General features: G+C 71.8%; 57 protein-coding genes. 42 read left to right on the forward strand and 15 right to left on the reverse strand.

Annotation, left to right across the window (positions count from 1 at the left end; genetic code table 11):
- Window positions 1-242: 242 nt before the first annotated feature.
- The 9 genes from tilS (at window position 243) to ACPA54_RS07410 (ending at window position 8,008) form a co-directional block, all read left to right on the forward strand.
- Entirely contained in the window at window positions 243-1,220 is a 978-nt protein-coding gene (gene tilS / locus ACPA54_RS07370) for a tRNA lysidine(34) synthetase TilS (protein ID WP_423527876.1), read from the forward strand.
- Between the two features lie 78 nt (window positions 1,221-1,298).
- Window positions 1,299-1,865, forward strand: a complete 567-nt coding sequence (hpt, locus tag ACPA54_RS07375) for a hypoxanthine phosphoribosyltransferase (RefSeq protein ID WP_345678079.1) — start codon at window positions 1,299-1,301, stop codon at window positions 1,863-1,865.
- 331 nt (window positions 1,866-2,196) lie between these two features.
- Window positions 2,197-4,263 (forward strand): ATP-dependent zinc metalloprotease FtsH, encoded by a 2,067-nt coding sequence (gene ftsH, locus ACPA54_RS07380; protein ID WP_423527877.1) that lies wholly within the window; start codon window positions 2,197-2,199, stop codon window positions 4,261-4,263.
- 2 nt (window positions 4,264-4,265) lie between these two features.
- The gene (gene folE, locus ACPA54_RS07385; RefSeq protein WP_423527878.1) at window positions 4,266-4,874 is read left to right on the forward strand and encodes a GTP cyclohydrolase I FolE; all 609 of its coding nucleotides are present in this window, start codon (window positions 4,266-4,268) and stop codon (window positions 4,872-4,874) included.
- Between the two features lie 251 nt (window positions 4,875-5,125).
- Window positions 5,126-5,926 (forward strand): dihydropteroate synthase, encoded by an 801-nt coding sequence (gene folP / locus ACPA54_RS07390; RefSeq protein ID WP_423527879.1) that lies wholly within the window; start codon window positions 5,126-5,128, stop codon window positions 5,924-5,926.
- Window positions 5,923-6,390, forward strand: coding sequence for a nuclear transport factor 2 family protein (locus tag ACPA54_RS07395; protein ID WP_423527880.1), 468 nt, complete (start codon window positions 5,923-5,925; stop codon window positions 6,388-6,390). The genes folP and ACPA54_RS07395 overlap by 4 nt, the downstream gene beginning before the upstream one ends.
- 216 nt (window positions 6,391-6,606) lie before the next feature.
- On the forward strand, window positions 6,607-6,966 hold the full coding sequence (gene folB / locus ACPA54_RS07400) for a dihydroneopterin aldolase (RefSeq protein WP_345678170.1): 360 nt from the start codon (window positions 6,607-6,609) through the stop codon (window positions 6,964-6,966).
- 23 nt (window positions 6,967-6,989) lie between these two features.
- On the forward strand, window positions 6,990-7,520 hold the full coding sequence (gene folK / locus ACPA54_RS07405; protein WP_345678169.1) for a 2-amino-4-hydroxy-6-hydroxymethyldihydropteridine diphosphokinase: 531 nt from the start codon (window positions 6,990-6,992) through the stop codon (window positions 7,518-7,520).
- Complete coding sequence (locus tag ACPA54_RS07410) at window positions 7,517-8,008, forward strand: DUF3180 domain-containing protein (RefSeq protein ID WP_345678075.1); 492 nt, start codon at window positions 7,517-7,519, stop codon at window positions 8,006-8,008. Before folK ends, ACPA54_RS07410 begins: the two co-directional genes overlap by 4 nt.
- Before the next feature lie 76 nt (window positions 8,009-8,084).
- On the opposite strand, the gene ACPA54_RS07415 is transcribed toward ACPA54_RS07410, so the two are convergent.
- Window positions 8,085-9,269, reverse strand: coding sequence for an ABC transporter ATP-binding protein (locus ACPA54_RS07415; protein WP_423528296.1), 1,185 nt, complete (start codon window positions 9,267-9,269; stop codon window positions 8,085-8,087).
- A 109-nt stretch (window positions 9,270-9,378) separates the two neighbouring features.
- Between ACPA54_RS07415 and ACPA54_RS07420 the strand changes: the two genes are divergently transcribed.
- The 4 genes from ACPA54_RS07420 to ACPA54_RS07435 all read left to right on the forward strand — a co-directional run bounded on the left by ACPA54_RS07420 (window position 9,379) and on the right by ACPA54_RS07435 (window position 14,341).
- Entirely contained in the window at window positions 9,379-10,155 is a 777-nt protein-coding gene (locus tag ACPA54_RS07420; protein WP_423527881.1) for an ABC transporter permease, read from the forward strand.
- A 31-nt stretch (window positions 10,156-10,186) separates the two neighbouring features.
- Complete coding sequence (locus ACPA54_RS07425) at window positions 10,187-10,852, forward strand: ABC transporter permease (RefSeq protein ID WP_423527882.1); 666 nt, start codon at window positions 10,187-10,189, stop codon at window positions 10,850-10,852.
- Between the two features lie 9 nt (window positions 10,853-10,861).
- Window positions 10,862-11,758 carry an ABC transporter substrate-binding protein gene (locus ACPA54_RS07430; RefSeq protein ID WP_423527883.1) on the forward strand — a complete coding sequence of 299 codons (897 nt, stop codon included), beginning with the start codon at window positions 10,862-10,864 and terminating at the stop codon, window positions 11,756-11,758.
- Window positions 11,759-11,905: 147 nt separating this feature from the next.
- Window positions 11,906-14,341, forward strand: coding sequence for a hypothetical protein (locus tag ACPA54_RS07435; RefSeq protein WP_423527884.1), 2,436 nt, complete (start codon window positions 11,906-11,908; stop codon window positions 14,339-14,341).
- A gap of 117 nt (window positions 14,342-14,458) precedes the next feature.
- Here ACPA54_RS07435 and ACPA54_RS07440 read toward each other — a convergent pair whose 3' ends face one another.
- A complete protein-coding gene (locus tag ACPA54_RS07440; protein ID WP_423527885.1) occupies window positions 14,459-15,610 on the reverse strand; it encodes an NADH-quinone oxidoreductase subunit D in 1,152 nt (383 codons plus the stop codon).
- A gap of 79 nt (window positions 15,611-15,689) precedes the next feature.
- On the opposite strand from ACPA54_RS07440, the gene ACPA54_RS07445 reads away from it, so the two are divergent.
- The 3 genes from ACPA54_RS07445 to ACPA54_RS07455 are packed head-to-tail and all read left to right on the forward strand — an operon-like array spanning window position 15,690 to window position 18,807.
- On the forward strand, window positions 15,690-16,178 hold the full coding sequence (locus ACPA54_RS07445; protein ID WP_423527886.1) for a PH domain-containing protein: 489 nt from the start codon (window positions 15,690-15,692) through the stop codon (window positions 16,176-16,178).
- A gap of 4 nt (window positions 16,179-16,182) precedes the next feature.
- Window positions 16,183-17,532, forward strand: a complete 1,350-nt coding sequence (locus ACPA54_RS07450; protein WP_423527887.1) for a PH domain-containing protein — start codon at window positions 16,183-16,185, stop codon at window positions 17,530-17,532.
- Window positions 17,533-17,568: 36 nt separating this feature from the next.
- Window positions 17,569-18,807: a CaiB/BaiF CoA transferase family protein gene (locus ACPA54_RS07455; protein ID WP_345678065.1), complete on the forward strand. Its 1,239-nt coding sequence runs from the start codon at window positions 17,569-17,571 to the stop codon at window positions 18,805-18,807.
- Between the two features lie 298 nt (window positions 18,808-19,105).
- Here ACPA54_RS07455 and ACPA54_RS07460 read toward each other — a convergent pair whose 3' ends face one another.
- The 3 genes from ACPA54_RS07460 to ACPA54_RS07470 form a co-directional block, all read right to left on the reverse strand.
- Complete coding sequence (locus ACPA54_RS07460) at window positions 19,106-19,597, reverse strand: 2-thiouracil desulfurase family protein (RefSeq protein WP_423527888.1); 492 nt, start codon at window positions 19,595-19,597, stop codon at window positions 19,106-19,108.
- 58 nt (window positions 19,598-19,655) lie between these two features.
- Complete coding sequence (locus tag ACPA54_RS07465; RefSeq protein WP_423527889.1) at window positions 19,656-20,036, reverse strand: hypothetical protein; 381 nt, start codon at window positions 20,034-20,036, stop codon at window positions 19,656-19,658.
- 119 nt (window positions 20,037-20,155) lie between these two features.
- On the reverse strand, window positions 20,156-20,530 hold the full coding sequence (locus ACPA54_RS07470; protein WP_423527890.1) for a nitroreductase family deazaflavin-dependent oxidoreductase: 375 nt from the start codon (window positions 20,528-20,530) through the stop codon (window positions 20,156-20,158).
- 84 nt (window positions 20,531-20,614) lie between these two features.
- On the opposite strand from ACPA54_RS07470, the gene ACPA54_RS07475 reads away from it, so the two are divergent.
- Window positions 20,615-21,280, forward strand: coding sequence for a TetR/AcrR family transcriptional regulator (locus tag ACPA54_RS07475; protein ID WP_423527891.1), 666 nt, complete (start codon window positions 20,615-20,617; stop codon window positions 21,278-21,280).
- 57 nt (window positions 21,281-21,337) lie between these two features.
- Here ACPA54_RS07475 and ACPA54_RS07480 read toward each other — a convergent pair whose 3' ends face one another.
- Window positions 21,338-21,763, reverse strand: a complete 426-nt coding sequence (locus tag ACPA54_RS07480; protein ID WP_423527892.1) for a hypothetical protein — start codon at window positions 21,761-21,763, stop codon at window positions 21,338-21,340.
- 151 nt (window positions 21,764-21,914) lie between these two features.
- Between ACPA54_RS07480 and ACPA54_RS07485 the strand changes: the two genes are divergently transcribed.
- Window positions 21,915-22,187 (forward strand): hypothetical protein, encoded by a 273-nt coding sequence (locus ACPA54_RS07485; protein WP_423527893.1) that lies wholly within the window; start codon window positions 21,915-21,917, stop codon window positions 22,185-22,187.
- A gap of 28 nt (window positions 22,188-22,215) precedes the next feature.
- Here the strand turns inward: ACPA54_RS07485 and ACPA54_RS07490 are convergent, their stop codons facing one another.
- The 5 genes from ACPA54_RS07490 to ACPA54_RS07510 form a co-directional block, all read right to left on the reverse strand.
- Window positions 22,216-22,776, reverse strand: coding sequence for an EF-hand domain-containing protein (locus tag ACPA54_RS07490; RefSeq protein ID WP_423527894.1), 561 nt, complete (start codon window positions 22,774-22,776; stop codon window positions 22,216-22,218).
- Window positions 22,777-22,842: 66 nt separating this feature from the next.
- On the reverse strand, window positions 22,843-23,490 hold the full coding sequence (locus tag ACPA54_RS07495) for an NADPH-dependent F420 reductase (RefSeq protein WP_423527895.1): 648 nt from the start codon (window positions 23,488-23,490) through the stop codon (window positions 22,843-22,845).
- Window positions 23,491-23,520: 30 nt separating this feature from the next.
- The gene (locus ACPA54_RS07500; RefSeq protein ID WP_423527896.1) at window positions 23,521-24,456 is read right to left on the reverse strand and encodes a DUF2797 domain-containing protein; all 936 of its coding nucleotides are present in this window, start codon (window positions 24,454-24,456) and stop codon (window positions 23,521-23,523) included.
- Between the two features lie 20 nt (window positions 24,457-24,476).
- Window positions 24,477-25,241 (reverse strand): TetR/AcrR family transcriptional regulator, encoded by a 765-nt coding sequence (locus ACPA54_RS07505; protein ID WP_423527897.1) that lies wholly within the window; start codon window positions 25,239-25,241, stop codon window positions 24,477-24,479.
- Window positions 25,242-25,319: 78 nt separating this feature from the next.
- Window positions 25,320-26,513 (reverse strand): amidohydrolase family protein, encoded by a 1,194-nt coding sequence (locus ACPA54_RS07510; protein ID WP_423527898.1) that lies wholly within the window; start codon window positions 26,511-26,513, stop codon window positions 25,320-25,322.
- A gap of 227 nt (window positions 26,514-26,740) precedes the next feature.
- Between ACPA54_RS07510 and ACPA54_RS07515 the strand changes: the two genes are divergently transcribed.
- From ACPA54_RS07515 to ACPA54_RS07525, 3 genes are all read left to right on the forward strand, one after another.
- The gene (locus ACPA54_RS07515; RefSeq protein WP_423527899.1) at window positions 26,741-28,333 is read left to right on the forward strand and encodes a class I adenylate-forming enzyme family protein; all 1,593 of its coding nucleotides are present in this window, start codon (window positions 26,741-26,743) and stop codon (window positions 28,331-28,333) included.
- Window positions 28,334-28,360: 27 nt separating this feature from the next.
- The gene (locus ACPA54_RS07520) at window positions 28,361-29,224 is read left to right on the forward strand and encodes an amidohydrolase family protein (RefSeq protein ID WP_423527900.1); all 864 of its coding nucleotides are present in this window, start codon (window positions 28,361-28,363) and stop codon (window positions 29,222-29,224) included.
- A gap of 64 nt (window positions 29,225-29,288) precedes the next feature.
- Window positions 29,289-30,890, forward strand: coding sequence for an ABC transporter substrate-binding protein (locus tag ACPA54_RS07525; protein ID WP_423527901.1), 1,602 nt, complete (start codon window positions 29,289-29,291; stop codon window positions 30,888-30,890).
- Here ACPA54_RS07525 and ACPA54_RS07530 read toward each other — a convergent pair whose 3' ends face one another.
- Complete coding sequence (locus ACPA54_RS07530; RefSeq protein ID WP_423527902.1) at window positions 30,891-31,871, reverse strand: SAM-dependent methyltransferase; 981 nt, start codon at window positions 31,869-31,871, stop codon at window positions 30,891-30,893.
- A gap of 120 nt (window positions 31,872-31,991) precedes the next feature.
- Between ACPA54_RS07530 and ACPA54_RS07535 the strand changes: the two genes are divergently transcribed.
- The 3 genes from ACPA54_RS07535 to ACPA54_RS07545 all read left to right on the forward strand — a co-directional run bounded on the left by ACPA54_RS07535 (window position 31,992) and on the right by ACPA54_RS07545 (window position 35,299).
- On the forward strand, window positions 31,992-33,179 hold the full coding sequence (locus ACPA54_RS07535; RefSeq protein WP_423527903.1) for a sensor histidine kinase: 1,188 nt from the start codon (window positions 31,992-31,994) through the stop codon (window positions 33,177-33,179).
- 98 nt (window positions 33,180-33,277) lie between these two features.
- Complete coding sequence (locus ACPA54_RS07540; RefSeq protein WP_423527904.1) at window positions 33,278-34,600, forward strand: sensor histidine kinase; 1,323 nt, start codon at window positions 33,278-33,280, stop codon at window positions 34,598-34,600.
- Between the two features lie 3 nt (window positions 34,601-34,603).
- On the forward strand, window positions 34,604-35,299 hold the full coding sequence (locus tag ACPA54_RS07545; RefSeq protein ID WP_423527905.1) for a response regulator: 696 nt from the start codon (window positions 34,604-34,606) through the stop codon (window positions 35,297-35,299).
- Window positions 35,300-35,325: 26 nt separating this feature from the next.
- Here ACPA54_RS07545 and ACPA54_RS07550 read toward each other — a convergent pair whose 3' ends face one another.
- Window positions 35,326-36,156, reverse strand: coding sequence for an SDR family NAD(P)-dependent oxidoreductase (locus tag ACPA54_RS07550; protein WP_423527906.1), 831 nt, complete (start codon window positions 36,154-36,156; stop codon window positions 35,326-35,328).
- A 156-nt stretch (window positions 36,157-36,312) separates the two neighbouring features.
- Between ACPA54_RS07550 and ACPA54_RS07555 the strand changes: the two genes are divergently transcribed.
- From ACPA54_RS07555 to ACPA54_RS07610, 12 genes are all read left to right on the forward strand, one after another.
- Window positions 36,313-36,801 (forward strand): 2,4'-dihydroxyacetophenone dioxygenase family protein, encoded by a 489-nt coding sequence (locus ACPA54_RS07555; protein WP_423527907.1) that lies wholly within the window; start codon window positions 36,313-36,315, stop codon window positions 36,799-36,801.
- Window positions 36,802-36,811: 10 nt separating this feature from the next.
- The gene (locus tag ACPA54_RS07560; RefSeq protein ID WP_423527908.1) at window positions 36,812-38,029 is read left to right on the forward strand and encodes a cytochrome P450; all 1,218 of its coding nucleotides are present in this window, start codon (window positions 36,812-36,814) and stop codon (window positions 38,027-38,029) included.
- Window positions 38,030-38,172: 143 nt separating this feature from the next.
- On the forward strand, window positions 38,173-38,652 hold the full coding sequence (locus ACPA54_RS07565; RefSeq protein WP_423527909.1) for a hypothetical protein: 480 nt from the start codon (window positions 38,173-38,175) through the stop codon (window positions 38,650-38,652).
- A 60-nt stretch (window positions 38,653-38,712) separates the two neighbouring features.
- Window positions 38,713-39,651 carry a Rossmann-like and DUF2520 domain-containing protein gene (locus tag ACPA54_RS07570; protein ID WP_423527910.1) on the forward strand — a complete coding sequence of 313 codons (939 nt, stop codon included), beginning with the start codon at window positions 38,713-38,715 and terminating at the stop codon, window positions 39,649-39,651.
- Window positions 39,651-40,565 (forward strand): pantoate--beta-alanine ligase, encoded by a 915-nt coding sequence (panC, locus tag ACPA54_RS07575; protein WP_423527911.1) that lies wholly within the window; start codon window positions 39,651-39,653, stop codon window positions 40,563-40,565. The genes ACPA54_RS07570 and panC overlap by 1 nt, the downstream gene beginning before the upstream one ends.
- Complete coding sequence (gene panD / locus ACPA54_RS07580; RefSeq protein ID WP_423527912.1) at window positions 40,562-40,987, forward strand: aspartate 1-decarboxylase; 426 nt, start codon at window positions 40,562-40,564, stop codon at window positions 40,985-40,987. The genes panC and panD overlap by 4 nt, the downstream gene beginning before the upstream one ends.
- Complete coding sequence (locus tag ACPA54_RS07585; protein WP_423527913.1) at window positions 40,984-42,708, forward strand: L-aspartate oxidase; 1,725 nt, start codon at window positions 40,984-40,986, stop codon at window positions 42,706-42,708. The genes panD and ACPA54_RS07585 overlap by 4 nt, the downstream gene beginning before the upstream one ends.
- Window positions 42,705-43,586, forward strand: coding sequence for a carboxylating nicotinate-nucleotide diphosphorylase (nadC, locus tag ACPA54_RS07590; protein WP_423527914.1), 882 nt, complete (start codon window positions 42,705-42,707; stop codon window positions 43,584-43,586). The genes ACPA54_RS07585 and nadC overlap by 4 nt, the downstream gene beginning before the upstream one ends.
- Before the next feature lie 116 nt (window positions 43,587-43,702).
- Window positions 43,703-44,488, forward strand: a complete 786-nt coding sequence (locus ACPA54_RS07595) for a type III pantothenate kinase (RefSeq protein WP_345678035.1) — start codon at window positions 43,703-43,705, stop codon at window positions 44,486-44,488.
- A gap of 113 nt (window positions 44,489-44,601) precedes the next feature.
- A complete protein-coding gene (locus ACPA54_RS07600; RefSeq protein ID WP_423527915.1) occupies window positions 44,602-45,081 on the forward strand; it encodes a hypothetical protein in 480 nt (159 codons plus the stop codon).
- A gap of 46 nt (window positions 45,082-45,127) precedes the next feature.
- The gene (locus ACPA54_RS07605; protein ID WP_423527916.1) at window positions 45,128-46,738 is read left to right on the forward strand and encodes a COG1361 family protein; all 1,611 of its coding nucleotides are present in this window, start codon (window positions 45,128-45,130) and stop codon (window positions 46,736-46,738) included.
- A complete protein-coding gene (locus ACPA54_RS07610) occupies window positions 46,690-46,917 on the forward strand; it encodes an LAETG motif-containing sortase-dependent surface protein (RefSeq protein ID WP_423527917.1) in 228 nt (75 codons plus the stop codon). Before ACPA54_RS07605 ends, ACPA54_RS07610 begins: the two co-directional genes overlap by 49 nt.
- A gap of 100 nt (window positions 46,918-47,017) precedes the next feature.
- Here ACPA54_RS07610 and ACPA54_RS07615 read toward each other — a convergent pair whose 3' ends face one another.
- Entirely contained in the window at window positions 47,018-48,166 is a 1,149-nt protein-coding gene (locus ACPA54_RS07615) for an acyltransferase family protein (RefSeq protein WP_423527918.1), read from the reverse strand.
- Window positions 48,167-48,398: 232 nt separating this feature from the next.
- Here ACPA54_RS07615 and lysX point away from each other — a divergent pair, with 232 nt between their 5' ends.
- Entirely contained in the window at window positions 48,399-49,919 is a 1,521-nt protein-coding gene (gene lysX, locus ACPA54_RS07620; protein ID WP_423527919.1) for a bifunctional lysylphosphatidylglycerol synthetase/lysine--tRNA ligase LysX, read from the forward strand.
- Between the two features lie 4 nt (window positions 49,920-49,923).
- Complete coding sequence (locus ACPA54_RS07625) at window positions 49,924-50,061, forward strand: hypothetical protein (protein WP_345678031.1); 138 nt, start codon at window positions 49,924-49,926, stop codon at window positions 50,059-50,061.
- 167 nt (window positions 50,062-50,228) lie between these two features.
- On the opposite strand, the gene ACPA54_RS07630 is transcribed toward ACPA54_RS07625, so the two are convergent.
- The gene (locus tag ACPA54_RS07630) at window positions 50,229-51,104 is read right to left on the reverse strand and encodes a M23 family metallopeptidase (protein WP_423527920.1); all 876 of its coding nucleotides are present in this window, start codon (window positions 51,102-51,104) and stop codon (window positions 50,229-50,231) included.
- Between the two features lie 547 nt (window positions 51,105-51,651).
- Here ACPA54_RS07630 and ACPA54_RS07635 point away from each other — a divergent pair.
- The 4 genes from ACPA54_RS07635 to ACPA54_RS07650 all read left to right on the forward strand — a co-directional run bounded on the left by ACPA54_RS07635 (window position 51,652) and on the right by ACPA54_RS07650 (window position 55,121).
- A complete protein-coding gene (locus tag ACPA54_RS07635) occupies window positions 51,652-52,080 on the forward strand; it encodes a BlaI/MecI/CopY family transcriptional regulator (protein ID WP_423527921.1) in 429 nt (142 codons plus the stop codon).
- 146 nt (window positions 52,081-52,226) lie between these two features.
- Window positions 52,227-53,771, forward strand: coding sequence for a DUF11 domain-containing protein (locus ACPA54_RS07640; protein WP_423527922.1), 1,545 nt, complete (start codon window positions 52,227-52,229; stop codon window positions 53,769-53,771).
- A 290-nt stretch (window positions 53,772-54,061) separates the two neighbouring features.
- Entirely contained in the window at window positions 54,062-54,565 is a 504-nt protein-coding gene (locus ACPA54_RS07645) for an amino-acid N-acetyltransferase (protein ID WP_423527923.1), read from the forward strand.
- Window positions 54,566-54,779: 214 nt separating this feature from the next.
- Window positions 54,780-55,121 carry a histone-like nucleoid-structuring protein Lsr2 gene (locus tag ACPA54_RS07650; protein ID WP_345678026.1) on the forward strand — a complete coding sequence of 114 codons (342 nt, stop codon included), beginning with the start codon at window positions 54,780-54,782 and terminating at the stop codon, window positions 55,119-55,121.
- Window positions 55,122-55,479: the final 358 nt, after the last annotated feature.

Below are 55,479 nucleotides of genomic sequence, written 5' to 3' on the forward strand. Positions count from 1 at the left end.
GATCGCGAACCACTGAGGGTATCCGTCCGACTACTTTCCGGCGCGACACTCCGTGAACCTTCACGCGGGTGGGCCAGTGTGTGCCGTAACTTGGAGAGCAGGCCAGGGTCGGGCCCCGTCTGCCTGCCCCGGGGACGACCTGTGCCGGGCGGGACCCGCGCCGCGCTGCCGCGGGCGGTGCCCGGATGTGCCCGCGGCCCCCTGTGCCGCCCCCACTTCCCGCATGCACCAGGAGGTACAGCGTGGGCCCGCATCCCGCCGTCGCCGCAACCAGGGTCGCCGTCCGCGAGGTGCTCCGCACCCTGCACCCCGGCGACCTCGTCCTGGTCGCCTGCAGCGGAGGCGCCGACTCGATGGCGCTCGCCGCCGCCACCGCCTTCGAAGCGTCGCGCGCCGGTATGCGCGCCGGGGCGATCACCGTCGACCACGGCCTGCAGCCCGGGTCCACCGGGCGCGCCGTCGAGCTGGTCGGGCGGCTGCGCGAGTTCGGACTGGACCCGGTGGAGGCGCTCGGCGTGCGGGTCGGCCGCCGCGGCGGCCCCGAGGCGGCCGCGCGCAACGCCCGCTACGAAGCGCTCGACCTGGCCTTCGCGCGGCACCGCGCCGCCGCGGTGTTCCTCGGCCACACGCTCGACGACCAGGCGGAAACGGTGCTGCTCGGGCTGGCCCGCGGCTCCGGAGCCAGATCGTTGGCCGGCATGCCGGCCGTAATAGGCCACTACCGCCGCCCGTTGCTCAACGTGGCGCGCGACACGACCCGCGCGGCCTGCGTCGCGCAGAACATCGCCACGTGGGACGACCCGCACAACGCGGACCCCGCGTTCACCCGGGCCCGGGTGCGCCACGACGCCCTCCCCGCGCTGGAGAAAGCGCTCGGCCCCGGCATCAGCGAATCCCTCGCCCGCACCGCCCGCCTGTTCCGCGACGACGCCGACGCGCTCGACGCCTGGGCCGACCGGGCCGCCGCCGAGGTCACCAAAGACGGCGGCCTCGAAGTCGCCGCCCTCGCCGAACTCCCCGCCGCCGTCCGCCGCCGCATCCTGCGCCGCACCGCGGTCACCGCCGGTTCGCCTCCCGGCGACCTCTACGCCCGGCACATCGACACCGTCGAACGCCTCGTCACCGCGTGGCACGGCCAGGGCCCCATCAACCTCCCGGGCGGCGTCGAGATACGAAGGCGATGTGGAAAGCTTCTCTTCCACCGGCCCTCGCAGCTTTGAGCCGTTCCCGCGAGACCCCCCGGGAACGGCCTCCGGGGACTGCACAGGACATCTCTGAGATCTGAGAGAAGAGCACTGGTGGACGAGAAAGACATGGGCACCGACCTCGCGCGCGTGCTGGTCACCGAGGACGAGATCAACGCCAAGCTGCGCGAGCTGGCCGAGCAGATCGACCGCGACTACGAAGGCCGCGACGTACTGCTCGTCGGGGTGCTCAAGGGTGCCGTCATGGTCATGGCGGACCTCGCCCGCGCACTGCACTCCCCGATCACGATGGACTGGATGGCCGTCTCCTCCTACGGCTCGGGCACCAAGTCGTCGGGCGTCGTGCGCATTCTCAAGGACCTCGACACCGACATCGCCGACCGCCACATCCTGGTGGTCGAGGACATCATCGATTCCGGGCTCACTCTTTCGTGGATGCTCGCGAACCTCGCGTCGCGCGGTCCCGCGTCGCTCGAGGTGTGCGCGTTCTTCCGCAAGCCCGAAGCGGCGAAGGTCGACATCCCGGTGAAGTACCTGGGCTTCGACATCCCGAACGAATTCGTCGTCGGTTACGGACTGGACTACGCGGAGCGCTACCGCAACCTGCCGTTCGTCGGCACCCTGGCGGAGCACGTGTACTCCGGCGGCAAGCCGGCCTGACGCCCGTCCGCGCGGTTTCACACCCCCGTCCGCGCGATTTTCCCCGCTTCCGGGTGCGCCTGCCGGGAACAAGGGAATGGTTTCCCCTCGTTGCAAGGAGCGACAAAGGGTTCGTCCGCGCACCGCGGCGCCGTCGGGCGGCTCGCGGCGCGGTGCCGCGGCTACCTCCGGTGTACCTTCGTACGCAGTGAAGCGTCGTTGTGGCGGCAGAGCGAGCGGGCGACATGGAGCAGTGCCGCACAGGGCAGTGGACAGGCAGTGAGCCTGGAGGCCAGCAGGTCTCCGGGTAAGGAGCTGGCAGGAGGGACGGGGCGGCTTTAGCCCCGCATGAATGGACGTCAAGCGCATTTTCCGCGGGCCGATCATGTGGGTCGTGCTGGCCGTACTTGCTGTCTTCGTCCTGATGCAGCTCGTCGGCGGATCGAGCGGCTACAAGGGTGTCGACACGAGCCAGGTCATCTCGGCCATCGACAAGCAGCAGGTCCAGAGCGCCAAGATCATCGGCGGGAACGACCAGGCCGTCGAGCTGTCCCTGAAGAAGGGGCCCGACGGCAAGCAGATCAAGATCGACGGCAGCAGCAAGATCAAGTCGTCGTATCTGAACGACCAGCAGGGCGCGGCGATCGCCGAGAAGCTGACGAATGCCGCCGCGCAGAACCAGATCCCGGACGGTTACACCGTCAAGATCGGCAAGCAGAGCGCGCTCGTCAGCATCCTCTTCTCGCTTCTCCCGTTCGCCCTGATCGTCATCGTCTTCCTGTTCCTGATGAACCAGATGCAGGGCGGCGGCTCCCGGGTCATGAACTTCGGGAAGTCCAAGGCCAAGCTCATCTCCAAGGACACCCCGAAGACGACCTTCGCCGACGTGGCCGGTGCGGACGAGGCGGTCGAGGAACTCCACGAGATCAAGGAGTTCCTGCAGGAGCCCGCCAAGTTCCAGGCCGTCGGCGCCAAGATCCCCAAGGGCGTGCTGCTGTACGGCCCGCCCGGCACCGGCAAGACGCTGCTCGCCCGCGCCGTCGCGGGTGAGGCCGGCGTGCCGTTCTACTCGATCTCCGGTTCCGACTTCGTCGAGATGTTCGTCGGTGTCGGTGCCTCCCGGGTCCGCGACCTGTTCGAGCAGGCCAAGGCCAACGCCCCCGCCATCGTGTTCGTCGACGAGATCGACGCCGTCGGCCGGCACCGCGGTGCGGGCCTCGGCGGCGGCCACGACGAGCGCGAGCAGACCCTCAACCAGCTCCTCGTCGAGATGGACGGCTTCGACGTCAAGGGCGGCGTGATCCTCATCGCCGCGACGAACCGCCCGGACATCCTCGACCCCGCGCTGCTGCGCCCGGGCCGCTTCGACCGGCAGATCGCCGTCGAGCGCCCCGACCTGGAGGGCCGTCACTCGATCCTCAAGGTGCACGCCAAGGGCAAGCCGGTCACCGAAGACGTCGACCTCAAGGCCGTCGCCAAGCGCACCCCCGGCTTCACCGGCGCGGACCTGTCCAACGTGCTCAACGAGGCCGCGCTGCTCACCGCGCGGTCCAACCAGAAGCTCATCGACAACAAGGCGCTCGACGAGGCCATCGACCGCGTCGTGGCCGGCCCGCAGAAGCGGACCCGCCTGATGAGCGACAAGGAAAAGAAGATCACCGCGTACCACGAGGGCGGCCACGCCCTGGTGGCGCACGCACTGCCGAACACCGACCCGGTGCACAAGATCACCATCCTGTCCCGGGGCCGGGCCCTCGGCTACACGATGGTGCTGCCGGAAGAGGACAAGTACTCCACCACCCGCAACGAGATGCTCGACCAGCTGGCGTACATGCTGGGCGGGCGCGCGGCCGAGGAGCTGGTCTTCCACGACCCGACGACCGGCGCGTCGAACGACATCGAGAAGGCCACCGGTCTGGCCCGCGCGATGGTCACCCAGTACGGCATGACCGAGCGCCTCGGCGCCATCAAGTTCGGCCAGGACGGCTCCGAGCCGTTCCTCGGCCGTGAGATGGGCCACCAGCGGGACTACTCGGAAGAAGTCGCCGCTATCGTCGACGAAGAGGTCAAGAGGTTCATCGAGTCGGCGCACAACGAGGCGTGGGAAATCCTCGTCGAGAACCGCGACGTCCTCGACAACCTGGTCCTCGCCCTGCTGGAGAAGGAGACCCTCGACCGCCACGAGGTCGCGGAGATCTTCGCCCCGGTCAGCAAGCGGCCGGCCCGTCCTGCGTGGACGGGGTCCAGCCGCCGCCAGCCGTCCAGCCGTCCCCCGGTCATGACCCCGAAGGAACTGACGGTCAACGGCAGCAACGGCGCCGGCGCGCTGAACGGCGGCGGGGCCGCGCCGACCGGAACCACCGGCGGCAGCGCGGGCACCACCGTGCCCGACAGCCCGACGGACGCTGCGGAGAACTGAACGTGACGATCGACCCGGTCACCCTGGACGGCACGGGCGCCGTGGGTGAGTTCGACCAGGACCGCGCCGAGCGGGCGATTCGCGAGCTGCTGATCGCGGTCGGGGAGAACCCCGACCGCGACGGCCTCAAGGACACCCCGGCCCGCGTCGCCCGGTCGTACCGCGAGATATTCGCGGGGCTGCACCAGAACCCCGCGGACGTCCTCACCACGACGTTCGACCTGGGCCACGACGAGATGGTCCTGGTCAAGGACATCGAGGTGTACAGCTCGTGCGAGCACCACCTGGTGCCGTTCCACGGTGTCGCGCACATCGGCTACATCCCGTCCGAGGACGGCCGGATCACCGGGCTGTCCAAGCTGGCCCGCCTGGTGGACGTGTACGCCAAGCGCCCCCAGGTGCAGGAGCGGCTCACCACCCAGGTGGCCGACGCGCTGGTGAAGATCCTGCAGCCGCGCGGCGTGATCGTGGTGTTCGAGTGCGAGCACATGTGCATGACGATGCGCGGCATCCGCAAGCCGGGCGCGAAGACGGTCACCTCGGCCGTGCGCGGCCAGCTGCTTCAGGCCGCGACCCGGGCCGAGGCGATGAGTCTGATTCTGGGCCGCTGATCCCGGCGCGGCCGGATTCGGTTGCCCCATACATGCGTTCGGCCGGTCGTCCCCGGAAGGGGGCGGCCGGCCGTGGCGTTTGTGGGCGTGGCGCGCGGGGCGGCTGGCCGGTGCGGTGCGGCTTTGCCCCTACGCTTGGGGCCATGACAGCGACGACCAGGTCCGAAGGGGGCACCGCCGGCGGGGGGCTCGATCTCGGAGTGAAGCCGCCCAGCGTGCGGGGCCTGCCGGATTTCGGACGGTGCGCGGTCATGGGGGTGGTCAACGTCACCCCTGATTCCTTCTCCGACGGCGGCCTGTGGTTCGACCCGGGCGATGCCATCGCGCGCGGGCTGGCGCTGCTCGACGAGGGCGCCGACCTGGTCGACGTCGGCGGCGAGTCGACGCGGCCCGGCGCGGAGCGCGTGCCGCTCGACGAAGAACTGCGGCGTGTGGTGCCCGTGGTGCGCGAACTGACGCGTGCGGGTGCGCTGGTGAGCGTCGACACGATGCGCGTCGAGGTGGCGCGCGCCGCGGTCGACGCGGGTGCCGCGGTGGTGAACGACGTGAGCGGCGGCTTGGCCGATCCGGCGATGGCGGCGTTTGCCGCGGCCGCCGGGGTGCCGGTGGTGGTGATGCACTGGCGCGGGCACAGTCGGCGGATGCAGGACAAGGAGCTGACCGCGTACGACGACGTGGTCGCCGAGGTCCGTGCCGAACTGGTCGAGCGGATGGACCGGGTGGTCGCGGCGGGTGTCGACCCGGATGCGGTGATCCTGGATCCGGGGCTGGGCTTCTCGAAGACGGCCGAGCACAATTGGTCGCTGCTCGCGCACTTGGACGCGTTGGTGTCGCTGCACAGGCCGCTTCTGGTCGCCGCGTCCCGCAAGGCTTTTCTCGGTCGGCTGCTCGCCGACGACCAGGGGCTGCGTGCACCGCGCGGCCGTGACGACGCGACTGCCGCGGTGACCGCACTTGCCGCGGCCGCGGGGGCATGGGGGGTCAGAGTGCACGAGGTTCCGGCCTCGCGGGACGCGGTCCGGGTGGCGGCGGCTTGGCAGGCCGCCCGATGACGGGCCCGGAGGACGAATTGCTGTCTCCCGACGCGGTCGAGGTCCGGGACCTCAACCTCGCGCTGTGGACGGCCGTCGAGGAAGGCGACCTCGACCGGCTCGGCGCCATATGGGCGGACGGGCCGGAGGGCGCGGAGATCACCTGCGTGCACCCGGGCTGGCCGGTGCTGCGCGGGCGCGCCGAGGTGCTGCGGTCCTACGCGCTGATCATGGCGAACACCAGCTACGTCCAGTTCTTCCTGACGGATGTGCAGGTCACGTTGGACGGCGACGTGGCGATCCTGTCGTGCACGGCGAGCCTCCTCACCGGCATGGGCGAGGAGGACGGCGGCGACGAGGCGGGCTTCGCGGGCGGCCAGGCGGTGGTCACCAACATCTTCCGGCGCATCCGCGGCGACTGGAAGCTGTGGCTGCACCACGCCTCGCCGGTGCTCGCCGAGGCGGATTCCGACGACGATCTTTAGTCGTCCGGCGCTTCCCGGAGTTCGGCGTCCGGTCACCGGGAAGACATCGGGCCGTAGGAAGGTTGGTGAGGGCAGAACGGCGTTCCTGCCGCGTCGCGGGGAGTGCCTTTAGCACTTGTGCCGGGCGCGCCGACGGGCACCCCACCCGGGGAGTCGTGTCTGCGCGCCTGGGTACATTCGTAGGGCACTTAGGCGATCGAGGAGGGCTTTCTGATGCTGGACCGCGTCGCGTTGCGGGGTCTGAAGGCCCGGGGGCACCACGGGGTGTTCGACCACGAGCGCGAGGAAGGCCAGACGTTCATCGTGGACGTGGTCCTCGGCATCGACACGCGCCCGGCCGCGGCCGGCGACGACCTGGAGCAGACGGCGCATTACGGCGTCATCGCCGAGGAGGTCGTCGCGGTCGTGCAGGGGGACCCGGTGAACCTGATCGAGACGCTGGCCCAGCGGATTGCCGACGCGTGCCTGGCACACAAGCAGGTCGAGGAGGTCGAGGTCGTCGTCCACAAGCCCGACGCCCCGATCACCGTGCCGTTCGACGATGTGACCGTGACGATTGTTCGGAGTCGTGTGTGACGGATCTGGGGACCGATACTTTGATGCGGATGCAGGCCCTGAGCGGCCCGCACCGCGCGGTACTTGCGCTGGGCAGCAACCTGGGGAACCGCAGAGACAACCTGCAGGGCGCGATCGACGCGCTTGCCGACACCCCCGGGATTCGGGTGAACGTCGTGTCGCCGCTGTACGTGACCGCGGCGGTGGGCGGCCCCGAGGACCAGCCGGACTACTTCAACGCGGTCATCCTGGTCGACACCTTCCTGCCTCCCGAGATGCTCCTCGACCGTGCGAACGCGGTCGAGGAGGCGTTCCAGCGGGTGCGCACCGAGCACTGGGGGCCGCGCACGCTGGACGTGGACATCATCACGTACGGCGACACGCAGTCGGACGACCCGCAGCTGACGCTGCCTCACCCGCGCGCGTTCGAGCGGGCGTTCGTGCTGGCACCGTGGCACGACGCGGATCCCGCGGCGGAGCTGCCGGGCCGCGGTCGGGTGGCCGACCTGCTGGCGAAACTGGACCTGTCCGGCGTCGAGCGCCGGGACGACCTGGAGCTGAGGCTGCCGGAGTGAAGCCGACGCGTCCCGCTGTGCTCCTCGGCATCGCCGTGGCGACCGGGGCATTGTCGTACGGCGGCATCGATCTGTGGCTGACCCGGGGCACACCGCCCGGGGTGCCGGTGCTGGCGCCGTTCGTGCTGCTGACGCTGGCCGTGGCGGCGTTGGCCACCGGGCTGGCGCTGCGGGCCCGGTTCAAGGCGCAGCGCGAGCACCGGGTGGATGCGAAGCCGGTGGATCCGCTGACGGCGGCGCGCGCGGTGGTGTTCGCGAAGGCGTCGTCGCTGGTGGCCGCGCTGATCGCGGGCCTGTACGGCGGGTACGGGCTGTATCTGTGGCTGCACTTGGACAACGAGGTGCGGCGGACGCAGGCGGCGCGCTGCGGGTTCTCGGTGGGTGCGGCGGTGCTGCTGGTGCTGGCCGCGCTGTTCCTGGAGCGGGTGTGCCGGGTGCCGGAGGATCCGGACAAGCCGGACCGACGCGAGGGGTCGGCAGCGCGCTGAGCCCGCTCGGTCTGCTGCGTCTCTGTACCTGCTGTCCGGGGTGCCGGTTTGCGGTGCCGGGTCGTGGTGCGGCGGGTCAGGAGCCCGGGGCGTTGTCGACGGTTTCCAGCACGACGTCTTCCGGGGCGAGGCCGGTTTCTTCGGCGCCGACCGACCGGCGCAGGGCTTCGTGGAGCCGGGCCGGGGTGAGGACACCGAGGAAGCGGTCGCCGTCGAGGACGGCGACCCAGCCGGCGTCGTACTGGAGCATTTGGCCGAAGGCGGCTTTGAGAGAGCTGCCGACCGGCACCCAGGCGTCCATCCGGCGGGCCCGGTCGCGGACCCGGCCGTCCAAGCCGACACCGCCGCCGCCGGTGCCGTCGCGGTCGTCGTACCAGCCGTGCAGGGTGCCTGCTTCGTCGAGGACGACGGCCCAGCGGGCGTCCGCGGCGCGGAGCCGGGCGCGGGCGTCGGCGAGGCGGTCGTCGAGCCGGACGACGGGCGGTTGCTCGATGTCGTCGGGAGTGACCGGGGTGACGGCGAGGCGTTTGAGGCCGCGGTCGGCGCCGACGAAGTCGGCGACGTAGTCGTTGGCGGGGGTACCGAGGACGGCGAGCGGGGTGTCGTACTGCTCGATGTGGCCGCCCTGGGCGAAGACCGCGATGCGGTCGCCCATCCGGACCGCTTCGTCGATGTCGTGGGTGACCAGCAGCACCGTCTTGTGCAGCTCGGCCTGCAGGCGCAGGAATTCGGTCTGGAGCCGGTCGCGGACCACCGGGTCGACGGCGCCGAACGGTTCGTCCATGAGCAGCACGGGCGGGTCGGCGGCGAGTGCGCGGGCGACGCCGACGCGCTGGCGCTGGCCGCCGGAGAGCTGGTGCGGGTAGCGCTTGCCGTAGATGTCCGGGTCGAGGCCGACCAGGTCGAGCAGGTCGCGGGCCCGGGCGCGGGCTTTGCCGCGGTCCCAGCGCAGCAGCGTCGGCACGGTGGTGGTGTTGTCGAGGACGGTGCGGTGCGGGAGCAGGCCGCCCGACTGGATGACGTAGCCGATGGTGCGGCGGAGCTTGACCGGGTCGGTGCGGGTGATGTCGCGGCCGTTGATGTGGATGCGGCCCGAGGTGGGTTCGATGAGTCGGTTGACCATCTTCATCGTGGTGGTTTTGCCGCAGCCGGACGGGCCGACGAGGGTGACCAGTTCGCCCGCGGCGACGTCGAGCGACAGGTCGTCGACGGCGCGCGTGCCGTCCGGGTAGCGCTTGCCGACGTGTTCGAGGCGGATCATGGCCGGGGTCTCCCGGTCAGGACGCGCGCCGGGAGTCGCGTCGGGGTTCGTCATGCGGGCCCGGATACCCCGGGGATTGCCCGCGCACACTGCCGGGTACCCGCGCCGCGTGCTGACGGCATCGGGTGACTGCCTGGAAGAGAATGCGTGGATTTGCGGCGAATACGTCCGGGAGTACTGGCCGGACATCGCCACCGCGCTGCGCCAGCACGTCTTCCTGACGCTGGTGTCCGTCGGGTTCGGGATGCTGGTCGCCTTCCCGCTGGCGCTGCTGGTGCGCCGTTTTCCGAAGACCGGGCTGCCGGTGACCGGTACGACGACGGTGCTCTACACGATCCCGTCGCTGGCGATGTTCGCGATCCTGCAGCCGTTCACCGGCTTGGACCGGTCGACGGTGGTCATCGGTCTGACGCTGTATTCGCTGACGATCCTGGTCGGCAACACGCTGGCCGGGCTGCGCGCGGTGCCCGCGGACGCGGTCGAGGCGGCGCGCGGCATGGGCTATGGGCCGGTGCGGCTGCTGGTCGCGGTGGAACTGCCGCTCGCGCTGCCGGCGATCATGGCCGGGCTCCGGGTGGCGACGGTGTCGACGGTGGCGCTGGCGACGGTCGGCGCGGTGGTCGGGTCGGGCGGGCTGGGCAACCTGATCCAGTCCGGTATCGACACGCTGTTCAAGGCGCAGGTGCTGACCGCGTCGGTGCTGTGCGTGCTGCTGGCGGTCGTGTTCGACCTGGTGTTGCTGCTGGTGCAGCGGCTGCTGACGCCGTGGACGCGGACGCCGGGACGGCGCCGCCGGCGCCGGGCGTCCATGCCGGGGCCCGCGGCGGACACGGCGGCGGACACCGCGGCGGACGACCTCGGGGCGCGGCCGAAGGCGGCGGCGTGAGGACCGGCGCGCCGCGAGCGGGGGCGGCCGGATGAGCGTGTTCGACCAGGCGTGGGACTGGCTCACCGACGGCGCGAACTGGTCGGGGGAAGGCGGGGTCTGGCAGCGCCTCGGCGAGCACGTGGCGCTGACCGCGGGGTCGGTGGCGATTGCCGCCGTGATCGCGCTGCCGGTCGCGCTGTGGCTCGGACACATCGGCAAGGGCGGCGCGCTGGCGGTGAACATTTCCAACATCGGGCGTGCGGTGCCGACGTTCGCGGTGCTGGCGCTGCTCGGGCTCAGCCGGCTGGGGATGGGGACGGTGTCGACGGTGGTCGCACTCGTGCTGTTCGCCATTCCGCCGATGCTGACCAACGCGTATGTGGGGATGCGCGGGGTGGACCGCGATCTGGTGGAGGCGTCCGCGGGCATGGGCATGACCGGGTTCCAGACGCTGCGGCGTGTCGAACTGCCGCTGGCGCTGCCACTGGTGGTGACCGGCATGCGGACCTCGGCAGTGCAGGTGGTGGCGACGGCGACGCTGGCCGCGCTGGTCGCGGGCGGCGGGCTCGGCCGGATCGTCACCGCCGGATTCCAACTGCAGGACCAAGGACAGGTGGTGGCCGGGGCGTTCCTGGTCGCGGTGCTGGCGCTGCTGGTCGAGGGCGCGTTCACGCTGGTGCAATGGGCCGTGGCGCGTACGCCGCGGCAGAACTGAGGGGCGGGCATGCGGCGGTGGGCGATGGTGCTGGCTGCCGTTCTCGTGCTCGGCTCGGGACTTTCGGGCTGCGGCGGCGAGGGCAGCGGGCTGACCATCGGGTCGCAGGGGTTCACCGAGAGCCGGATCCTCGCCGAGATGTACCGCCAGATGCTGGTCGCCAACGGCGTCGACGCACACGTCAAGACGGTGATGAACCGGGAACTGCTGGAACCGGCGCTGTCCGACGGCGACGTCGCGCTGGCCCCGGACTACGCGGCGACGCTCGCCGAGTTCCTCAACCTCCAGGAGAACGGCCCGAACGCGCCGCCCGTCGCCTCACCCGACCTGGACACCACGATGGCGGCGCTCACACGCCTGGCCGCGGAGCAGAACCTGCGGCCGGGGACGCCGACGCTGGCCGTCGACCAGAACGCGTTCGCGGTGACGCGGGAGTTCGCGGCGGAGCACAACCTGCGCACGCTGTCCGACCTCGGCGCGTCCGGCGTCGAGGTGCGGATCGCGGCGGGGGAGGAGTGCAAGGTGCGGCCGTTCTGCGGGCCGGGGTTGGAGCAGACGTACGGCATCAAGGTGTCCGGCGTCGACCCGTTGGGCGTGGGGACGGCCGTGGCGAAGCAGGCGGTCCGGCAAGGGCGCGACCAGATGGTGCTGGTGACGACGACGGATGCGACGCTGGACCGGTACGGGCTGGTCATCCTGGCCGACGACAAGAAGCTGCAGAACGCGGACAACATCGTGCCGGTCGCCTACCAAGGCGACGCCGACCGCGTGCTGCCGATCGTCGACCGGCTCGGACCGGTGCTCACCACCGAGGACTTGGCGGCGCTGAACAGGAAGGTCGACCAGCAGCGGCGGCGTCCGGCCACGGTTGTCCACGACTATTTGAAGGCGCATGGGCTGATTTGAGGCCCGGACGGCGTTTGCCTGACGTGCGGCTGGATCTGGTGCTTGGTCGGCACGTTGAGGGATCTTTGCCGTCTTAATGTCGATAGATCATCAGGAATCGGTGTGCCGCCGCACGTGGGAACATACGTGCACGCTAACGTCACTCCTATGCCTCGTGGACGTCACCGCCAGTCCTCCGCCCTGCTGCGCATATCCGTGCTCGCCGGGGCACTTGCGCCCGCTCTGATCGCCTTGCTGCTGATGGCAATAGGCGGGAGCACGGCGGTGCTTCGCGTCGGGGTGCTGTGCGCCGTGGTGTCGACGGCTTGCGTCGTCGTCCTGCTGCGGCAGAGCCGCCGCGGGTACGGCAAGGACTTGGCGGTCCGCAGCGGCGAACGCGAAAGCCTCGCGCAGAGCGCCGACGAGGCGCGCGCGGGCCGCGAGGAGACCCTGCTGAAGCTCGCCGCCCGGGAGCGGGAACTCGCCACCGCGCGCGAGCGCGAGCGGGGGATGCTCAACCGCATCGCGAACCTGGAGAAGGCCCTCCCGCCGCGGCCGGTCCGGCTCAGCGCCCCGCTGTTCGCGCAGGGCGCGGCGGCGCTGGCGAACCTGGAGCGGGCCGCGGCGGAGCGGAACCGGGGGAATCTGTACGAGCCCGAGGCGCCGGGTATCGGCGTCGGGGCGGCCATGGCGAACGGTTCGCCTGGGACGGGCGGCGGGGTTGCCCGCAAGGCCCCCGGGGCTCCGTCGGCTGCGGGGGTGCGGGGCACGGGGGTTGTGCCGCGGGCGGGAACGGGTCTGATGCCGCAGGCGGGTGCGCGGGCCTCCGAGGGAGCGCAGAGCGTGCCGGGTGCGGGTGCGGGTGCGGGTGCGGGTGCCGCGGCCGCTGCGGCGTCGACGGCTCGCGCGGGTGGTGCCGGGACCGACGTGGCTCGGCCCGCGGCCCTGTCCGGTCGGTCCGGGAACACCGCCGGGCCCGCGGGATCCCTTGCGGCGCCGGAGAGCGTTGCCCGAACCGGCACTTCGGCAGTCGACCGGACTCCGGTCCGGCGGCCGTCGGCTACGCCGTGGGCGATTGCCTCCGGGGTACCGGCTGTGGGTACGCGGGGTGCTGTGCCCGCGGTGGGTTCTTCCGGTGGCGTGACGGCGGGTGCGGGCAGCGAGAGCCAAGCGGCGCGGGGCGCCGAGACGACCGGTTCGCCGACGACCGGTTCCCCGACGCGGGGAGCCGTTGCCGGACGCCCGAACACCAACGCGGACCGCACGGCGGACAGCACTGCCGCGCCGAGTGCCTCGCCCGGCGTGCCGGTGCCGGACGCGGCGACCGCCCGTGTGACGCAGGTGCCTTCGTCGGCCGGCGGGCAGGTGGCGGCCGCGAGTGCCGCGACTGCCGTGCAGGCCGCCCCCGCGAACAATGCCGCGGCAAGCCCCTATTCGTTGGCCGACGGACAGCTGCCCCGGCTCGATGCCCCGCAGCCCGCGAGCGGTGACGCGACCGCGACGACCCCGCCGCCCGCCGACCGCGCGAAGCCGAACACGCAGCCCGGCGATGCCGCAGCGGTGGAATCGGCTGCGTCGCAGGTCCCCGGCGTGCGGCGCCCGCCGATCGCCGTGTCCGGGCTGGTTCCGGCTTACGCGGCTTCGGTGTTCGGACCGGTGCAGGGCACGGCTCCGGCCCAGGCCGTTGCTGCTCCGACTGCTCCGACTGCTCCGACTGCTCCGGCGGCCGCCGTGGCGCCGCCCGCGCGGACTGCGGGCGAAGCCACGGCTTCGGCTCCTGCCGAGTCGGTCGCGGATTCCGGCGCGGTGGCCGAGCGCAGGGGTTCTGACTCCGCCGCGTCGGTGATTCCCGGGCCCGCGCGTCGGCATGCGGCACCGGAGGCGTCGTCGGCTGCCCCGCCGCCGTCGGCCCCTGCCGCCGTCGAGCGCCGCACTCCGCGGCACGCCGCGCCCGCCGCGGTCGCGCCTCCTGGTACGGCGCGTGTGCCGGAGCCGCGTCCGAAGGCCGATGCTGCGTCGGATGGTGCGGTCGACGCGTCGCTTCCTGCTGCCGCCGAGCCGATCGCGGGCCCGTCGGCTGCCACCGCGACGTCCCCCGCTCTCGACCCTGCCGCCGAACTCGTGCTGCGGCCCACCGCCGCGGTCGAAGCCTTCGTGCCGACGGCCGAGCCCGCCGAAGCCGGACCCGTCCTTGACCTCGGGGTCGAGTCGCTCGAACCGGCCGTGGCCGCGCTGCCGGCCGACGAAGCCGTCGCCCGCGTGGTCCGCGACGTCGCGGACACCGTGCGGGAGACGAACAGGCGGATGGCGGAGGCCGAGACGGCCGCGGGCCGGTTCGACTTCTTCGGGCGCCCGGTGGCGGAGGAGCCGGCGGCGGAAGCCGCGGTGCCCGAAACCGAAGCCGAAGCCGAAGCCGGGCCGCAGGCGCCTGTCCCGCCGCGTGCCGCCCGCGCGCCGCGCGAGCTGATCGCCGGGCGGGCCGCCGCGATCCGTCCGCTGCTCACCCACGAGCCGCGGACCGGGCGTGCGCTGCCGGTCGACCTCACCGCGCACGACGACACCGAGCAGCTGCCGAAGATCGTCGACGACCGCAAGCAGGCCTGACCCTCGGCTGTACCGCAGCAGACCAGACCAGACCGCACCAGACCGCCTCCGCGGGCTCCCGTCGCTGGGAATCCGCGGAGGCGGCGGCGTTTCCGGTCTCGCGCGGCGCCTCGCGGCCTACTTGTCGATGTCGCCGACCACGAAGAACATCGACCCGAGGACCGCCACCATGTCGGCGACCAGGCAGCCCGGCAGCACTTCGGCCAGCACCTGGATGTTGTTGTACGACGCCGACCGCAGCTTCAGCCGCCACGGCGTCTTCTCACCGCGCGACACCAGGTAGTAGCCGTTGATGCCGAGCGGGTTCTCCGTCCACGCGTAGGTGTGCCCCTCGGGGGCTTTCAGCACCTTCGGCAGCCTCAGGTTGATCGGTCCCGGCGGCAGGGCTTCGAGCCGGTCGAGGCACGCGTCGGCCAGGTCGAGCGACACGTCGACCTGGTCCAGGAGGCACGTGAAGCGGGCCAGGCAGTCGCCTTCGGTGCGCGTCACCACCCGCAGGACGTCGGCGAGGTCGCCGTACGCGAGGTACGGCTCGTCGCGCCGCAGGTCGAAGTCCACGCCGGAGGCGCGCGCGATCGGCCCGCTCACCCCGTAGGCGTGCACCTGTTCGGGGGTCAGCTCGCCGACACCGCGCGTCCGGACCCGGAAGATCTCGTTGCCGTGCACGAGGTCGTGCAGCACCGGCATGCGCGACCGGACGTCGGCGACCGCGGTGCGGGTCCGGCCGAGCCAGCCCGCGGGCAGGTCCTCCTTCAGCCCCCCGACCCGGTTGAACATGAAGTGCATGCGGCCGCCGGAGATCTCCTCCATCACCGTCTGGATCTCCTCGCGCTCCCGGAACGCGTGGAAGATCGGGGTGATCGCGCCGAGTTCGAGCGGGTACGAGCCGAGGAACATCAGGTGGTTGAGCACCCGGTTCAGCTCGGCCAGCAGCGTCCGCGCCCACACCGCGCGCTCGGGCACCTCCATGCCGAGCATACGTTCCACGGCCAAGACGACGCCGAGTTCGTTGGAGAACGCGGACAGCCAGTCGTGCCGGTTCGCCAGCACCAGGATCTGCCGGTAGTCCCGCACCTCGAACAGTTTTTCGGCGCCGCGGTGCATGTAGCCGACGATCGGCTCCGCGCTCACGATCCGTTCGCCGTCCAGCACGAGTTTCAGCCGCAGGACCCCGTGTGTGGAGGGGTGCTGCGGACCGATGTTGAGCACCATGTCGGTGGTGTCGAGCTGGTCCGCGCCGATCCCGACGCCCACGGTGGTCTCCGTCATACCGCCGATTTTGCCAGCCGGTGGGCGGCGCCCGGTTCGTCCGCGGCCCCGGCGCGCGCCCGGCTTCTACGCTGGGCCCATGGATCACGCCCTCGCCCCGCCCGACCAGCAGTGGCACCCGGTGTCCGGGCAGCTCTTCCGGGTGCGCCGGTTCCTGGCCGTGTCGGTCGTGCTCCCGGCGGCGCCGGCGGGCGGCGTGCTCGCCGGAATCTTCGTCGCGCCGTGGCTCGGCGCGGTCATCGCCGGGACGCTCGCCGTCGCGCTGGGCTGGACGCTCGTCGCCCTGCGCCGGAACCAGCGGTCGTGGCGGTATGCGGAGCGCGACGACGATCTGCTGATCGCACACGGCGTCCTGTTCCGGCGGCTCGTGGTGGTGCCGTACGGCCGCATGCAGTTCGTCGACGTGACCGCCGGCCCCGTGGAGCGGCACTTCGGTATCGCCACCATCACGCTGCACACCGCGTCCGCGACCACCGACGCGGTGGTCCGCGGACTGCCGCCGGAGGAAGCCGCACGGCTCCGGGACCGCCTCGCCGAAAAGGGCGAGGCCCGGTCGGCAGGGCTGTGACGGCATGGCAACCGAGGAGGGACCGGCCGACGGCGGCAGCCGCCTCGCCCGCCGCCTGCACCCGCTGACCCCGGTCGCGCGCGGCTGGAAGGCGATGGCAGTGGTTCTGGCGATCTGGGGCCAGCACGCGGCGCGCTCGCCGGAGACCCGGATCGGCCTGGCGATCGCCGGTGCGGTGTTCGTGGCGGCGCTGCTGTGGGGCTGGCTGAGCTGGGTGTTCACCGTCTATCGCATCGAGGCGGACGATCTGAGGATCGACTCGGGGGTGCTGTTCCGGCGGACCCGGCACGTACATCTCGGGCGGCTTCAGGCGGTCGACGTGGTGCGGCCCTTCATCGCCCGGCTGCTCGGGTTGGCCGAACTGAAGCTGCAGGTCGCGGGCGGGGAGTCGGCGGAAGGCTCGCTGGCGTACCTGCGCGAGACGGATGCGCAGGCGCTGCGCGCCGAGCTGCTGGCCCGGGCCGCCGGGGTGCGGCCGGACGCGGGGGAGGCGCCCGAGCAGCCGCTGGTCGTGGTGCCGATGCCGGTGCTGATCGGGTCGGTGCTGCTGTCGGTCGGTACGTGGGTGTTCCTGCTGCCGTCGGCGGTGCTGGTGGGGATGGCCGTGGGGACCGGGAATGAGCCGCTGCTGCTCGGTTTCGTGCCGCTGTTCATCGCCGCGTGGCAGTTCTCCGTCGGGCGGGTGCTGCGGTATTTCGACTTCACGCTGTCCGAGTCGCCGGACGGGCTGCGGCTCGCGCACGGCCTGATCGAGCACCGGCACCAGACGGTGCCGCCGGGGCGCGTGCAGGCCGTGCGGATCGTGCAGCCGTTGCTGTGGCGGGCGAAGGGGTGGGTGCGGGTCGAGGTCAACATCGCGGGCTACGGCAAGCACGACGATCACGAGAACCACGAGTCGACGCTGCTGCCGGTGGCGCCGCTGCCGGTCGCGCTGGGGGTGCTGAGCCGGATCCTGCCGGGGGTGGACGTGGAGGCGGTGCCGCTCTCCCGAGTGCCGAGCCGGGCTCGCTGGCACAGCCCGGTGCGGTGGCGGGCGATGGCCTGCGGGGCGGACGACCGGGTGTTCGTGGCGCGGCGGGGGATCCTGCACCGCGAGACGGATGTGATCCCGCACGCAAAGGTGCAGAGCGTCCGCCGGACCCAGGGGCCGTTCGAACGCCTGCTCGGATTGGCGACCGTGCACCTGGACACGACGCCGGGTCCGGTGCACGTCACCGCGCCCCTGCGGGACGCCGCCGAGGCGTCCCGGCTGGTCCACGACCAGGCCGAAAGGTCACGAATCGGACGCCGGGGAGAGGGGCCTCACAGGTGGTCGGCGCGTTTGGGGGGTTCCCCTGCGGACGTCGATCGCTAGTATCTGACGCACCGTCACATTCTCCTGGAGGTCGCCATGAGTCAGGTGCCAGCGCCGTTGGCCGGAGTCCGGATCATCGAATGCTCGATGCTCGGACCCGCCGCGATCACCTCGGCCCTGGTCGACCTCGGCGCCGAGGTGATCAAGATCGAGCCGCCGAACGGCGACTACATCCGCGACATGACGTGGCCGATCATCGAGGGTGTCTCCCTCATGCATCTCCACATCAACCGCGGCAAGAAGTCGCTGGTGCTCGACCTTCGCAAGCCCGAGGCGCTCGAGACGTTCAAGGAACTCGTCAAGGACGCCGACGCGGTCATCGAGGCCATGCGTCCGGGCGGTCTCGCCAAGCGCGGGATCGGCTACGAGGACCTGAAGGCGGTCAACCCCAAGCTCGTCTTCTGCACGATTTCCGGGTACGGGGCGACCGGGCCGTACCGCGACATGCCGTCGCACGGTGTGGCGTACGACACGTGGGCGGGCGTCGTGAAGCCGGCGTTCACCGAAGAGGGCCACCCGTACACGCCGGAGCACGCGTCGATCGGTATCCACGCCGGCCCGCTGTTCGGTGCGCTCGGCGTGCTCGCCGCGATCATCCGCGCCCGCGCGACGGGTGTCGGCGGCCAGATCGACATCGCGCAGTCGGATGCGGCGGCGGCGATGGACTGGCTGCGCAGCGAGACGTACAAGGCGTACGAGCGTCCCGAGTCCGAGGTGACCGGCAACAAGACGGACAACTACGTCCGCCGCGCGCCGGGTACCGCGGGCATGACCGAGGGCGTCCGCTACCAGATGTACAAGTCTTCGGACGGGTACGTGCTGTTCATGGCGTCCGAGCAGTCGCTGTGGAAGAACTTCTGCGAAGCGGTCGGCCGCCCCGAGCTGTTCGAGAAGTGGCCTGGCTCCACCTACGCGGACCACGCGGTGGGCAACATCGAACTGCGCGAGGAACTCCGCCAGATCTTCCTCACCCGCACCTCCGCCGAGTGGCTCGCCTTCGGCAACGAGGCCAACACCCCGATCGCCCCGGTCAACGACCCGAAGACGATCGCGGACGACCCGCAGTTCCAGCACCGCTTCCAGTGGTTCCCGAAGGAAGAGCTGGGCAGCGACCAGCTCTCCTCCCCGATCCACTTCGTCGGCGAGGAACTCCCGCGCCCGTTCAAGGCCCCCACCATCGGCCAGCACAGCGCCGAGGTCCTCCAGGACCTCCTGGGCTACGACGACGCCAAGATCGCCGAACTCCGCGAGGCGGGCGTCCTGGGCAAGGGCTGACCCACCCCGGGCGCGAAAGCTCCGCCTTCCTCGCTCGCCGACTCACCCCACCGAGCGCCGCGCGGCCCCCAGCCACGCGGCGCTCGGCGTTGCCCCGGAACTCGGGCGCGACGATGACGGAGTCGTCGCCTGCCTCGCCGCTCCTCGGGCCTACGGGGCGAAGGGCCGGTACCGCGGACACATCGACGTGCCATCGCGGGCATGGGCCGATTTCACCGCGCGGCTCAAGGGGCAGTCAGGCCACGAAAACCGAGTGTCGTCGAGTGAGTCGGCAAGCAGGACGGGCGACTTGCTTTCCTCACTCCGCCTCCAGGCTTTCCAAAAGCCTTTGCGCGTCGTCGAGTTGGTCTTCGTGGAAGACCCGGACGCCTGCTCGGCGCAGGGCTGCCGCGGCGACGCCCTCGCCGGGGAGCAGGGTGCCGGTGAAGGTGCCGTCGTAGGCGTGGTCGTTGCCGCAGGACGGGCTTTTGGCCTTCAGGACGGCGATGCGGATGCCGTGCCGGGCGGCCAGGTCGAGGCAGCGTTCGGCGCCGGAGAGGAAAGCCGCGGTGACGTCGCCGCCGTCGATCGTGACCACCGGCAGGCGCCCGTCCAGCACCGCGGCGCCTTGGCCGCCGGGGATCTCCGCCCGGGGGCGGGGTGTCGGGAGGCCGCCTTCGACTTCGGGGCAGACCGGGACGACGCGTCCCTCGGCGGCCCACGCGGCGAGCAACGGGTAGGCCGCAGCCGCCTGTCCGTCGTACCGCACGCGCTCGCCGAGCAGGCAGCGGCTGACCAGGACGCGGTGCATGCGGGTCACCTCCGGGGCAGGCGCGGCATCTGGCGATCCCCACGATACGGCCGAGGCGTCACCAAGCTGCCGCATCGTTGTCCACGACCAGCGCCTCCGCGGCGATCACGGTCGCCGTGACCGCGGCGCAGATGGCCGGGAGGAACGGGACGAGGATCAGCACACCGACAAACGGAATGCACATCCCCACCGCCAGAGTCGCGCTGCCGAGGATCGTTCCCGAGACCAGTTCCGCGATGACGAGTTCGCGGTTCGTCCGGGCGAACAGCGGCCACAGCAGGAGGCCGAACGCGACCCCGGACAGCAGGACTGCCGTGGCCGGAGCTGCCAGGTACACCAAGACGCATCCGACAAGCAGGAACGGCGTACCTGCGAGGCCGAAGGCGATGCCCGCCCAAACGGCGGCGATGCGGCTGGGGCGGCGGTCGGGAACGGGCATGGAGCGCTCCTCGGGCTTGCCGGGCAACAGTTTTGAGCATTCGCTCAAATTGAAGCACGGAGGCATGCCGTCGTCACCGGCGGGTCCCGTGGCACCCGCCGCGACCCGCCCGTCGGCGGTCAGTCGGTCGTCGTGTCCATCCGCAGGAATTCCGTGATCCGCAACAGCCGCGGCGGCCGCCGGACATCCGCCGGGAGCGCCCGGAAGGCCTCGGCTTGGTCGACGAGGCGCGGGGACGTGAGCGCCACGTCCGAGCCGTCGACGCGGAGGCGGGCCGTGCCCGCGGCCAGAACGTTGCGGACCCAGTCGGAGCGCGAACCGTAGACCAGGACGAACAGGTAGCCGCCGTCGATCGGATGCGCGTCGAGGGGAGTGCGGTATGTCGTGCCGGAAGCGCGGCCCACGTGGGTCAGCACCGGCCACTTTCCGCCCGTGACCGCACGGGGGTTGAACAGCCGCTTGTTGACGTGGCCCCACCACAGAGGCATCGGCATGCGCTTCTCCTTGCCCTCGTAAGGTGCCTTACGTGTGTAAGGTTGACTCGTAGGCCCGAGCCTGTCAACCGATCAGGAGCCGCGATGCCGACAGCACCCCGCGCGGCCGCGCGGCAGCCCCTCACGAGAGCCCGCGTCCTGGAGGCCGCCGTCCGGGTCGCCGACCGTGGCGGCGTCGAGGCGATCACCATGCGCAAAGTCGCGCAGGAGCTGGGCGTCGAGGCCATGTCGCTGTACCACCACGTGCCGAACAAGGACGCGATCCTCGACGGCGTCGTCGACGTCGTCTTCGCGGCCATCGAACTGCCCGACGCGGACCGCGGCGACTGGCAGGAGGCCCTCCGCACCCGGGCGTTCTCCGCGCGCGCCGTCCTGTCCCGGCACAATTGGGCGCTCGGACTCATGGACTCCCGGCGCAACCCGGGCCCGGCCACGCTCCGCCACCACGACGCGGTCCTCGGCGTCCTCCGCCGGGCCGGCTTCACCCTGCCGATGGCCGCGCACGCCGTCTCGCTGATCGACAGCTACATCAGCGGCTACGTTCTCCAGGAGAAGAGCCTGCCGGTGGCCGATCCGGGCGACGTGGAGGCCGTGGCCGGGGACATCCTCGACGCGCTACCCGCCGACGAATTCCCGTACCTCGCCGAGATGATCACCGACCACGCGCTCCGGCCCGGCTACGACCACACCGCCGAGTTCGGCTACGGCCTGGACCTGATCCTGGACGCGCTCGAAGCCCGGCGAGGGTAGGGGCCCTGCCGGGTGCCGAAAGCCCCACTGTCCCGTGACCGGCCAGGGACGGTCGGGTCAGATGAAGTCGGGCACAAGGTGGGTACCCCGCGCGCGCTCCCGCGACTTGGGCGCCTGAGCCATGGCAGCGCGCTGTTCCTGGCGCGCCTCGGCCTTGGAGACCCTGTTCTCCAGGAAGCCGGTCGCCGCGACCTTGGCGGCTTTCAAGACCACGTCGCTGGCGCCGGGAACCGCCATGCCGAGGCTGACCGCGCCGCCTTCGGCGATGTACTGGGCCGCCTTGACCGCGGGCTTGAAGAAGTCCGCCGCGACCTTGACGGCGTGCGCGGCCTTGTAGAGCTTGTTGTAGAGCTTGTGGTTCTGGAGGCGTTCCGCGGTGGTGTTGATACCGACCTTGTTGGCCAGGACCGCGATCGCGCGTGTCGGGAGTGTGGCTTTTTCGGCCTTGTTCGGGTCCGGCACATAACTCTTCTGTGACGCCAAGGGATCACTCCGCGGCAGGTGGTGGTCCGGCTTTCAACGGATGAGACGCTAGCCGAGCACATGCGCTCGGCGCCGCGCCCTGTCCAAATGACGCAAACCGAGGACACTCGGCACGCTTCGAAAGGCCGCTGTGTGCAAACACGTTCGCCGAATGGCTTGGCTGTCTGCCGAGCGTGCCGCCTGGTCTGGCCTGATGATGCACGCCGCACCCGTGGTCGTTCTCATGTGCGGTCTCCCCGGCTTCGGCAAGACCACCCGGGAGCTGGCGTACCTTCCGGTGGATCGCGCAACGCTGAAGCACCGCCTCGCAGTTCGCAACCGCGAGAACGGCGCCAATGCGGTGACTGTCGACGACTCCTTGTTCGACCGTTACGCGACCTGCTTCGAAGTGCCGGACGGAGAAGGGGAGTCGGCAATCTCTTAGCCGCTCCGGCGATGGCGGGTTCGAGGGCTCAGCCCAGATGCCGCGGGTTTCCGAAGATCCAGTTGCCGGGCGCGTCCGGGTCGTTGCCCGCCCAGTAGGCGACGAGTGCCGAGCGAAGTTCGTCGAGCGAGAGGCGGCCGTCGTCGTCGGTGTCCAGGCGGCCGAAGGCCTCGGCGAGGGACGCGTCGGACAAGGTCGGGCAGTGGCCGCGGGTGAAGTCGGCGAACTCCGCAGCGTCGATGGAGCCGTCGGCGTCCCGGTCGGCGATCGCGAAGTACGTCTCGGCCAGACCGCCCAGCGCCGCCCCGGCCAGCTCCGCGTCCTCGGACAGCGCCAGCGTCGAAGCGAGGAACTGGGCCTTCTCGATACGCCCGTCGCCGTCCGCGTCCTGGGGCAGGTGCACGTCCCGCCAGATCCCCAAGTACGCGTCGACGATGGCGCGTTCCGCGCTTCCCCCGTCCGGATGGCCGAGCGCGGCGGCGATCCGCCTCCCCATCGCGACATGGTCGGCTTCGGTCAGCGCCCCGTCGCCGTCGGTGTCCAGCAGGTCGAAGCCGTACAGGATCTTCGCGCGGAGGAAAGCCGTCATGGGCGGTCAATCTACCCGCGACGGGCACCTTTTGCCCCGGAAACCGCGACGCCCGGGACCGCTACGTCAGCCCTTCAACACCCCCACGTTGAACACCCGCGCGCCGCTCGCACCCATCAGCCTCAGCCACAGGCTCAGGAACAACTCGGTGCCGCGGGCGCTGGAGAGGTCGCCGAGGTCCATGATCTGGTCGTCGCCCCAGCCGAACGACCGCAGGATTCCGGCGACCTGGGCCTTCGCGTCGGCGTCGTTGCCGCTCAGGAAGACGTTGTGCGGGCCCGGCACCTGACCGGGGTCCACCATCACCTCGTTGGCCATGGTGTTGAGGGTCTTGACGACCTTCGCCTCCGGAAACGCCGCCTGGATCTGCTCGGCCACGCTGATCCCGTCCGGCTGCACGACCTTCGGCGGGAAGCCCTCCGAGAAGTCGAGCGGGTTCGACACGTCGATCAGCACCTTGCCGCGCAGGTTCTCCGCGCCCGCGGCCTGCAGCGCGGCGAGCGAGACGAGGCCGCCGGTGGCGTTGAGGACGATTTCGGCACCCGCCGCGGCCTGCGCGAACGTGCCGTGGGCCGCGTCGGTGGCGGTCGCCCATTCGATGGCGGCCGCGTTGTCGGCGGTGCGGGAGCCGAGCGTGACCTCGTGCCCGACGGCCACGAGCTTGCCGGCGAGTCGGCGGCCGACCTCGCCGGTGCCGAGGACAGCGATCTTCATAGGGTCTCCCTCCACAGTGGCGGAGTGCGACTACCCCGCCGTGCCCCAGTCCATGAACAACTGCTCCCCGGTGTCTTCTTCCGGTACGGCAACCGGGTGCAGCGCGGCGTCGGTCACCGCCTCCGCGGGGGCGGAGCCGAGCGCCCAGCCCTCCAGCAGCCGCCCGTCGAGGAGCACCAGGCCGTGCGGTGTCGCAAGGTACACGTCGGACCCGATCACGTGCTTGATCGTTCCGGCGACGACCACGCCCGGGGTGAGCGGGGCGACCTCGGCGGACGGGTGAATTCCGCCGTCCGGCAGGCCGTAGGCCGGCCCGTGGTCGACGATCGGGAATTCGCCCGTGGAGGACAGGGATTCCGGCCATCCCGCGGAGGCGAGCGCGGCCCGGCGCACCTCGGACAACCGCTCGGCCCGCCGCTCCGCCGTTTCGGGCGCCCGGCGTGCGGTCCGTTTGGCGGGCGACATCACCCGTTCGGGCAGGCCCAGCCCGGTGCGCAGCACGCTTTCCGCGCGGCGTGCCGCCATCAGCGGGCCTTCGGCGAGGAACACCGAACCGAGCGCGCCTTGTTCGAGGAGCCGGTCGATGCCGCGCCGGGCGGCGGTGATGCCGACCTTGATCGTCTCGGTGCCGTGGTACGCGAGGTAGACGCGGTACGGCTGCGGATCGTCCGGCACGGTGTCCGCGGCCACCGACGACGACCGGTCCAGCGCCTGGCATGCCGGGCACTGCCCGCCGTGCGCCGACGGCGGCAGTTCCGCCGCGTCCGGGCACGGGATGCGGCGCTGCCCGCGCCGGACGCCGAGGCAGCGCCGGTCGGCGCCGACCCGGAACGACGGCGTGCCGCCGAGCCGCAGCGGGCTGACCCGCGGCGGGGCGCCGCCGGGTGCGACCCACGTGAGCGCGGGGCCGTGGTCCGACCAGCGCACCCCGGCGGGGCGCCAGACGTGCGGAGCGGGACCGGTCATATCGCTTTCAGTCTCGCGCGTCAGGCGAGGTCCGGGTCGGCCGGCGCCACGTCGTCGGGGCCGGACAGGGAGCCGGAGGCGGGGTCGGCCGGGGGCGCGGCCGAGTCCGCAGCGGTCCGCCACACCACGTCGCGGTCGTCGTCGGTGCCGCCGTCGAAGGCCACCGCCGCGGGAGACAGCACGTATCGCACCGTCGCCTGGACCCGTTCGAACACCTCGGCGATCGTGCAGCGGTCGGTGACCCACGTGGTCAGCGCGTGCATCAGCACCGCCTCGATGGCGTTGCGGGCGATGCCGCGCGGGCCCGCCGGGACGTCGGCGAGCAGGCGCTCCATGACCGCGCTGTTGTTGCGCGAGATGTCCCGCATCGCCTCGCTGGCGAACGGGTCCGTCGACGTGTAGATCCGCACCATCAGCTCGGCGAAGTGCGCGTGCCGCTGGAATCCGCGGATCTCCCGCGCCGTGTAGTTGAGCATGCGCTCCACGACCGGCAGCGGCTCGGCGGCCCGGGAGCCCGGCTTGTCGAACTCGGCGAGCATCCGGTCGGTGAGCCGCCGCTGCCATTCCGACATGGCGACCGCGAGCAGGTGGTCCTTCGACGCGAAGTAGCGGTACGCCGTGCCGAGCGCGACGCCGGACCGTTCCGCGACGTCCTTCATCTGGAAGTGGTCCGGCCCGCTCTCGGCGACCAGGTCGACCACGGCCCGGGTCAGGCGCTCCCGGCGCGCAAGCTGGCCGCGGGTCATCACCTCGACCGGCAGCGGCGCGGGGGTGTTGGGGAGCATGAGCGGAAGCCTATCGACGGAGAAACGGGCCGGGCACCGGACGGGGCGGGCGAGCCGGATGCGGGCCCGCCCGCCGCCTCACCCCGGGCGCCGCATGCTCAGCCCCGCGCCGTTGTCCCGCATGACCAGCCGGCAGTCGTCGTCGCCGAAGCCCGCGCCGCGGAGGTCGTCGACGAACGCGGCGGGCACGGCGAGGCCCTCGGCGTGCGGGAAGTCGGAGCCCATGAGGATGCGCTCGGGGCCGATCATGGTGCGCAGGCCGGCCAGGGCGTCCTCGTAGAAGGGGGCCACCCAGACGTGCCGGCGGAACGTCTCGCGGGGGTCCTCGGCCCACATCTGCGGGGTCTGGCCGTAGGACTTCTTGAGCTTCTCGAACAGGTGGAACACCCAGTCCGAGCCGGTCTCGATGGCCGCGACCCGCAGGTTCGGGAACCGGCCGAACAGGCCGTGCGCGAGCAGGCTGGCGAATGTGTCCTGCACCGGGTTCGCCGAGACCAGGCGCCGGAACGGGTGCACGCGGAAAGCCTCGACCTCGGCCGGCTCGCCCCAGTCCCGCAGGTACTTCGTGTAGTGCGACTCGCCGCCGTGGTAGACCACGGTCAGCCCGGCCTCGTTCACCCGCGACCAGAACCCGTCGAACATCGGGTCGGCGGGCGCGCGCATGCCGGACTCGGTCGCGACCGGGCCGGCGACCATGACGACCGTGCGCGCGTCGCGCCCGATCGCCCAGTCGATCTCCCGCACGGCCGCTTCCGGGTCGCACAGGGTGATGTACGGCGCCGCGAAGATCCGCTCTTGGTAGGCGAACCCCCAGTCCTCGTCCAGCCACCGGTTGAACGCCCGGAACGCGGCCACCGCCGCCGGGATGTCGTGCACCAGCGCCTGCTCCATGCCCACCCCGAGCGTGGGCAGGAACACGGCGCCGTCGATGCCCTGTTCGTCCATCACCGCCAGCCGCGCCTCGCGGTCCCGGTACGCCGCCGCGATCGGCTCCAGCTCGCCGAACAGCTCCGACGTGTCCAGGCCCTGCGGGTTGCGGCCGCGGAAGTACTCGTCGAGCGCCCCGGGCTTGGACACCGGGTCGAACGTCGGGTTCGGGATGTACCGGTTGAGCTTGCCGCCCACGAGCAGCCGCCGCCGCCCGTTGATCTCGACCCACTGCATGGTGCGCCGGGCCATCCGGCGGTCGAGGTGGCGGGTGAAGGCGTCTTCCGCTTCGTAGTAGTGGTTGTCGAAGTCGAAGCAGCGGAAGCCGAGCTCGGGTGCGGCCACGGGGACTCCATGGGTCGGTCGGGATGTGCCGCACACAGTAGAAGGTGATTCTAAATATAGCCAGAGCCGAGGCGGTTCGGTGGAATCAAGGCCGATGCAAGGCTGATGTGGCCGTCATTCCGGTTCCTCTTGTTTGATTTGAAATTCTGTTCTAGCTTCGCCCGGCATCGGCGCCCGTCGCCGACGACCCTGCCCGCCGTGCCAAGGAGCCAAGGAGGGGGTACGCCGTGCCGTTCGCGACCGCGGTCGAAGAGGTGCTCGGGGTGCCGACGGAGGTCTTCGTCCACCGCCATCCCCACCTGCCCGCCATGCTCGCCGCCGCGGCGGCCCGGGAGCCCGGCCGGCCGTTCCTGGTCTTCCCGGACCGCACGGTCGCCTACCGCGAGGCGGCCGAGCTGATCGCCGCCCGTTCGGCTTTGCTCGCCGACCGCTACGGGGTCCGCAAGGGGGACCGTGTCGCACTCGCCGGCGCGAACAGCCTCGAACACGTCCTCGGTTATTGGGCGGTGCTCGGGCTCGGCGCCGTCGCCACCGGCCTCAACGGCTGGTGGAGCGGGCCCGAACTCGCCTACGGCATCGGCCTGACCGAACCGGTCCTCGTCCTCGCCGACGCGAAGCGTGCCGAGTTGCTCCGAGCACATGGCCAAGCCGCAGTAGATTTCGACGAGTTCGGCGCCGCGGCGGACGCACGCGGGGGAGACGGCGCCGAAATCCTTCGCCCCGGCACGGTGATCGACGAAGACGACCCCGCCGTCGTCCTGTTCACCAGCGGCACCACCGGCCGCCCCAAAGGCGCCACGCTGTCGCACCGCAACGTCGTCTACTTCGCCCAGGCGTGGGCCCGCCACGCGGCCCTCGCCCTCGTGCGGAGCGGCGCGGCCCCGACGGGGACGCCCCCCGTCGCGCTCGTCACCTCGCCGTTCTTCCACGTCTCGGGCGCCGCCAACATCCTGGCCACCGGCCCGTTCAACGCGGGCACCGCGATCTTCCCGCCGCCCGGCCGCTGGGACGAGACCGCGCACCTGGAGCTGATGGCCCGGCACCGCATCACCCGGTGGAGCGGCGTCCCCACCCAGTACTGGCGCATCCTCGACCACCCCGGCTTCGGGTCCTACGACCTGACGGCCGTCACCGCCCTCGGCTGCGGCGGCGCGAACCTCGCCCCGGAACTGCTGCGCCGCATCCGCGCGGCCTTCCCCGGCGCGCAGATCAGCAACGGCTACGGCATGACCGAGACGTTCGGCGCCGGCACCGTCCTCAAGGGCGTCGACGCCGCACACGACCCGGCCTCGGTCGGCACGCCCATCCCGCTCACCCGCGTGCGGGTCCGCAGGCCCGACGGCACCGACGCCGCCGACGGCGAGGTCGGCGAGATCCACCTGCACGGCCCCGGCGTCTTCCTCGGCTACTGGCGCGACCCGGCTGCCACGGCGGCCGCTCTCGACGCGGAACGCTGGTACCGCACCGGCGATTTCGGGCGAATCAGCGACGGCGTCCTGCACCTGGAAAGCCGGATGCGGGACCTCATCATCCGCGGCGGCGAGAACATCTACCCCGTCGAGGTCGAGAACCGCCTCGTCGAGCACCCCCACATCGCGGACGCGGCCGTCGTCGGCGTCGACCACACCGTCCTCGGCCAAGAGGTGAAAGCGGTCGTGGTGCCCGTACCGGGTGCCGATCTGACCGCGGACGCGGTCCGCACGTGGGTCGCGGGCGCGCTGGCCGCGTTCAAGGTGCCCGCGCATGTCGAGTTCCGGCGTGAACTCCCCTACTCCGACACCGGAAAAGTCCTGAAGCGGCTCCTCGAAGCGCACCGCTGACCCCACCCCACCACGTACGGAGCACCCATGGGCTTCCCGGCAGGCCACCCCGTGGTCGACACGATGATCGGCTTCCCGCAACCCGGCGACACGCAGTACGACTTCATCCGCCGCCAGACCAAAGACCGGGAATCCCGCGAGGAGATGCGCTTCCCGGCCGAATACATGTTCAAGCAGGTGCCGCACGACCTGCCCACCGACGACCCGATCGCCGTCACCCTCGCGCAGATGGACCACTTCGGCATCGCGCAAGGCCTCGTCGGCCTCGGCACCGAGACCGCGCAACGCGCGGTGACCCTGCACCCGGACCGGTTCGTCGGATGCAGCAGCCTCGACCCGAACCAGGGCATGGCCGCGATCCGGCAACTCGTCGCGGAGTACGAGGGATTCGGCTCGCGCGCCGTCTCGCTGTTCCCGGCCGGGGCGTTCCCGCAGGTGCCGATCAACGACAAGAAGATGTACCCGATCTACGCCAAGTGCGTGGAACTCGGCATCCCCGCCTTCGTCTGCGCCGGTGTCCCCGGGCCGCGCCTGCCCATGGCCGCCCAGCACGTCGAGCTGATCGACGAAGTCATGTACGACTTCCCGGAACTCGTCCTGGTCACCCGGCACGGCTGCGAACCGTGGACCGACCTGGCCGTCAAACTCATGCTCAAGTGGCCCGGACTGCACTACTCCACCAGTGCGTTCGCACCGCGGCACTACCCCAAGGCGATCGTCGACTACGCCAACACCCGCGGCGCCGACAAGATCATCTACGCCGGGTACTTCCCGATGGGCCTGTCCCTCGACCGCATTTTCGGCGACCTCCCGCAGGTCCCGTTCAAGGACGAGGTGTGGCCGAAATTCCTGTCCGGCAACGCCCGCCGGGTGCTCGGCCTGGCCGATTGAGGCCTGCCGCTTCCGCTCCGCCGTTCCGCGCCCCGTACCGCCCGTCCCCCGAGGAGGTTCCGCCATGCCGTGGAGACCCGACCCGCACCGCACCCCGCCGCGCCGCACCGCCCCGCGCCTCCGTGCCGCGGCCGCGCTGTCCGCCGTCCTGGCCCTGGCCGCGACCGCGTGCGGCGGCGGCTCGGACGACAAGTCCGCCCCGGCCGCGTCCGGCGCCGCGGCCAAGACCGGCGGGAGCCTCACCATGCTCGCGCTCGCCGACTCGCGGGCCCTCGACCCGTTCACCGCCTCCGGCGTGGCGGTCGCCGACGAACCCCGGCTGTCCGCGCTGTACGACCCGCTCGTCTACCTCGACGACGCCGACGGCAAGGTCAAGCCCCACCTCGCCGAAGGCCTCACCACCGCCGACAACGGCGCCACGTGGACGCTCAAGCTGCGCCCCGGCGTGAAGTTCTCCGACGGCACCGACTTCAACGCCGACGCGGTCAAGCTCACCTGGGAGATGCACACCAAGCCGGAGAACCGCTCCACGCAGGCGTCCTACGCCTCCGGCCTCACCCTCCGGGTCGTCGACCCGCTCACCCTCGCCATCACCCCGAAGGCGCCCAACCCCAACTTCGACCGGCTCGTCGCCACGCGCCTGACGTACATCGAAGCGCCGTCCGCCCTCGCGAAGGGCCTGACCGAGGCCGGCGCCAAGCCGGTCGGCGCGGGGCCGTTCATCCTGCAGAGCTGGACGCGCGGGAGCGAGCAGGTGTTCGTCCGGAACCCCGACTACTGGCAGAAGGACAAGGGGCTCCCCAAGCTCGACAAGCTCACCATCAAGGCCGTGCAGGACCGCGAGCAGCAGTACACGACGGTCAAGGCGGGCGGCGCCGACCTCGTCGCCAGCTCGTACCCGGAGTACCTCGACCGGGCGAAGAAGGAACTCCAGGTCTCCCAGCTCAGCCTGATCGGCGGCCAGCACATCGCGTTCAACCTGCGCCAGGCGCCGTTCGACGACATCCGGGCCCGCCGCGCCATCGCGCTGGCGCTCGACCCGGCCGAAGTGCCCAAGGTGCTCGGCAACGGGTTCGTGCCCGCCAAGAACTTCTTCGACCAGACCTCGCCGTTCTTCGACCCGGCCGCCGCACAGCCCGCGCAGAACAAGGACGAGGCGCAGAAGCTGTTCGACGAGCTTGCCGCGGAAGGCAAGAAGGTCGACTTCACGTACACGATCTCGCAGACCGGTGTGAAGGTCGCCGAGCTGATGAAGAGCCGGCTCGAACAGTTCCGCAACGTGTCGATGCGCATCGAGGCGCTGGACGTCGCGGCGTTCGTCGCGAAGTTCAACGTGCAGCGCAACTACCAGGCCGGGCAGTACCAGTCCTGGCTGCCCGATCCCGAGCCGGAGATGTGGAGCCTCTTCCACTCGGCCAGTCCGCTGAACCAGAACGGCTGGAAGAACCCGGCGGCCGACAAGGCCCTCGACGACGCCCGCGCGAGCACCGACCCGGCCGTGCGGAAGCAGGCCTACGCGGCGCTCCAGCAGGCGATGGTGGCGGACCTGCCCGTGTGGGTCTACGCGGAATCGACCGTCGGGATCATCTACGGGAAGAACGTCAGCGGGGTGCAGGTCTACAACGCGGGGAGTCTGTTCATGGATCGCGTGGGGGTGGGGGGTTGATCAGGCGTCCTTGAGGAGCGCGGGGATGTCCATGCCGACGCCCTGCACCACCCAGCGGAAGTCGCCCAGGCCGCCGCGGGCGGTGAGCTCGCCGGCCTCGCCCGCGTCGCGGAGGGCGGCCAGGTAGGCGCGCGGGTTGGAGCGGGCCAGGTCGTAGGGCGGCCGGGTGCCTTCGACGCCGAGTGCGCGCAGGGCCTCGCGTTGCGTGCGCAGGACGGTGCCGTGGGCACCCGCCGCTTCCCCGGCCGCGGCGACCGCGTCCACGGCGACATGCCAGGTCACGTCGCAGGTGCCGTCGGGGACGGGGTCGACCGCGCGGCCTTGCCGGTACCCGGCGAGGGTGCCGGCCGGGGGGCGGCTGTCGCGGTCGTGCCCGTAGTCGATGGCGACGGCCAGCCCGCGGCCGAGCCGGTGCACGGCGGCCGCCCAGGCCTCGTCGCGGGGGGCGCCGATCTCGGCCCGGGTGCCGGGAGCGGCGCCGTTCAGCGGCCACCAGCGGTTCAGCCAGGCGGCGTCGTCGGCTTCGGTGGCGGCGGCGCCCAGACGCTCGCGGCCGGTGCCGGACTCGACCTCGACGATGCGGGGGACGCCTTTGCCGTCGACCTCGACGACGTCGACCGGCACGTTGTCGAGCCATTCGTTGGCGACGAGGAGCGCGGGGGCGCCGTCGGGGATCGTGTCGGACCAGCCGATGAACGGGGGCAGCGCGTCGGGGCGGGCGGCCACGTCGACACCGTGGAGGTGCAGGTCGGGGTCGATGCGGGTCATGGCGACGAGGAGTTCGCCGCGGCCGGCGCCGACGTCGACGACCCGGGACACGTTGGCGGCCCGGGCGAGGCGGGCGAGCGCGCCGGCGAAGAGCGGCGAGGCGTGCACGGAGGTACGGAAGTGGCCTGCCGGGCCTTCGGGGCGCAGGTAGAAACCACCGGGGCCGTAAAGGGCGCGGTGGGCGGCTTTGCGCCAGGATGACCAGCTGCTCATTGGCGTTGACGGTACCGGGCGGGGGAGAGGGGCCTGCGACGACGTCCCCGTCGGGCCGAGTGTTGTTGCCGAGCCGGGACAGGTCCCGCCGAACGCCGCCCACCCTCTTACTGTGGATATGTGCAACGCCTCTACGCCTGGCTCCGCGCACGCCCCCTCCTGGTGGACACCGCCTGGGCGATGCTGCTCTTCGCCCTGAGCCTGCTCGAAATCGTCGCGGACGACCTCCCCGGCAACCGCGGCGCCGTCGTGTTCTCCCTCGTCGTGCTCTGCGGCTGCGTGGCCCTGCGCCGGGCGCTCCCGGTGTTCGCCCTGTTCGCGGCCATCCTCGTCGGCGTCGTCCAGCTGATCGCCGACGTGCCCCCCGCCACGATGGACCTTGCGATGCCCGTCATCGCCTACGGAGCCGCCGCGTACGGCCCCCGCTGGGCGTCCCGGCTCGCCCTCGCGGGCTGCTTCGCCGCGCCGATCGCCGCCGCGGTCCGCTGGTGGGACCTGCCGAACACCACCGCGACCCACACGATCGTCCTGTTCCTCCTCCTCACCGGGCCCTTCGTGATCGCCTGGGTCCTCGGCGACTCGATGCGCACCCGGCGCGCCTATTACGCGGAACTCGAAGACCGCGCCGCCCGCCTGGAACGCGAGCGCGACGCGCAGGCCCAGGTCGCCGCGGCCGCGGAACGCGCCCGGATCGCCCGCGAGCTGCACGACGTCGTCGCGCACAACGTCTCCGTGATGGTCGTCCAAGCCGACGGCGCCGCCTACGCCATCGACGCCGATCCGGACCGGGCCCGCCACGCCCTCGGCGCCATCGCTTCCACCGGCCGCGAGGCGCTGGCCGAGATGCGCCGCCTGCTCGGCGTGCTCCGGTCCGCGAACGAGGACAAGCCGATGCTGCCGCAGCCCGGCGTCGAGCAGCTGGCGGACCTCCTCGCCCAGGTCCGCGGCGCCGGCCTCCCCGTCGAGCTGCGGGTCGAAGGCGTGCCCGTCGAACTCCCGCAGGGCGTGGCCCTCGCGGTCTACCGGATCGTCCAGGAAGCGCTCACCAACACCCGCAAGCACGGCGGCCCCGACACCACCGCGACCGTGCGCCTGCACTACCGCGACGACGACATCCGGCTCGAAGTCACCGACGACGGCCGCGGGGCCGACGCCCCCGGCGACGGCATGGGCCACGGCCTCGTCGGCATGCGCGAACGCGTCGCGGTGTTCGGCGGCGACCTCACCGCGGGGCCGTGCCCGGGCGGTGGTTTCCTGGTCGCCGCGACGCTGCCGGTCTCGGTGGCGGCGGGGCCGGTCGCGGTCTGAAGTCGGGTCCGAGCGGGGGACGTCCGACCTACGTCGTAGTCGCGTTTCCGCTCCCAGGCGGACGCCCGCACACCTGCGGCGTCCCTAATGTCGATTCCATGCAACGTCTCTATGAGTGGCTGCGCAGGCACCCGTTCGTCGTGGATGCCGCGGGGAGCTTCCTGCTGCTCATGTTCGCCTTGCTGATCTCGCAGAACTCCGACGTCGGCATCGACCGCGCGGTGGCGCCGCCCCTCGCGGTCCTGCTGTGTGCCGCGATGGCCGTACGCCGCGTCCATTTGCCGCTCGCCGCGGTCGGCGCGGTCGGCGGCGGGCTGCTCCAGGTCGTATGGGGCCTGGACATCCAGATCGCCGACTTCGCGATCGTCGTGGTCCTGCACTACGGCGCCAAGACCGGCGGCAAGGCACTGTCCCGCTTCGGCCTGGCCATGGCGGTGATCGGCCCCGTGCTGCTGGTGCTGCGCGAACCGCCGCACACGCCGGGGATGGACTACCGGCAGGCGTTCTTCAAGTGGGTGCTGCTCAGCGTCCTGCTGATCATCGCCTGGGTCCTCGGCGACTCGATGCGGGTCAAGCGCGCCTACTACGCGGAACTCGAAGGCCGCGCCGCCCGCCTGGAACGCGAGCGCGACGCCCACGCCCAGGTCGCCGCCGCCGCGGAGCGGGCCCGGATCGCCCGCGAGCTGCACGACGTGGTCGCGCACAACGTCTCCGTCATGGTCGTGCAGGCCGACGGGGCCGCCTACGCGATCGACGGTGCCCCCGACCGGGCCCGCGACGCCCTCGGCACCATCGCCTCGACCGGCCGCGAGGCGCTCGCCGAAATGCGCCGCCTGCTCGGTGTGCTGCGGTCCGAGAGCGAGAACCGGCCCTACACGCCGCAGCCGGGCGTCGACCAGCTCGGCGACCTCGTCGACCGGGTGCGCGACGCGGGGCTGTCGGTGGAACTCAAGATCACCGGGGTGCCGGTGCCGCTCGCGCAGGGCGTGGCGCTGGCTGCGTACCGGATCGTGCAGGAAGCCCTCACCAACACCCGCAAACACGCCGGACCGACGGCGAACGCCGCGGTGCACCTCGCCTACCGCGAAGATGGTCTGGCCATGACGATCACCGACGACGGCCGCGGGGCCGACGCCCCCGGCGACGGCATGGGCCACGGCCTGGTCGGCATGCGGGAACGCGTCGCGATGCTCGGCGGCCGGATCGACACCGGGCCCGCGCCGGACGGCGGCTGGCGGGTCCACGCCCAGCTCCCGTACGCCCCCGACTCGGCCGCCCCGGCGCCCGCCGGCCGGGCGCCCCGCCCGGCCCGCGGCTCCGCCGAACCGGTCCCCGCCGCCGAAGGCCGGGGCCTCCGCACCAAGCTCGCCGCCCTGACCGGGGCGGACCGCCCGCTCAACACCACCGCACAAGGAGCCTGAACCGTGACGATCCGGGTGATGCTGGTCGACGACCAGGAACTGCTGCGCACCGGATTCACGATGGTGCTCCAAGCCCAGCCCGACATGGAGGTCGTCGCCGAGGCGGGCAACGGCGCCGAGGCGATCGAGCGGCTCCAGTCGACGGCGGTCGACGTGGTCCTCATGGACGTGCGGATGCCGCGGATGGACGGTGTCGAGGCGTGCCGCCGCATCGCGGGCGACGGCCCCGACGCGATCAAGCTGCCCGCGGGCCGCGAACGGCCGAAGGTCCTCATGCTGACCACCTTCGACCTCGACGAGTACGCGTTCGCGGCGATCAAGGCCGGCGCGAGCGGCTTCCTGCTCAAGGACGTGCCGCCGCCGGAGCTGCTGTCCGGCATCCGCGCGGTGGCGTCCGGCGACGCGGTGGTGGCGCCGAGCACGACCCGCCGTCTCCTCGACCGGTTCGCGCCGATCCTGCCGAGCGAGTCGGACGCCCGGCCCGAAGCGGTCGAGTCGCTGACCGAGCGCGAGCACGAGGTGCTGCTGCTGGTCGCGCAGGGCCTGTCGAACGCGGAGATCGCCGAGCGGCTGTTCCTGTCCGAGGCGACCGTGAAGACGCACGTCGGGCGCATCCTCATGAAGCTCGGGCTGCGCGACCGCGTGCAGGCGGTGGTGCTGGCCTACGAGACCGGCCTGGTCCGCGCCCGCGGCGCCTGACCACTGCCGGGCGTGCGGGGGAGCGGTCAGTCCGTGTAGAACCCGCCGTCCGGGTGCAGCATTTCGCCGGTGAAGTACGACGACTGCTGCCCGGCCAGGAACAGCGCCGCGTCGGCGACCTCCCGTGCGGTGCCCATGCGGCCGAGGGGCACGTCGGCGAGCAGGCGCTCCTCCAGGTCGGGCAGGCCGCGGAGGACCGCGGTCATGTTGGTCTCGATGAAGCCGGGGCCGATCGCGTTGACGCGGATGCCCGCCGGGCCGAGGACGCGCGCCGCGTACTTGGTGAGCATCCACACGCCGGCCTTCGACACCGAGTAGGCGGGTGCGCCGGCTTCGGGGTGCTTGGCGGCGATCGAGGCGATGGTGATGATCGAGCCGCGCTTCTTCAGGTCGAGCATGACGCGCGCCGCGGCCTGCACCGCGAGGAGCGTGCCGGTGAGGTTGACGTCGAGGACCTTCTGCCAGTCGCCGAGCCGGAGTTCGGTGAAGCGGCGCATCGGGTCGGGCTGGTCGCGGGCGTGCTTGGCGGCGCGGCGGGCGACGGCCTGCGGCTTGTCGCTGCGGTAGTCGGCGGTGGAGATCCCGGCCGCGGTGACCAGCACGTCAAGGCTGCCGAACATGTCGACGGCGTGCTGCATGACCGTCTCGTTGTCGGTGGGGCTGCTCGCGTCGGCGTGCATGTAGGCGGCGCGGCGACCGCGTTTTTCGACGGCGGCGATGGTGTCCATGCCCGCTTCGTCGAGGATGTCCGCGACCACGATGTCGGCGCCTTCGTCGGCGAACCGCTCGCAGCAGGCCCGCCCGATGCCGTTCGCGCCGCCGGTCACCACCGCGACCTTGCCGTCCAACTGACCCATCTGCGGATTCCCTCCCACCGCGTCCCCACCCCGCCCGGCGCGGCCCTGCCCGGCGCCGCCGGGCGCTGCCGTCCATCATCCTCCCCCGGGAAATCCGGAGAAATCCGTGCTCGAAACCGGCGACGTGCTGAGGCATGCTGTTACACCGTTACAGATATGACGGAGCGTCAGGAGGCATGGAACATGAGCACCACCGCCGAGGAACCTGAACTGTCGATCCATCTCGGGGCGGACGATCTGCCGTTCGTCGAGATCGGCGGCGGCAACAAGCTCAAGGTCATCTGCGTCAAGCCGCAGGAAGGCCTGTGGATCGTGGAGAACATCTTCCAGCCGGGCTTCGCCGTGCAGACGCACCGGCACACCGGCCCGGTGTACGCCTACACCGTCGCCGGCGCGTGGAAGTACGCCGAGTACGACTACGTGAACCGCGCCGGCTCCTTCCTCTACGAGCCCGCGGGGTCCGTGCACACCCTCACGTGCATCGAGCCGGACACCCGCGTCTGGTTCCAGATGTACGGCGCGAACCTCAACCTCGACGCGGACGGCAACGTCGAATCCGTCACCGACGGCGCCGGCTCGCTCCGCTCGTACTACCGCTTGTGCGAAATGCAGGGCTTCGGCCGTCCGAACGTCCTGGTCGCGTAAGGAGCACGTCTTGACCACCGCACCCGATCTGCGCTCCCCCGACATCTACAACCCCGATGCGTACGTCGGCGGCGCCCCGCACGCGCTGTTCGCCGAACTGCGCCGCACCAGCCCGGTCTTCTGGCAGGACATGCCGGACCAGCCCGGCTACTGGGCGGTCCTCAAGCACGAGGACGTCGAGTACGTCTCGCAGCACCCGGAGATCTTCTCCGCCGAACGCGGCGGCGTCGTCCTGGAGGACCTCGACGAGGAACGCCTCCAGGCCATGCGCGGCACGCTCCTCGCGATGGACCCGCCCCGGCACCGCGCCTACCGCAAGCCGCTGGTGAAGTCCTTCACCGCGCGCGTGGTCGGCGGCATGGAAGGCCGGATCCGGGAGATCTGCCGGGAGATCTTCGCGGCCCTGCCGGCCGACGTCGAGTTCGTGCACGACGTCACCTCCAGCCTCCCCACCCAGGTCATCGGCGAGCTGATGGGCCTGCCGCAGGAGGACTGGGACTACATCCACCGCCTCGCCGAACGCAACACCAGCCAGCAGGACCCGGCGATCGCCAGCCCCGACGACGGCTACGGGCCCGGCGCGGCGTCCCGCGAGATGGTCATGTACGCCGTGCAGTTCGCCATGAAGCGGCGTGTCGAGGAACCCCGCGAGGACCTCACCACGCTGATCCTGGAGTCGGAGTTCGGCGGCAAGCTGATGACCGACATCGACTTCGGGTCGTTCTTCATGCAGCTCGTCACCGCGGGCAACGACACCACCAAGACGATGCTGTCCGCCGGGCTGCACGCGCTGCTCACCCACCCGGACCAGCTCGCCGCGCTGCGCGCCGACCCGTCGCTGATCCCCGGCGCGGTGGAGGAGATCCTGCGGTGGGCCAACCCGCTGCACTACTTCCGCCGCACCGCGCAGCAGGACGTGGAGCTGCGCGGGGTGTCCATCAAGGCGGGCGACAAGGTCGCGATGTACTACTCGTCGGCGAACCGGGACGAGGACGTGTTCGAGGACCCGGACCGCTTCGACATCACCCGCCGCCCGAACCCGCACCTGTCGTTCGGCTTCGCCGAGCACTTCTGCCTGGGCGTGCACATCGCACGCCTGGAAGGCCGGGTCTTCTTCGAGGAGCTGCTCGCGACCTTCCCGGAGATCGAGCTGACGGGCGAACCCAAGCGGCTGCGGTCCAACCTCAACAACGCCCTCACCTCCCTCCCGGTCCGCCTGCACCGCTGACCTCGGCGGGACCGTGCGGGACCGTGCGGGATCGCGGGCCAGGCAGCCCGCGCACATGATTGGCCTCCCGGACCGCGGGGGACTCATAACGATCCGATATGCGCAATATCGGGCGATATGGTCCCCTGGTTCGGGAGGTACTCATGCGCAAGCTGCTTGCCCGCGTGGTCCTCAGATCGACGCTCGCGATATCCGCGGTCGGGCTCGTCGCCGCCGCGGGCGCGTTGTCCGGCAGCCCCGCCACGGGCCCCGGCGCCGTCCCGGACCGTCCCGCCGCCCTGATCGCGCCCCTCGCATCCGCCATGCCCGCCGAACCGGCCGGACAGGCCGCGCAGTCCACCGCCGCGCAGGCCGCGCAGGCCGCGCAGACCGCCCAGGCCGGCCGGCCGGCGTCGTACACCCTGCACACCGAGAACGGCCCGCGCGCCGCTCTCGCCGCCCGTATCGTCACCGCGACCCTGCTGCTCACCGGACTGGTGCTCACCGGCCTTGGGGCGATCGGGATGCGCGGCCCGAGCCTGCACCGGCGTCCGGAGGCAGTCGAACCGGCTCCGCCGGGGTACGCGCCCGCGTATCCGCCGAACCCCGGGAGCCACCCGCGATTCGGCCCGCCCCCCACCTGAGTACGCTGAACAGGCCAGTACTCGTCCGGTACCCCACGCGGACTGGAACGGAAGGCCACTGTGAACGACCACGACCCTCCCGCCGTGCCCGCACGGCGGCCACGCCCCGCGGATCCCGCGGACCGTCCCGCGCGCCTCGCGGTCGGTGTCGTCGGCGCGGGCCGCGTCGGCGCCCCGCTCGCCAACGCCCTCACGCTCGCCGGCCATCATGTGGTGGCCGCGTCCGGCGTCTCGGACGCCTCCCGCCGCCGCGCCGAAGAACTCCTGCCCGGCGTGCCGCTCACCACCCCGCAGGACGTCATCGCCCGGTCCGACCTGGCGCTGCTGACCGTCCCCGACGACGCGCTGCCCGACCTGGTCGCCGGACTGGCCGCGACGGGCGCGCTCAAGCCCGGCCAGCTCCTCGTGCACACCTCCGGCCGGTTCGGCGTCTCGGTGCTCGACGAGGCCGCCCGCGCCGGCGCGCTGCCGCTGGCGCTGCACCCGGTCATGACGTTCACCGGCACCGCCGTGGACGTGCAGCGGCTGGTCGGCTGCTCGTTCGGGGTCACCGCCCCGGAGGTGCTGCGGCCGGTCGCCGAAGCGCTCGTCGTCGAGATGGGCGGCGAGCCCGAATGGATCGACGAGAGTGCCCGCCCGCTGTACCACGTGGCGCTCGCCAACGGCGCGAACCACCTGGTCACGCTGGTCGCGCAGTCCCGCGACCTGCTGGCCGCGGCGGGCGTGCGCGCCCCCGACCGGATGCTCGGCCCGCTGCTCGGCGCCGCGCTGGACAACGCGCTGCGGGCCGGCGACCTGGCACTGACCGGGCCGGTGGCGCGCGGCGACGCGGGCACGGTCGCGGCACACGTGTCGGAGCTGCGGCGGGTCGCCCCCCAGGCGCTGGCCGCGTACATCGCGATGGCACGTCTGACCGCGGACCGGGCGCTCACCGCCGGCCTGCTCAAGCCGGAGGCGGCCGAGGCGCTGCTGGACGTACTCGCGGAGGGCGGGGCCTGATGGGGATCTCCGGCGACCGCAAGACCGTGCTGGCGAGCAACGCCGCCGAACTCGCGGACTACCGCAAGCAGCACGCCGACGAGCCGCAGCCGTGGTCGGTGGTGATGACCATGGGCGCGCTCCACGCGGGCCACGGGGCGCTGATCCGCGCCGCGCGCGAGAGCGCGGGCGAACGCGGGCACGTGATCGTCACCGTCTTCGTGAACCCGCTCCAGTTCGGGGCCGGCGAAGACCTCGACCGGTACCCGCGCACCCTCGACGCGGACCTCGCGCTGGCCCGGGAAGCCGGGGCGGACGTGGTGTACGCGCCGTCCGTCGACGAGGTCTACCCCGGCGGGCAGCCCGAGGTGCGGGTCACCTCGGGGGCGATGGGGAGCAGGCTCGAAGGGGCTTCGCGACCCGGGCACTTCGACGGCATGCTGACCGTCGTCGCCAAACTGCTGCACCTGACCGCGCCGCCCTCGGGGCGGACGACCGCGTTCTACGGCGAGAAAGACGCCCAGCAGCTCGCGCTCATCCGCCGCATGGCCGCGGACCTGAACTTCCCGGTGGACGTCGTCGGCGTGCCGACGGTCCGCGAACCCGACGGGCTGGCCCTGTCGAGCCGCAACGTCTACCTGGGCACCGCCGACCGCGGCACCGCGCTCGCCCTGAGCCGCGCGCTGCGGGCCGGCGCGGCGGCGGCCCCGTCCGGGTCCGCCGCAGTGCGCGCCGCCGCATCGGCGGTCCTCGCCGACGCGGCACTCGCCGCGCCGCCCCTCGAACTCGACTACCTCGCCCTCGTCGACCCCGGCACCTTCGCCGAGGTCTCCGACGAGCACAACGGCCCGGCCGTCCTCGCCGTCGCCGCCCGGGTCGGCACGACCCGCCTGATCGACAATGTCCCCCTGGTCATCGCAGGAGCACGGTCATGATGCGCACGATGTTCAAGTCCAAGATCCACCGGGCCACCGTGACCCAGGCGGACCTGCACTACGTCGGCTCGGTCACCATCGACGAAGACCTCCTCGACGCCGCCGACCTGCTTCCCGGCGAACTGGTCCACATCGTCGACATCGACAACGGCGCCCGTCTGGAGACCTACACGATCGCGGGGCCGCGCGGCACCGGGATCATCGGCATCAACGGCGCCGCCGCCCGCCTGGTGCACACCGGCGACCTGGTGATCATCATCGCGTACGCGCAGGTCACCGACGACGAAGCGCGCGCCATGAAGCCGCGCGTGGTGTTCGTCGACGGCGAGAACCGGATCACCGGCCTCGGCCACGACCCCGCCGAGGTCCCGGCGGGCAGCGAGCTGAAGCGCGGCGACGTGCCCGCGCAGGCCGCGCAGTGACCACGTTCCCGAGCCGCCTGGCCGCCCCCGCGCCCGGGTGGACGACCTACGCGGACGTCATCGTCATCGGCTCCGGCGTCGCCGGGCTGACCGCCGCGCTGCGGGCCCGCGCGGCCGGCAGCGTGCTCGTGGTCACCAAGGCCGTCCTCGACGAGGGCTCGACGCGCTGGGCGCAGGGCGGCGTCGCCGCCGCGCTCGGCGAAGGCGACACCCCCGAACAGCACATGCACGACACGCTCGTCGCGGGCGCGGGCCTGTGCGACGAGGACGCGGTGCGGGTGCTCGTCACCGAAGGCCCCGGTGCGGTGCGGCGGCTGATGTCCGTCGGCGCCGAGTTCGACCGCGATGCCGACGGCAACATCCTCCTCACCCGCGAAGGCGGCCACCTGCGCAACCGCATCGTGCATGCGGGCGGCGACGCCACCGGGGCGGAGATATCGCGGGCGCTCGTGCAGGCCGTCCACGAAGCCGGCATCGAGGTCATCGAACACGCCCTGGTGCTCGACCTGTTGCGCGACGCCGAGGGGCGTGCGTGCGGCGTCACCCTGCACGTCATGGGCGAGGGCGCCCGCGACGGCGTCGGTGCCGTGCGCGGCCGCGCCGTCGTCCTCGCGGCCGGCGGCATGGGGCAGGTCTTCTCCTCGACGACCAATCCGCACGTGTCGACCGGTGACGGCGTCGCTCTGGCGCTGCGCGCGGGCGCCGAGGTGACCGACCTGGAGTTCGTGCAGTTCCACCCGACCGTGCTGTGGCTGGGGCCGGGTGCCGAAGGGCAGCAGCCCCTCGTGTCGGAGGCCGTCCGCGGCGAAGGCGCGCACCTCGTCGACGCCGACGGCGTGCGGTTCATGACGGGCCGTCACCCGCTGGCCGAGCTTGCGCCGCGCGACATCGTGGCCAAGGGCATCACGCGCCGGATGGCCGAGACCGGCACCGACCACATGTACCTCGACGGCCGGCACTTCGGTGCGGAGATGTGGGCGCACCGGTTCCCGACGATCCTCGCCGCGTGCCGCGCGAACGGGATCGACCCGGCGCACGACCTGATCCCGATCGCGCCCGCCGCGCACTACGCCAGCGGCGGCGTCCGCACGGATCTGGCCGGGCGGACGTCGGTGCCCGGCCTGTACGCGTGCGGCGAAGTCGCCTGCACGGGCGTGCAGGGCGCCAACCGGCTCGCGTCCAACTCGCTCCTCGAAGGCCTCGTCTTCGCCGAGCGGATCGCCGAAGACCTGGCCCGCGGGCTCCCCGAGCCCGGCGAGCCGGTCGCTCCCGAGGGCGACGCGTGGCTGCTCGACCCGGGAATCCGTACGCCGCTGCAGCGGGCGATGACCGCGGGTGCGGGCGTGCTGCGCAGCCGCGACAGCCTGCGCGAAACCATGCAGGTGCTGGCCGAACTGGGCGGGCGCACCGGGGACGACCCGTGCGTCGAGTCGTGGGAGGCCACGAACCTGCACACCGTCGCGGGCGCGTTGGCGGCCGCCGCGTACGACCGCGAGGAAACCCGCGGCTGCCACTGGCGCGAGGACTTCCCGGACGCCGACGACAAGGACTGGCGCGGGCACGTGGTCACGACCATGGCGGACGGGCGGCTCGACCGCGCGTACCGGCCGTACGACCCCAAGCACGACCGCGAGCACGACCCCGACGCCGCCCCCTCCGACGCCCCGCACCCCGACGCTCCGCAGTCCCCTGCCGAGCACCCCACCGAGGAGAAGCCGTGACGCTCACCCCGGACCTCGCCTCCCGCCTGGCCGCGGCCGGCCTGGACCCCGCGGCCGTGGAAGCCCTCGCCCGGGCCACCGTCGCCGAGGACCTGGCCGGCGGCGTCGACGTCACCTCGGTCGCCACGGTGCCCGCCGACGCCCGCGGCCACGCCGACTTCACCGCGCGCACCGCCGGCATCGCGGCCGGCATCCCGGTCGCCGAAGCCGTCGTCGAGGCCGTGTGCGGCGACGACGTGAAGATCGAGCGCTTCGTCGCCGACGGCGACCGCGTCGAGCGCGGCACGGTGCTGTTCACCGCGTCCGGCGCCACTCGCGACCTGCTCACCGCGGAGCGCTCGGCGCTCAACCTGCTGTGCCGGCTGTCCGGCATCGCGACGCTCACCCGCGCGTGGGCCGACGCGATCGACGGCACCGGCGCGGCGGTCCGCGACACCCGCAAGACCACCCCGGGGCTGCGCGCCGTGGAGAAGTACGCGGTGCGCTGCGGCGGCGGCGTCAACCACCGCATGGCGCTGTCCGACGCCGCGATGGTGAAGGACAACCACGTGGTGGCGGCGGGCGGCGTGGCCGAGGCGTTCCGCGCGGTGCGCGCCGCGTTCCCGGACGTCCCGGTCGAGGTCGAGGTCGACCACCTGGAGCAGATCGCGCCGGTCCTGGAGGCCGGCGCCGACCTGATCCTGCTCGACAACATGACGCCCGCGCAGCTCCGCGAGGCGGTCGCCATGGTCGCCGGACGGGCCCGTCTGGAGTCCAGTGGGGGCCTCACCCTCGGCACCGCGCGCGAGGTCGCCGAAACCGGCGTCGACTACCTCGCGGTCGGCGCGCTCACCCACTCGGCGCCGATTCTCGACATCGGCGTCGACCTCCGCGACTGACCGCGCGCCCCGTGCCCGCCCCGCGCCTGCGCGCGGCCCGCGCGCGCCGGGTACTGTGCGTTCTTCGCCCCCACCCCCCCGCACCGGTCCCGAACCCCAGCCAAGGACACGCGACGATGCTCCTGACGATCGACGTAGGCAACACGCACACCGTGCTCGGCCTGTTCGACGGTGACGAAATCGTCGAGCACTGGCGCATCTCCACCGACTCGCGGCGCACCGCCGACGAACTCGCCGTGGTGCTGCAGGGCCTGCTCGGCCAGCATCCGCTGATCGGGGCGGGCGGCGTCGACGGCATCGCGGTCTGCTCGACCGTGCCGTCCGTCCTGCACGAGATGCGCGACATGTTCCGCCGCTACTACGGCGACATCCCCGCGGTCGTCGTCGAGCCCGGCGTGAAGACCGGGGTGCCGGTGCTCATGGACAACCCGAAGGAAGTCGGCACCGACCGCATCATCAACGCCCTTGCCGCCATCAAGCTGTACGGCGGCCCGTGCATCGTCGTCGACTTCGGCACCGCGACCACGTTCGACGCGGTCAGCAGCAAGGGCGAGTACATCGGCGGCGCGATCGCCCCCGGCATCGAGATCTCCGTCGACGCCCTCGGCGCGCGCGGCGCCCAGCTCCGCAAGATCGAGCTGATGCGGCCGCGCAGCGTGGTCGGCAAGAGCACCGTCGAGGCCATGCAGGCGGGCATCCTGTACGGCTTCGCGGGCCAGGTCGACGGCGTGGTCAAGCGGATGGCGGCGGAACTGTCCGACGACCCGGACTCGGTCACCGTCGTCGCCACCGGCGGGCTGGCGACGCTGGTGCTCGGCGAGGCGTCCGTCATCGACGTCCACGAACCGTGGCTGACGCTGATCGGGCTGCGGATGGTGTACGAGCGCAACGCGGGGATCTGAGGGGGACCGGCACCAGGCCCTTGGGCCGCTCGGCGCAATGCCGCGGCACCACACCGGGGGACGATTCACCCGAAGCATTCGGAAACGGGCAACCGGCACGTACAGTGCTGACCATGCCGACGCCGCACGGAGACCACGGCCTGGCGTTCGGCATGCCCGAAGTCCGGCTGCTGCGGCGGGCTCTGCGCATCGCCATGAAGGCCGACCCGGGCTCCGGCGCCGCGGCCGACCCCGCCGCCGCCTCCGACGCGCCGACGGCCTCGGCGTTCTGGCTGCTCGACCGCGCCATCGCCGAAGCCGAGACCGAACGCGACCGGATGCGCGCCTTCCACTTGGCCGAACTCGACCTCCAGCGCCGCGCCGTGCCCGGATCCGCGGCCACCTACCTGAGCGCCCTGTCGCGCGCGGTCGACGCCTACGCGCACATCCCCACCGCGGCCGACCTCGCCGCCCTCCGCGCCATCGCCGACCTCCCGTGCAGCTCCCGCGAACGCGCCCGCCGCGACACCCTGCTCGCCTACTGCACGGACCTCGCCGACCGGGCGCTGGACGCCAGGTTGGCGGAGGAGGCGCGGAACCGCGGGCCTGGGTAGGCGATTTCGGGGCATCTCCGACCGATTCCCCGGAGTTCGGCCTGCCGTGACCAAACCGTTGTTGATCACGGGATGCCGTGGTCGGGATCGCCCGTTAACGTCGTTCGCCTGCGCCGAGTGCCCGCAGCCGCCCGTGACCTGCCCGGACGGCGCGCGGCACGGCGCGTCCCCGACTCTTCCGGACCTGCGAGGTCGCATGGCATTGCACAAGTCGTTCCGTCGGCTCAGAACGGCGCTCCTGGCGACCGCCGGCGCGACGATCCTCGGGCTGACGGCGCCGCTGCCCGCCGCCCAGGCGGACGAATGGCCGCCGCTCAGCTTCAGCGCCTGGGACTTCCAGATCGCAATTTCGTCCGGCGCCGACGGGCCGTACAAGAGGATCCCGGTGTGGCCGACGACCTACGCGAAGACGGCCGCCCAGGACGTGAACGTCAAACTCGACGCCTCGGCCTTCGCCGGAATCGCCGAGTTCGCCTGGCCCGCGAACTGCACCGCACAGGGGCTCGTCGCGCAGTGCCACTGGGACGAACTGGGCGCGGGCAAGCAACTGCTGGACTTCGGTCTCCGGGTCCGCGCCCTGCCCAATGTGGGAGCCGGGGCCAAGGCGACCGTCGCGATCAGCGGAACGTCCGCGAACCTGGGGTCGTTCATCTCGGCAAGCTCGACGCTGACCTTGGCGAGTGGCGTCGACATCAGCGTTGTCACCCCGGAGGAGTTCCGGGGCGTCGCCCCGGGCTCCACGCTCGACGTGCCAGTGACGATCCTGAACTCCGGGAACCTGGCGGCAAAGGGGCTGACGCTGCAGGTGACAGGTGACACGCCGGACCTCATGATGCTGGATCGATTCTCCAACTGCACGTACAACCCCACGGGCAGCCCGGCCGGCGATGACCTTGCCCACTGCGTCTTCGACGAGGTGGTGGCCCCGGGCGAATACGAGCTGTCCGCACCCCTGCGTTTCAAGGTCGGCGCGGACACCGTGCGCGCCAATTTCTCAATCGACGGCCGCGCCGACGCTTGGTCGCCGGGTCCTGGTACCCCGGGCACCGGCCCGAAACTGACGCTGAAGGCGAAGGGCCCGACGGTCCCCGTGAAGCCCACGCAAGGGGCACCCGAACTCGACTACATGGGCAACACCGAAATTGGCTGGGTGTATACGTCGCTGACCTCGGACTATGCCGCCGTGCCGACGTCGATCACCGGTGTCGTCGGGCAGACGGGCACGGCGGAATTCGCAGCCAAGAACGTCGGAACCGGCGCCGCCACGAACGGTGTGAATCTGCGGATCGAGATCCCCCGGGGCGCCGTTGTGGGCACGTTGCCGTCGGGCTGCTACGCCGGTTCCCCGGACCCGGTGACCACGAAGGTGACGGTCTCGTGCTCGCCCAGTCCTCGGCGGGTACCGGCCGGCGGCACGCTGTCGGTGGTGTTGCCGCTGCGGCTCGACGCAATCGTCAAGGGGTCGACGGCGACGCTGACGGTCGAACCGGACGTCGTCACCGACCAGATCGACGCCAACCCGGCCGACAACACCGCCCCGATCACGCTGTCCATCTACGCCAACGCCGGTGAGGCCCGCGCCGCACAGGCGGCCGCGCCGCGTGGCAGATGGCATGTTCCCGCGGGCGCGGTGCCGCGTCGCGGAACTCCGCAGTGACGCAAGGCGTGTTGCTTCGGAATCCTCTCGGGTCGGCGGCAACATGTTTTTGCAGCAGCGCATTTCCCGGGACGTCTTCGTCTACCCCGGTGATCGCCGGGATCGCGGGCGGGCTGCTCGCGATGGCCGGCGGGGCGTTCGTGGTCGTGCGGCGTCGCAAGGCGGCTGCCGCGCTATGACGGCGGCAGGACAGCACAAAGCCGGGCGGGGTCCGTGGGACCCCGCCCGGCTTTGTCGTGTGGATCCGGCCGACGGTGTTGCAAGGCGCTGCTGAGGCGTTCAGCGGCCCTGTCGTGCGGACTCGGCCATGCCGCGCAGATCCGCCAGAGACCGGATCATGTGGCCGCGCAGCCATCCCGACATCGGCTTCTCGATCAGCCGGTTGACCAGCCAGGACAGGATGAGCATGCCGGCCACCAGTGCCCCGACGAGGACTCCGGCGTTCACCCGGCCCTGGAACTTGGCGATGATCTCCCAGCCGATGTATTCGTGCAGCAGGTAGAGCGGGTACGTCAGGGCGCCGAGCGCGGGCAGCCATCCCCACGTGATCCAGGACAGGCGGTGGGTCGCGATCAGCAGGAACACGGCGAAGAACACGGCGAGAATCACCGGGACCGGCCATTGCGGAACGTTCAACCCGACGTTCTCCCGCACGTCCTCAAGGGTGTTGAGCGCGAACCGCTGGGACACGACGTAGCACGCTGCGACGATTCCGAGCAGCAGCAGGTTCGGCCGGAAGCGGTACATCAGGTAGAACATCATGCCCGCGATGAAGTACCAGCTGTACTCCGGCATGATGAACTGCTTGACCGGGCTGTCGTCGAACTTGGCGAAGGTGGCGCTCGCCATAGCCCACAGCAGTGCGAACAGAACCACTTTGCGGTAGGTGACGCCGCGCCAGACGACGACCGCGAACATCAGGTAGAAGTGCAGCTCCGAGCCGAGGGTCCAGTACACGGCGTCGACGTCCCGGGCGTTGAGGGGCCCCTGCAGCATGGTGAGGTTGGTCAGTATTTCGTCCCAATTGCGGCGCATGACCCCGCCAGGGAACGCGATCACCACGGCGGTGGTCAGCGCGATCGCGAACCAGTAGGCGGGGTAGATGCGGATGACCCGCGAGACGAAGAAGTCGCCGAGGGACTTGCCCCAGCAGCTCATGCATATGACGAAGCCGCTGATCATGAAGAAGAGTTCGACGCCCATCCAGCCGTAGGCGCTGGGCAGGGAGACCGTGGGGAACACACTCTTGGCGCCGTGCTCCCATTTGCCGCCGATCGCCATGTAGTGGTACGCGACCACCATGAGCGCGGCGCCCAGGCGCAGACCGTCGAGCACCCACACCCGATCGCGGCCTGGCAGCCGCGGCTTGGGAACCGCGCGGCTGTCTGCGGCCGGGGACTCGGGGAGTGGCGGTGCAGTGTCGAGCATGGAAGCCTCTCGTGGTGCTGCCGACCAGTGCGCCAGATCGTAGGCCACAGGCCGAAACCGTCCTAGGGCGCCTCCTCATCACGCGGCGGCGCGGAGCCGGCCGCCGACGGAGGCGGCGGCTTCGGGTCCCGACCCGTGTTCCCCTGGCGTCGGCAGGTGCGCTGACCTGGGGTTGACCGTGAGCGGGGTATTCGAGTACAAGGCCCCGACCGGGCGCAGGTAGCCTTGCCTGGTGACCGAGAACGCCCAGGCCAACGTTGCGCCGCACGCCGCCGAGCAGACCGACGACCTTCCCGAGCAGATGCGGGTGCGCCGCGAGAAGCTCGAACGCCTGCGGGAGAGCGGGATCGACCCGTACCCCGTGGGATTCCCGCGCACCACGACGGTCGCGGAGCTGCGTGCCGCGTACCCGGACCTGGAGCCGGACACCGCGACCGGCAAGCGGGTCGGGCTGACCGGGCGGGTCGTGCTGTCCCGGATCGGCGGCAAGCTGTGCTTCGCGACGCTGCGGGACGGCAGCGGCGACCTTCAGGTCATGGTGTCGCTCGACAAGGTCGGCGCGGAATCGCTGGCCGCCTGGAAGTCCGACGTCGACCTGGGCGACCACGTCGGCGTCGAGGGCGAGGTCATCACCTCCAAGCGCGGCGAGCTGTCGGTCATGGTCGACAGCTGGGCGATCACCTCCAAGTGCCTGCGGCCGCTGCCGGACAAGCACAAGGGCATGACGGACCCCGAGGCCCGCGTCCGCATGCGGTACGTCGACCTCATCGTCAACGACGAGTCCCGCAAGATGCTGCGCACGCGCAGCGAGGTCGTCCGGGCGATCCGCGACTGGTTCAACAACCGCGACTTCCTCGAGGTCGAGACGCCGATGCTGCAGCCGATCCACGGCGGCGCCACGGCACGGCCGTTCACGACGCACATCAACGCGTACGACATGGACCTCTTCCTGCGCATCGCCCCCGAGCTGTACCTCAAGCGACTCGTGGTCGGCGGCGCCGAGAAGGTCTACGAGATCAACCGGAACTTCCGCAACGAGGGCGCGGACTCGACGCACAACCCCGAGTTCACGATGCTCGAGGCGTACGAGGCCTACGGCGACTACAACACGATGGCCACGCTGATCCGCGAGGTATACCAGTACGCCGCCCAGCAGGTGTTCGGCTCGTCGGTCTTCGAATGGAACGGCCAGGACGTCGACATCGCGGGCGCGTGGCCCGAGATCACCGTCTACGGCTCGGTGTCCGACGCCCTCGGCGAGGAGATCACCCCGGCGACCGCCATCGAGCAGGTGCGCAAGCTCGCCGACGCGCGCGGCCTCGAATGGGACAAGGCGTGGGGGCAGGGCAAGCTCGTCCAGGAGCTGTTCGAGGAGCTGGTCGAACACACCCTGGTGCAGCCGACGTTCGTGCGGGACTACCCGATCGAGACGTCGCCGCTGACCCGCCAGCACCGCGAGACCCCGGGCCTCGCGGAGAAGTGGGACCTCATCGGGTTCGGCATGGAGCTGGGCACCGCCTACTCCGAGCTGGTCGACCCGGTCGAGCAGCGCAAGCGCCTCACCGAGCAATCGCTGCTCGCCGCCGGCGGCGACGTCGAAGCGATGCAGCTCGACGAGGACTTCCTGCGCGCCCTGGAGTTCGCGATGCCGCCCAGCGGCGGCCTCGGCATGGGTATTGACCGGATGCTCATGGCTTTCACCAGTCGCGGCATCCGCGACACCATCCTGTTCCCCCTCGTCAAGCCGGAGTGACCTCATGGACGTCCTTGCCGCTCTCATCCCTTCCGTGGTCATGGCCGGCGGTTTCGCCGCGCTGATGGTCACGATCTTCCGCGGCACCGACTCGCGCCGGGCGCGCGACGAAGCCGCCGGCGGGGGGAACGAGAAGCGCTGACGTCCCGGCCCGCCTGCCGCGCGAGGAGCGCGGCGGCGGGGGGTGGCCGGCACGCCCACGCGATACGAAAAAGCGCCCGGGCGGGTGTTCCGTGACCACGGAACACCCGCCCGGGCGTTGTGCTGTGACGCGGCGTCAGGCGCCGTGCCGGGTCCTCTTGCGCAGGATCAGACGTTGACCCCGTGCGCGCGCAGGTAGGCGTCCGGGTTGATGTCGGAGCCGTAGTTCGGGCCGGTGCGGACCTCGAAGTGCAGGTGCGGGCCGGTGGAGTTGCCGGTCGACCCGGACAGGGCGATCTGCTGCCCGGCGGTCACCGACTGGCCGGCGGACACCGAGAACTTCGAGAGGTGGCCGTACTGGGTGTACTTGCCGTCCGGGTGCTTGATGACGACCTCGTTGCCGTACGCGCCGCCCCAGCCCGTCTTCACCACGGTGCCCGCGGTGACGGCCTTGACGGAGGTGCCCATTCCGGCGGAGAAGTCCTCGCCGGTGTGGCCGTGCGACCACAGCGAGCCGGAGCGGCCGTAGCTGCCGTGCGGGGCGCCGTCGACCGGCCTGACGTACCCGGTCGGCGACGGGGCGGGCGCGGCCTGCACGGACGCCGCCTGCGCCTGCGCGGCGGCCTGGGCCGCGGCTTGTGCGGCGGCGGCCTGGGCGGCCGCTTCGGCGGCGGCCTTCTCCGCGGCGGCCTTCTGCTCGGCCTCGACCCGGGCACGCTCGGCGGCCTCGGCGGCGGCCTTCTGCTCGGCGGCGATCCGCGCCTTCTGCGCCTCCGCGGCCTGCTGGCCGCCGAGGACCTCGGTGGCCAGGTCGGTGCGGGCGGTGCCGCGGGCCGCGACCGCGTCCTGGCGGTCGGCGAGCTGCGCCTGGGTGGCCGGGTCGGCCGACGCGATCGAGGCGACCTGTGCGGTGTGCTCGGGGTGCGCGGGGGCGCCGGAGGCGATGCCCACGCCGGTCAGGGACGCCAGTGCGGCGATCCCGACGACCATCGCGGCCGGGTGGCGGGGGTGGAACCCGCGCACCGCGTCGGCGGCGCGGGTCACGGTGGTACGGGAAACGGGCAGGCGGGACAGCGGGTTCGGCACGGTTACCTCGCGGGGGTCGGCGGCATGCTCGCGCCCCGGACGGACAACCGTCGGAGTCCGGGCGCGCCCGGTCGCGGGCGGCCGCGGCGGCGGGCCGCGTCGTTGCGGCGGCCGTGCGGCGGAGCAGGTCGGACTCCTCGCGGTCCTGCGGAAGTCCGCCGACGTGGAACGCATGCGCCGGATTGCGCGGGCCCAGGTCGTATCCGGTGGGCCCGGGGCCTGCCCTGCGGGGGCGGCCCGGCGTCCGTGTCGGCCAAACCTTGGTAACAGACCCCGTCGCGGCGAAGCCAACCTGCGGCCGGACGGCGACTACGACGCTCCGTCGTAGTCGGAGGGCCGGACCGGTGGACACCGGACGGGTGACATGCCCGATTTGCCGGTTCCGGCACTACTATGGTCCGTAGGATTCCGGATTCGGGATGTGCCGTACCTCACAAATTCCCGAGGTTTGATTCGGCGTAAACCCGGTTCGGCCGACGGATTTCGGTGCGCGAAAGGGCGGCTCATGGCCCGCTTCGGCGAGCTGGAAGAACAGGTCATGCTGCGGCTGTGGGCGGTGAACGCGCCGCTGTCGGTGCGCGAGGTGCGGGAAGCGCTGCGGCCGGACCGGGAACTCGCGTACACCACGGTGATGACGGTGCTCGACAAACTGCACCGCAAAGGCGAACTCCGGCGGCGGCTCGACGGCCGCGCCTACCGCTACGAACCGGTGCTTTCCCGGGAGGCGCATACCGCCGCGCTGATGCGCGACGACTGGCTTTCCGGCGGTGGCCGTGCGGGGGCCCTCGTGCATTTCGTGGAAGGCATGAGCGCGGAACAGGTCGATGCGCTGCGGGATGCGCTCCGTGTCGCGCTGCCGGAAGACGGCGGACAAGGCGGACCAGGCGGAGATCCCGGAGGCGCGGACGGCGGGGCCGATCCGTCGCCCGGCTGAGCTATTCGAGGGAAAAACCGGCGGAATCCGGGGGAATTCGGAGTGTCGGCCGCGGCGGATTTCCGGAAAGCGATCACGGTTTCCTGGGGGTGAAATGTCCGCTTATCAGACAAGCGGGCGTGCTCAAGGAAGCGAGGTGGCCGCCCGTGCCCCGGGAACGGACGCCCGTGCGGCGCGCGGGCCTTCCCGTGCTCACCGCGCTCTGCACCGCGGCCCTGCTGGTCGCGGTGCAGCTCGCCGCCGCCTCCGGGCGCGACGCGCAACCCCGCTTCGGCCTCGACCTGACGCTGAGCACCCCGGTCGCGGCCGCGGGCGAGACCGTCACCGCGGTCGTCCGGCTGACCATGGCGGAGACCCGGCCCGGCGACAAGGTCACCGTCGCCGGGCGCATCACCGGCGGGCTCCGCCCGGTCGGCGGCGACCCGTCGCGCGGCACCTTCGACCTGCCCTCGTCGGTGTGGACGGTGCCCACCGCGCCCGGCCTGCGGACCGCTGTGCTGCTGTGGCGGCTGCAAGCGGTGCAGCCGACCCCGGGGGGCGTCGAGCAGGTCCGCGTGGCCGTCACCGCCCCGCGCACACGCGCGCGAGGCGAAGCGGACCCCTGCGGCTCCGCGGCCGCGTCACCGGCGGTCAGCCCGAGCGCCGCGCGCGCGTCCGGCTCGGGGGCGGCCGGAGGGCGTGCCGGGGCCGTTCCGGGCGCGGCAGGGGACGGGAAGAAGGCAGTCGGGAGGCAGGGCGGGCCGCTGCGGACCCCTGGGCTCGCAACGTCGGTCGCGCCCGTCGCGTCGCCGTCCGGCGGACGTGCGCCGAACGACTGCGCGAGCAGCTCGGCCAAGCCCGGTGGGGACGCCGCGGGCGCGTCGCCGGAGGCGGCCACGGCGAGTGCCGCGACCGTGCCGCCGACGATCGCGCGCCCGGCGGCCACGGCACCCGCGGACGGCGGCGGAACGCCATCGACGGCCACCGGTCCGGCGTCGACGACCGGACCTGCGACAACCGTGCCGGTCATGCCGAGCACCCCGTCGGCGACGGCGGGCATGCCCGCGACGACGCGGCCGTCGACCGCCACCGACCCTGCGCCGACGCCGCGACCTGACGGCCCCGGCACGTCCGGCACGCCTGCCCCGCCCCCGTCCGCCACCCGCAGCGCCTCGCCGCCGGCCACCCCGCCCGCGGCCTCCCCGTCGCCTCCGCCGCCCCCGTCGCCCCCGCCGCCGGTGGCCGAGGTGGCGGTCCCCGCCGACCAGCAGTGCGCCGACGACGCCACCGCCGCGTGTGCCGGTCTCCGCTTCGGCGACCCCAGGCTGCGGCTCACCCGCACCGCCGACACCACCGACACCCGGCCCGGCCAACAGGTCACGCACACCGTCACCGTCACCGATTCGGGTGAAGCCGCGGCCCTGTTCGCGACCGTGCGGAACAGCATTCCGGCGGGCGCCCCGCTGGTGTCCGGCCGCATCTCGCAAGGCACCTACGACGCGCTCACCGGCATCTGGCAGACCGGTCGCATCGCCGCCGGCGGAACGGCCACGCTGACGCTCACCCTGCACGTCCCCGGTCCGGCGGCGGGCACCGTGATGTCCGCGCGCTCGGAATTCCTCGGAGCCGCGGATCCGGCACCGGTGATCGAGCACACCTGCCCCGACGATCCCGGCTCCGCCTGCGCGATTACGCGCGTCACCGCGCCGTGATCCGGCCGGTGCCGAGCCATCCCGCGCGGTTCCGTCGCGCATCCCGTACCGGAACACCGCACCGCGGCGAGCGGCCAACAACACCGAAAGCGGTCATTCCGCATCCGTTCGCGGACGATGTTCCGGCGGAGTTCCGGCGCGCTTCATATCCCGTCCCGACGGCATACCCGACGGTTGTCGGTTAACCCGGTACCGGGCATTCCGCGGAAGGCCGGGCCGTCCCGCGTGATGTCCCGCACGATCCCCGGGGCGCCCGCCGCGGCCCTCCGTGATCGCGATACCTTCACGCCATGGAAGTCACGATCCGCCGGGCCAGAACCTCGGATGTCTCAGCCATTCGCGGTCTGGTGGACGACTACGCGGGCAAGCGCATCCTGCTCGACAAACCGACCGTGACGCTGTTCGAGGACGTGCAGGAGTTCTGGGTCGCGGAACGCGGCGGCGACGGCGCCGTGGTGGCCTGCGGCGCGCTGCACGTGATGTGGGAAGACCTCGCCGAGGTGCGCACCCTCGCCGTCGACCCGTCCTGCCGCGGTTACGGCGTCGGCCACCGGCTGCTCGCCCAGTTGCTGGAGACCGCGCGGTGGTTGGGCGTGCGGCGGATATTCTGCCTGACCTTCGAGGTCGACTTCTTCGCCCGCCACGGGTTCGTCGAGATCGAGGGAACGGCCGTCGATCCCGAGGTGTACCGGGAACTTCTTCGTTCGTATGACGAAGGCGTCGCAGAGTTTCTCGACCTGGAACGCGTGAAGCCGAACACCTTGGGCAACACCCGGATGCTCCTTCACCTCTAGCGGGCGCCATCCGGGCAACCCGTCGGTACGCCGTTGTGTGTTGGCAGATCGGCGGGATCATCGCGCGCGGATCCGGCACATCCGCGGATCTCCTATCCCTGGTCAAACGCAATCCGGGCGCGTTCGGTTCCGCTTCCTCGGGTTTGAATTTTTCCGGGAAAAGCGGTTTCCTTTTCTTGGTTGGTGGCGATCCCTCCCGATGAAAGGGAAACCGGTGGCACAGAAGGTCCAGATTCTTCTCGTGGACGACCTCGACGGCGGCAAGGCCGACGAGACGGTGACGTTCGCCCTCGACGGTGTCTCGTACGAGATCGACCTCAGCGAAGCAAATGCCGGCGAACTGCGCAGCGCGCTGACCGCGTATGTGCAGGTGGCCCGGAAGACGGGGGGCCGCGCAGCGGGCCGCCGCGCCGCCCGCGGGTCGGCCAAGGCCGCCGCGTCGGGTGTGGACACGTCCGAGGTCCGCAAGTGGGCCAAGGAGAACGGCTACGAGGTCAGCGAGCGCGGCCGCGTGCCCGCGAACATCAAAGAGGCCTACGAGAAGGCGCACGCCTGATCGAGACATCCCGCAGAGGGTTTTTCCGAAGGGCGGCTCCCCCGCGCGTTGCGCGAGGAGCCGCCCTTCGGGCGCTCCGGGGTGAACCCGAGGCGCCAAAGGGGGGCACGCGCGATCGGACGGCCGGACAGCGGCGGGCCGCTGCGCGCCAGAGGCACGGAGACGTGCCGGGCGAGGCGGTCGGTCGGCGAGGGCGCCGGAGGGGGACGCCGCTGCGGGCAACGGAAGCCCGGAGGCGAGGTGCCGCGGCTGCGGACGGGCTGTGCCGGGTGAGGCAGGCGTCGCGGGTGGCCGACGGATGCCCGCATTGCGGCGGCGGCGATCGCCGCCCTGGAGTACGCCGCGTCGCGGGTTCGTC

It is taken from the genome of Uniformispora flossi, assembly GCF_049534875.1.
Classification (GTDB): domain Bacteria; phylum Actinomycetota; class Actinomycetes; order Streptomycetales; family Streptomycetaceae; genus Yinghuangia; species Yinghuangia aomiensis.

Bases quoted from the DNA above. Each gene is read 5' to 3' on its own strand.
- ftsH (WP_423527877.1), top strand. From the start codon at position 2,197: ATGGACGTCAAGCGCATTTTCCGCGGGCCGATCATGTGGGTCGTGCTG.
- folP (WP_423527879.1), top strand. From the start codon at position 5,126: ATGGGGGTGGTCAACGTCACCCCTGATTCCTTCTCCGACGGCGGCCTG.
- ACPA54_RS07395 (WP_423527880.1), top strand. From the start codon at position 5,923: ATGACGGGCCCGGAGGACGAATTGCTGTCTCCCGACGCGGTCGAGGTC.
- folK (WP_345678169.1), top strand. From the start codon at position 6,990: ATGCGGATGCAGGCCCTGAGCGGCCCGCACCGCGCGGTACTTGCGCTG.
- ACPA54_RS07415 (WP_423528296.1), bottom strand. From the start codon at position 9,269: ATGATCCGCCTCGAACACGTCGGCAAGCGCTACCCGGACGGCACGCGC.
- ACPA54_RS07425 (WP_423527882.1), top strand. From the start codon at position 10,187: ATGAGCGTGTTCGACCAGGCGTGGGACTGGCTCACCGACGGCGCGAAC.
- ACPA54_RS07430 (WP_423527883.1), top strand. From the start codon at position 10,862: ATGCGGCGGTGGGCGATGGTGCTGGCTGCCGTTCTCGTGCTCGGCTCG.
- ACPA54_RS07435 (WP_423527884.1), top strand. From the start codon at position 11,906: ATGCCTCGTGGACGTCACCGCCAGTCCTCCGCCCTGCTGCGCATATCC.
- ACPA54_RS07440 (WP_423527885.1), bottom strand. From the start codon at position 15,610: ATGACGGAGACCACCGTGGGCGTCGGGATCGGCGCGGACCAGCTCGAC.
- ACPA54_RS07445 (WP_423527886.1), top strand. From the start codon at position 15,690: ATGGATCACGCCCTCGCCCCGCCCGACCAGCAGTGGCACCCGGTGTCC.
- ACPA54_RS07450 (WP_423527887.1), top strand. From the start codon at position 16,183: ATGGCAACCGAGGAGGGACCGGCCGACGGCGGCAGCCGCCTCGCCCGC.
- ACPA54_RS07455 (WP_345678065.1), top strand. From the start codon at position 17,569: ATGAGTCAGGTGCCAGCGCCGTTGGCCGGAGTCCGGATCATCGAATGC.
- ACPA54_RS07460 (WP_423527888.1), bottom strand. From the start codon at position 19,597: ATGCACCGCGTCCTGGTCAGCCGCTGCCTGCTCGGCGAGCGCGTGCGG.
- ACPA54_RS07465 (WP_423527889.1), bottom strand. From the start codon at position 20,036: ATGCCCGTTCCCGACCGCCGCCCCAGCCGCATCGCCGCCGTTTGGGCG.
- ACPA54_RS07470 (WP_423527890.1), bottom strand. From the start codon at position 20,530: ATGCCGATGCCTCTGTGGTGGGGCCACGTCAACAAGCGGCTGTTCAAC.
- ACPA54_RS07475 (WP_423527891.1), top strand. From the start codon at position 20,615: ATGCCGACAGCACCCCGCGCGGCCGCGCGGCAGCCCCTCACGAGAGCC.
- ACPA54_RS07485 (WP_423527893.1), top strand. From the start codon at position 21,915: ATGGCTTGGCTGTCTGCCGAGCGTGCCGCCTGGTCTGGCCTGATGATG.
- ACPA54_RS07490 (WP_423527894.1), bottom strand. From the start codon at position 22,776: ATGACGGCTTTCCTCCGCGCGAAGATCCTGTACGGCTTCGACCTGCTG.
- ACPA54_RS07495 (WP_423527895.1), bottom strand. From the start codon at position 23,490: ATGAAGATCGCTGTCCTCGGCACCGGCGAGGTCGGCCGCCGACTCGCC.
- ACPA54_RS07500 (WP_423527896.1), bottom strand. From the start codon at position 24,456: ATGACCGGTCCCGCTCCGCACGTCTGGCGCCCCGCCGGGGTGCGCTGG.
- ACPA54_RS07505 (WP_423527897.1), bottom strand. From the start codon at position 25,241: ATGCTCCCCAACACCCCCGCGCCGCTGCCGGTCGAGGTGATGACCCGC.
- ACPA54_RS07520 (WP_423527900.1), top strand. From the start codon at position 28,361: ATGGGCTTCCCGGCAGGCCACCCCGTGGTCGACACGATGATCGGCTTC.
- ACPA54_RS07525 (WP_423527901.1), top strand. From the start codon at position 29,289: ATGCCGTGGAGACCCGACCCGCACCGCACCCCGCCGCGCCGCACCGCC.
- ACPA54_RS07530 (WP_423527902.1), bottom strand. From the start codon at position 31,871: ATGAGCAGCTGGTCATCCTGGCGCAAAGCCGCCCACCGCGCCCTTTAC.
- ACPA54_RS07540 (WP_423527904.1), top strand. From the start codon at position 33,278: ATGCAACGTCTCTATGAGTGGCTGCGCAGGCACCCGTTCGTCGTGGAT.
- ACPA54_RS07550 (WP_423527906.1), bottom strand. From the start codon at position 36,156: ATGGGTCAGTTGGACGGCAAGGTCGCGGTGGTGACCGGCGGCGCGAAC.
- ACPA54_RS07555 (WP_423527907.1), top strand. From the start codon at position 36,313: ATGACGGAGCGTCAGGAGGCATGGAACATGAGCACCACCGCCGAGGAA.
- ACPA54_RS07565 (WP_423527909.1), top strand. From the start codon at position 38,173: ATGCGCAAGCTGCTTGCCCGCGTGGTCCTCAGATCGACGCTCGCGATA.
- panC (WP_423527911.1), top strand. From the start codon at position 39,651: ATGGGGATCTCCGGCGACCGCAAGACCGTGCTGGCGAGCAACGCCGCC.
- panD (WP_423527912.1), top strand. From the start codon at position 40,562: ATGATGCGCACGATGTTCAAGTCCAAGATCCACCGGGCCACCGTGACC.
- ACPA54_RS07595 (WP_345678035.1), top strand. From the start codon at position 43,703: ATGCTCCTGACGATCGACGTAGGCAACACGCACACCGTGCTCGGCCTG.
- ACPA54_RS07600 (WP_423527915.1), top strand. From the start codon at position 44,602: ATGCCGACGCCGCACGGAGACCACGGCCTGGCGTTCGGCATGCCCGAA.
- ACPA54_RS07610 (WP_423527917.1), top strand. From the start codon at position 46,690: ATGGCATGTTCCCGCGGGCGCGGTGCCGCGTCGCGGAACTCCGCAGTG.
- ACPA54_RS07615 (WP_423527918.1), bottom strand. From the start codon at position 48,166: ATGCTCGACACTGCACCGCCACTCCCCGAGTCCCCGGCCGCAGACAGC.
- ACPA54_RS07625 (WP_345678031.1), top strand. From the start codon at position 49,924: ATGGACGTCCTTGCCGCTCTCATCCCTTCCGTGGTCATGGCCGGCGGT.
- ACPA54_RS07635 (WP_423527921.1), top strand. From the start codon at position 51,652: ATGGCCCGCTTCGGCGAGCTGGAAGAACAGGTCATGCTGCGGCTGTGG.
- ACPA54_RS07645 (WP_423527923.1), top strand. From the start codon at position 54,062: ATGGAAGTCACGATCCGCCGGGCCAGAACCTCGGATGTCTCAGCCATT.